At 68.2% G+C, this 57,671-nt stretch carries 47 protein-coding genes and 2 pseudogenes (2 of these 49 cut by a window edge); 32 read left to right on the plus strand and 17 right to left on the minus strand.

Going from position 1 to position 57,671, the window contains the following annotated elements; translation table 11 throughout:
• Positions 1-1,598 carry the 5' end (the start) of a BREX-2 system adenine-specific DNA-methyltransferase PglX gene (gene pglX / locus AB0C82_RS26100; protein WP_362846283.1) on the minus strand. 2,011 nt of this gene lie to the left of the window's left edge, so the window shows 1,598 of its 3,609 coding nt (coding positions 1-1,598); its start codon is at positions 1,596-1,598; its stop codon lies off the left edge, out of view.
• Positions 1,595-6,085 (minus strand): BREX system serine/threonine kinase PglW, encoded by a 4,491-nt coding sequence (gene pglW, locus AB0C82_RS26105; protein WP_362846285.1) that lies wholly within the window; start codon positions 6,083-6,085, stop codon positions 1,595-1,597. The genes pglX and pglW overlap by 4 nt, the downstream gene beginning before the upstream one ends.
• Positions 6,086-6,807: 722 nt before the next feature.
• Between pglW and AB0C82_RS26110 the strand changes: the two genes are divergently transcribed.
• The 13 genes from AB0C82_RS26110 to AB0C82_RS26170 all read left to right on the plus strand — a co-directional run bounded on the left by AB0C82_RS26110 (position 6,808) and on the right by AB0C82_RS26170 (position 23,541).
• Positions 6,808-7,923 (plus strand): hypothetical protein, encoded by a 1,116-nt coding sequence (locus AB0C82_RS26110; RefSeq protein ID WP_362846287.1) that lies wholly within the window; start codon positions 6,808-6,810, stop codon positions 7,921-7,923.
• The gene (locus AB0C82_RS26115; protein WP_362846289.1) at positions 7,920-11,228 is read left to right on the plus strand and encodes a hypothetical protein; all 3,309 of its coding nucleotides are present in this window, start codon (positions 7,920-7,922) and stop codon (positions 11,226-11,228) included. Before AB0C82_RS26110 ends, AB0C82_RS26115 begins: the two co-directional genes overlap by 4 nt.
• Positions 11,228-13,870, plus strand: coding sequence for a DUF3962 domain-containing protein (locus tag AB0C82_RS26120; protein ID WP_362846291.1), 2,643 nt, complete (start codon positions 11,228-11,230; stop codon positions 13,868-13,870). The genes AB0C82_RS26115 and AB0C82_RS26120 overlap by 1 nt, the downstream gene beginning before the upstream one ends.
• A 1,484-nt stretch (positions 13,871-15,354) precedes the next feature.
• Positions 15,355-15,531 (plus strand): helix-turn-helix domain-containing protein, encoded by a 177-nt coding sequence (locus AB0C82_RS26125; RefSeq protein WP_362846657.1) that lies wholly within the window; start codon positions 15,355-15,357, stop codon positions 15,529-15,531.
• A 239-nt stretch (positions 15,532-15,770) separates the two neighbouring features.
• Entirely contained in the window at positions 15,771-16,058 is a 288-nt protein-coding gene (locus tag AB0C82_RS26130; protein ID WP_362846293.1) for a helix-turn-helix domain-containing protein, read from the plus strand.
• An 85-nt stretch (positions 16,059-16,143) separates the two neighbouring features.
• Entirely contained in the window at positions 16,144-17,406 is a 1,263-nt protein-coding gene (locus tag AB0C82_RS26135; RefSeq protein ID WP_362846295.1) for a site-specific integrase, read from the plus strand.
• A 79-nt stretch (positions 17,407-17,485) separates the two neighbouring features.
• Positions 17,486-18,343, plus strand: coding sequence for a HipA family kinase (locus AB0C82_RS26140; protein WP_362846297.1), 858 nt, complete (start codon positions 17,486-17,488; stop codon positions 18,341-18,343).
• Positions 18,340-18,723, plus strand: coding sequence for a DUF3037 domain-containing protein (locus AB0C82_RS26145; RefSeq protein WP_362846298.1), 384 nt, complete (start codon positions 18,340-18,342; stop codon positions 18,721-18,723). Before AB0C82_RS26140 ends, AB0C82_RS26145 begins: the two co-directional genes overlap by 4 nt.
• A gap of 217 nt (positions 18,724-18,940) precedes the next feature.
• Positions 18,941-19,702, plus strand: coding sequence for a 3-oxoacyl-ACP reductase FabG (fabG, locus tag AB0C82_RS26150; RefSeq protein ID WP_362846299.1), 762 nt, complete (start codon positions 18,941-18,943; stop codon positions 19,700-19,702).
• A gap of 17 nt (positions 19,703-19,719) precedes the next feature.
• Complete coding sequence (locus tag AB0C82_RS26155) at positions 19,720-20,475, plus strand: SDR family oxidoreductase (protein WP_362846301.1); 756 nt, start codon at positions 19,720-19,722, stop codon at positions 20,473-20,475.
• A gap of 117 nt (positions 20,476-20,592) precedes the next feature.
• The gene (locus AB0C82_RS26160) at positions 20,593-22,173 is read left to right on the plus strand and encodes an ABC transporter substrate-binding protein (protein WP_362846303.1); all 1,581 of its coding nucleotides are present in this window, start codon (positions 20,593-20,595) and stop codon (positions 22,171-22,173) included.
• A gap of 79 nt (positions 22,174-22,252) precedes the next feature.
• Positions 22,253-22,936: a uracil-DNA glycosylase gene (locus tag AB0C82_RS26165; RefSeq protein ID WP_362846305.1), complete on the plus strand. Its 684-nt coding sequence runs from the start codon at positions 22,253-22,255 to the stop codon at positions 22,934-22,936.
• A gap of 131 nt (positions 22,937-23,067) precedes the next feature.
• Entirely contained in the window at positions 23,068-23,541 is a 474-nt protein-coding gene (locus AB0C82_RS26170) for a hypothetical protein (RefSeq protein ID WP_362846307.1), read from the plus strand.
• Between the two features lie 1,057 nt (positions 23,542-24,598).
• Here AB0C82_RS26170 and AB0C82_RS26175 read toward each other — a convergent pair.
• Together AB0C82_RS26175 and AB0C82_RS26180 are read right to left on the minus strand one after the other, a co-directional pair.
• On the minus strand, positions 24,599-25,111 hold the full coding sequence (locus AB0C82_RS26175) for a DinB family protein (protein WP_362846309.1): 513 nt from the start codon (positions 25,109-25,111) through the stop codon (positions 24,599-24,601).
• 40 nt (positions 25,112-25,151) lie between these two features.
• The gene (locus tag AB0C82_RS26180) at positions 25,152-25,778 is read right to left on the minus strand and encodes a TetR family transcriptional regulator (protein ID WP_362846311.1); all 627 of its coding nucleotides are present in this window, start codon (positions 25,776-25,778) and stop codon (positions 25,152-25,154) included.
• Positions 25,779-25,853: 75 nt separating this feature from the next.
• Between AB0C82_RS26180 and AB0C82_RS26185 the strand changes: the two genes are divergently transcribed.
• Together AB0C82_RS26185 and AB0C82_RS26190 are read left to right on the plus strand one after the other, a co-directional pair.
• Positions 25,854-27,065: an FAD-dependent monooxygenase gene (locus tag AB0C82_RS26185; RefSeq protein ID WP_362846313.1), complete on the plus strand. Its 1,212-nt coding sequence runs from the start codon at positions 25,854-25,856 to the stop codon at positions 27,063-27,065.
• 19 nt (positions 27,066-27,084) lie between these two features.
• On the plus strand, positions 27,085-27,990 hold the full coding sequence (locus AB0C82_RS26190; RefSeq protein ID WP_362846315.1) for a Gfo/Idh/MocA family oxidoreductase: 906 nt from the start codon (positions 27,085-27,087) through the stop codon (positions 27,988-27,990).
• Here the strand turns inward: AB0C82_RS26190 and lnt are convergent.
• The 7 genes from lnt to AB0C82_RS26225 all read right to left on the minus strand — a co-directional run bounded on the left by lnt (position 27,914) and on the right by AB0C82_RS26225 (position 35,958).
• On the minus strand, positions 27,914-29,596 hold the full coding sequence (gene lnt, locus AB0C82_RS26195; protein ID WP_362846317.1) for an apolipoprotein N-acyltransferase: 1,683 nt from the start codon (positions 29,594-29,596) through the stop codon (positions 27,914-27,916). The genes AB0C82_RS26190 and lnt overlap by 77 nt on opposite strands.
• Before the next feature lie 144 nt (positions 29,597-29,740).
• The gene (locus AB0C82_RS26200) at positions 29,741-30,217 is read right to left on the minus strand and encodes a nuclear transport factor 2 family protein (protein WP_362846319.1); all 477 of its coding nucleotides are present in this window, start codon (positions 30,215-30,217) and stop codon (positions 29,741-29,743) included.
• Positions 30,218-30,310: 93 nt separating this feature from the next.
• Positions 30,311-31,177: a universal stress protein gene (locus AB0C82_RS26205; protein ID WP_362846321.1), complete on the minus strand. Its 867-nt coding sequence runs from the start codon at positions 31,175-31,177 to the stop codon at positions 30,311-30,313.
• A 104-nt stretch (positions 31,178-31,281) separates the two neighbouring features.
• The gene (locus AB0C82_RS26210; RefSeq protein ID WP_362846323.1) at positions 31,282-33,225 is read right to left on the minus strand and encodes an ABC transporter permease; all 1,944 of its coding nucleotides are present in this window, start codon (positions 33,223-33,225) and stop codon (positions 31,282-31,284) included.
• 76 nt (positions 33,226-33,301) lie between these two features.
• Positions 33,302-34,087 carry a molybdate ABC transporter substrate-binding protein gene (gene modA, locus AB0C82_RS26215; RefSeq protein WP_362846325.1) on the minus strand — a complete coding sequence of 262 codons (786 nt, stop codon included), beginning with the start codon at positions 34,085-34,087 and terminating at the stop codon, positions 33,302-33,304.
• Positions 34,088-34,167: 80 nt separating this feature from the next.
• Positions 34,168-34,563, minus strand: coding sequence for a helix-turn-helix transcriptional regulator (locus AB0C82_RS26220; RefSeq protein ID WP_362846327.1), 396 nt, complete (start codon positions 34,561-34,563; stop codon positions 34,168-34,170).
• Positions 34,564-34,689: 126 nt separating this feature from the next.
• Entirely contained in the window at positions 34,690-35,958 is a 1,269-nt protein-coding gene (locus tag AB0C82_RS26225) for an FAD-binding protein (protein WP_362846659.1), read from the minus strand.
• A 447-nt stretch (positions 35,959-36,405) separates the two neighbouring features.
• On the opposite strand from AB0C82_RS26225, the gene AB0C82_RS26230 reads away from it, so the two are divergent.
• The gene (locus tag AB0C82_RS26230) at positions 36,406-37,173 is read left to right on the plus strand and encodes an RNA ligase family protein (protein ID WP_362846329.1); all 768 of its coding nucleotides are present in this window, start codon (positions 36,406-36,408) and stop codon (positions 37,171-37,173) included.
• A gap of 234 nt (positions 37,174-37,407) precedes the next feature.
• On the opposite strand, the gene AB0C82_RS26235 is transcribed toward AB0C82_RS26230, so the two are convergent.
• Positions 37,408-38,283 carry an undecaprenyl-diphosphate phosphatase gene (locus AB0C82_RS26235; protein ID WP_362846331.1) on the minus strand — a complete coding sequence of 292 codons (876 nt, stop codon included), beginning with the start codon at positions 38,281-38,283 and terminating at the stop codon, positions 37,408-37,410.
• Between the two features lie 194 nt (positions 38,284-38,477).
• A complete protein-coding gene (locus AB0C82_RS26240; RefSeq protein ID WP_362846333.1) occupies positions 38,478-39,188 on the minus strand; it encodes a VTT domain-containing protein in 711 nt (236 codons plus the stop codon).
• A gap of 151 nt (positions 39,189-39,339) precedes the next feature.
• Here AB0C82_RS26240 and AB0C82_RS26245 point away from each other — a divergent pair, with 151 nt between their 5' ends.
• From AB0C82_RS26245 to AB0C82_RS26260, 4 genes and pseudogenes are all read left to right on the plus strand, one after another.
• Positions 39,340-40,518 (plus strand): hypothetical protein, encoded by a 1,179-nt coding sequence (locus tag AB0C82_RS26245; protein WP_362846335.1) that lies wholly within the window; start codon positions 39,340-39,342, stop codon positions 40,516-40,518.
• A gap of 113 nt (positions 40,519-40,631) precedes the next feature.
• A complete protein-coding gene (locus tag AB0C82_RS26250) occupies positions 40,632-40,757 on the plus strand; it encodes a hypothetical protein (protein WP_362846337.1) in 126 nt (41 codons plus the stop codon).
• A gap of 91 nt (positions 40,758-40,848) precedes the next feature.
• Positions 40,849-41,115 (plus strand): annotated as a pseudogene (locus AB0C82_RS26255) (GTP-binding protein); the annotation flags it as partial.
• A gap of 41 nt (positions 41,116-41,156) precedes the next feature.
• Positions 41,157-42,647, plus strand: coding sequence for a recombinase family protein (locus AB0C82_RS26260; protein ID WP_362846339.1), 1,491 nt, complete (start codon positions 41,157-41,159; stop codon positions 42,645-42,647).
• 55 nt (positions 42,648-42,702) lie between these two features.
• Here AB0C82_RS26260 and AB0C82_RS26265 read toward each other — a convergent pair whose 3' ends face one another.
• Positions 42,703-42,882, minus strand: a complete 180-nt coding sequence (locus AB0C82_RS26265) for a hypothetical protein (protein WP_362846341.1) — start codon at positions 42,880-42,882, stop codon at positions 42,703-42,705.
• A 286-nt stretch (positions 42,883-43,168) separates the two neighbouring features.
• On the opposite strand from AB0C82_RS26265, the gene AB0C82_RS26270 reads away from it, so the two are divergent.
• From AB0C82_RS26270 to AB0C82_RS26290, 5 genes are all read left to right on the plus strand, one after another.
• Positions 43,169-43,765 (plus strand): hypothetical protein, encoded by a 597-nt coding sequence (locus tag AB0C82_RS26270; RefSeq protein ID WP_362846343.1) that lies wholly within the window; start codon positions 43,169-43,171, stop codon positions 43,763-43,765.
• A gap of 1,076 nt (positions 43,766-44,841) precedes the next feature.
• Positions 44,842-45,093, plus strand: a complete 252-nt coding sequence (locus AB0C82_RS26275; protein ID WP_362846345.1) for a hypothetical protein — start codon at positions 44,842-44,844, stop codon at positions 45,091-45,093.
• Between the two features lie 64 nt (positions 45,094-45,157).
• The gene (locus AB0C82_RS26280) at positions 45,158-46,153 is read left to right on the plus strand and encodes a hypothetical protein (protein ID WP_362846347.1); all 996 of its coding nucleotides are present in this window, start codon (positions 45,158-45,160) and stop codon (positions 46,151-46,153) included.
• A gap of 14 nt (positions 46,154-46,167) precedes the next feature.
• Positions 46,168-46,539 (plus strand): hypothetical protein, encoded by a 372-nt coding sequence (locus AB0C82_RS26285; RefSeq protein ID WP_362846349.1) that lies wholly within the window; start codon positions 46,168-46,170, stop codon positions 46,537-46,539.
• A 3-nt stretch (positions 46,540-46,542) separates the two neighbouring features.
• A complete protein-coding gene (locus tag AB0C82_RS26290; RefSeq protein WP_362846351.1) occupies positions 46,543-46,779 on the plus strand; it encodes a hypothetical protein in 237 nt (78 codons plus the stop codon).
• A 42-nt stretch (positions 46,780-46,821) separates the two neighbouring features.
• Here AB0C82_RS26290 and AB0C82_RS26295 read toward each other — a convergent pair whose 3' ends face one another.
• A complete protein-coding gene (locus AB0C82_RS26295) occupies positions 46,822-47,025 on the minus strand; it encodes a hypothetical protein (protein WP_362846353.1) in 204 nt (67 codons plus the stop codon).
• A 679-nt stretch (positions 47,026-47,704) separates the two neighbouring features.
• Here AB0C82_RS26295 and AB0C82_RS26300 point away from each other — a divergent pair.
• The 4 genes from AB0C82_RS26300 (at position 47,705) to AB0C82_RS26315 (ending at position 53,817) form a co-directional block, all read left to right on the plus strand.
• Positions 47,705-47,995 carry a hypothetical protein gene (locus AB0C82_RS26300; protein WP_362846355.1) on the plus strand — a complete coding sequence of 97 codons (291 nt, stop codon included), beginning with the start codon at positions 47,705-47,707 and terminating at the stop codon, positions 47,993-47,995.
• Between the two features lie 677 nt (positions 47,996-48,672).
• Positions 48,673-49,029: an HK97 gp10 family phage protein gene (locus tag AB0C82_RS26305; protein WP_362846357.1), complete on the plus strand. Its 357-nt coding sequence runs from the start codon at positions 48,673-48,675 to the stop codon at positions 49,027-49,029.
• 86 nt (positions 49,030-49,115) lie between these two features.
• Positions 49,116-49,388, plus strand: a complete 273-nt coding sequence (locus AB0C82_RS26310) for a hypothetical protein (RefSeq protein ID WP_362846359.1) — start codon at positions 49,116-49,118, stop codon at positions 49,386-49,388.
• Positions 49,381-53,817 (plus strand): hypothetical protein, encoded by a 4,437-nt coding sequence (locus AB0C82_RS26315; RefSeq protein ID WP_362846361.1) that lies wholly within the window; start codon positions 49,381-49,383, stop codon positions 53,815-53,817. The genes AB0C82_RS26310 and AB0C82_RS26315 overlap by 8 nt, the downstream gene beginning before the upstream one ends.
• A 280-nt stretch (positions 53,818-54,097) precedes the next feature.
• Here the strand turns inward: AB0C82_RS26315 and AB0C82_RS26320 are convergent, their stop codons facing one another.
• The gene (locus AB0C82_RS26320; protein ID WP_362846363.1) at positions 54,098-54,367 is read right to left on the minus strand and encodes a GntR family transcriptional regulator; all 270 of its coding nucleotides are present in this window, start codon (positions 54,365-54,367) and stop codon (positions 54,098-54,100) included.
• A 148-nt stretch (positions 54,368-54,515) separates the two neighbouring features.
• On the opposite strand from AB0C82_RS26320, the gene AB0C82_RS26325 reads away from it, so the two are divergent.
• From AB0C82_RS26325 to AB0C82_RS26335, 3 genes and pseudogenes are all read left to right on the plus strand, one after another.
• Positions 54,516-54,716 (plus strand): hypothetical protein, encoded by a 201-nt coding sequence (locus AB0C82_RS26325; protein WP_362846365.1) that lies wholly within the window; start codon positions 54,516-54,518, stop codon positions 54,714-54,716.
• 417 nt (positions 54,717-55,133) lie between these two features.
• Positions 55,134-56,042, plus strand: a pseudogene (locus AB0C82_RS26330) (GTP-binding protein); the annotation flags it as partial.
• An 80-nt stretch (positions 56,043-56,122) separates the two neighbouring features.
• Positions 56,123-56,968, plus strand: a complete 846-nt coding sequence (locus AB0C82_RS26335; RefSeq protein WP_362846367.1) for a fused MFS/spermidine synthase — start codon at positions 56,123-56,125, stop codon at positions 56,966-56,968.
• A 15-nt stretch (positions 56,969-56,983) separates the two neighbouring features.
• Here AB0C82_RS26335 and AB0C82_RS26340 read toward each other — a convergent pair whose 3' ends face one another.
• Positions 56,984-57,671, minus strand: the 3' portion of a protein-coding gene (locus AB0C82_RS26340) for an MFS transporter (RefSeq protein WP_362846369.1). It continues 686 nt past the right edge of the window; only the last 688 of its 1,374 coding nucleotides appear in the window; its start codon lies off the right edge, out of view; the stop codon is at positions 56,984-56,986.

A 57,671-nucleotide genomic window follows, 5' to 3' on the forward strand; every position in this document is an offset into this window, starting at 1 on the left:
TTGGCGTCGACGGAGCTGATCCACTCACTCTCCCTGCCAGGCTGGTCAATCTGTCGGAGGATGGCCTGCCAAACTTGGCCCTCAGCAGCCTTGATGGGCACGCCCGGCTCACCCTTGACACCCAAGATGGTTCGCACTGTGGGGGAGTGGAAGTGGTGGGTTCGCCGGCGCCCAATCAAGATGACCGTGGGTGTTCCATGGCCGGGGATGTAGGCGCCGGATGTGTCGATGATCTCACTGAGTTCAGCCTTGAGGCTGAAGAACTCAGTGATAAGTTTGCGCCCGAATTCGCGCTTCATGAAGGAGTTGGCGGTGATTTGTCCGACGAAGCCTGCGCCTTTGCCATGCTTGTCGGCTTCGCGGGCCAAATGGAAGAATCGTTGAGCGAATGGCACAGACAGGGCATAGGAGCCTGCGCACGCCGAATAAAGATCCCGGTAAATCTGGTTAAGATTCTTGTCCTTGACCTGAATGTACGGTGGATTGCCTACCACTACGTGGTAGCGACCCTCTCGCAGGATGGGATAGTGATCACTCAGATCCTCGGTCGCGTATTGAAACTCGGCGAGTTCGTCGGTCTCGCCGCCAAGGTCTTCGAAGCCCGGCAGGGTAAACTCTCGGGCTTTGATCAATGCGTCGCCAACGGCTACATGGACGGGGAAGCGGTAGCCTGCGGCCTCATCTAGGTTCTTGAAGTCGGCTGCGCGGAGTGCTGCGATCACCAATCGGAACCTGGCAATGGCCGCAGCGAATGGGTTGATGTCAACGCCGTGCACGGCGTCCAGGGCGAGCTTTACCCGCTCGCGGGGCCCCCGTCCCGGTGCATTTCGGTCCCATTCTGAGAGTAGACGCCAGAACGCGCCGAGCAAGAAGTGACCTGACCCGCAGGTGGGGTCGATCATCTTGACCGTCTCGTGGCCGAACTCGTTGATGGCCGGTGTCAGTGTGCGGTCAAGGATGAATTCCTCGACGAACTCCGGGGTCTGCAGAAGGGCGTATGTCTTGCGGGCGGATTCTGAGAGATCCTGATACAGATCGCCGAGGAAACGGGTATCCCAGTTGTCGTCGGTGAAGTCGTGGACGAGGGTGCCCTGCTCATCGCAGCGTCGCCAGAAGGTGATGAGGCTCTTGGCCGCGTCATGCGAGAGGGGGATCTGGTAGAGAGCGTTGTGTCGTCGGTCGAAGAGCAGGGAGCCCGCCTGCGCCTTGCTCATCTCTTCAAAGGCCGCTAGCAGCCATCCGCGGTCGGTCTGGTTGCCTTGGTGGTCGCGATAGAACTGGGCCTGGGCCTCTTCGGCCAGGGTCATGCGCTCCTCGTCGGGCCCGGCAAGGAACCCGCGGTTTCCCAGGAGCCCGTTGTCCTCACAGAAGCGGACGAAGACGGTGCCCAAAACCCAGGCGGCTGCAGCTTGAGTGACGCGTTCGTCGCGCCAAGCGCCCCAGGCGGCGGCGGTGCGCTTGAGCTTGAATGCCTTGTCGTACTCGGCACGCAGCCGGGTGTACGTTTCCTCGACCGCGGTGACCTGCTGGCGCAGGTCGGTTTCCAGGGTCTTCACCTGGCGCTGCAGGTCCTTGAGCAGCGCGGCGCGGTCGATCACTTACCCGTCTCCTCGTTCGTTGTGGTGCGGTGTTGGTTGGCTACCCAGGCGTCGTTGAGCACGATCCACTGTTCCTTCGTCTCAAGTGGCACGTGGGCGTGATCCAGCATGGGTTCGGCCGTTGCATCGCGCATCGGGCAGAGAAGCCATACCGTGCCACCGAGTTCGAGGGGAAGCTGCATGCGGTCGTAACGGGCGAGCGGGCTAGCGCCGTGCAGCAGTACAGGACCGGTGGCGGTCGAAGTGATCTCTTCGAGCTGGGGCTGGAGGTGTTCCCAGGCGGGGTCGATGAAGCGGGAGTGAAGTCGGCTGTGGGGGAGGGAGCCGGGTTCCGCTATGTCGGCCTCCACCACGGTCTCCCAGGTGGGTTTCGTTCCCTGAGAGACCAGTTCCCGCATGGTGGCGACGAACAGCGCTCCGACGTCGACCGGGCGGACGTCGAAGCGCCGCACGAGTTCGTCGCGGGCGGCAAGGTAGCCGGACATGCTGACGGTCAGGGCTCGGAAGCCGTCTCGGTCGCGTGAGCCTGCCAGCTGCTGTTCGGCGCGCACGGCGCGTGCCAGTTCGGGCGATTCGGTGTGCCACTGCGAGGTGATGTCGTCAGTTGCCTTGCGTGGCTGGATGACGGCGCCGGTTGATGATCCCGCGCCGCGCGGCGTGACATATCCGCCCTGGCGGCCGGAGCCCTGCCACTCCAGGTCGAAGCCGGCGTCGTTGAGCAGCTTGTGAAGCTGCGGGTGCCCAGGCAGCGGGGCGAGTTCGGGAAAGCGTGCCTGTACTCGCTCCTGTACCTGTTCCGGGCGAAGGACGTTAGGGCGGCTTCCAGGGATTGTGCTGCCTTCGCGTGCAGGGGGCGCCACGCCGGCCTGGGCGAGGCGCAGGGCTCGCTCAGGTGCGAGATCGCGAGGATAGATCTCCAGGCGCGGTGAGGCTGCGGCCTGTGAGGCTGCGGCCGCCGCGAGGTGGACGAGCCTCGCGTGCTCGAAATCGGTCGGTACGTTGTATGCGCGTGGCCGGATTATCGTCAGCTCGCGGAGCACAGACGCGGAGGTGGGCATGACGTCCATGTCGGCCAGACGATCGGCGGTCTCTCCGAGCTTGAGGGCGTACTTGATCAAGGCCGCAGGGGCGGGGGTGTCCGGTGTGGCGTCTTCGGGTGCTTCCAGCGCGATCAGGATCTGGTCGCCGGTTCGGCGGGTGAGGAAGCGCCGGTCCTCGGCAGCGGCCGAGTCGGCTTCCACCGCCGCTCGTACGACTGCGGCGGCGATCGCCCGCCGTACGGCATCGCTGCCTTCGGAGCTGCCGCGCCTTGCCAGGAGCGCGTCGGCTAGCTCCTGAGCACCGGCGATACGCCCGAAGCCCTCAAGTAGCTCGACGAGTTCGGCAAGGATGCTGTGCATGACGGGCATCTGGGCCCAGTGCTGTCGCTGCTTGACGAGAACTTGGCCGACGCGGCCTGTGGTGATGCGCAGCAAGGCGCCGACCGGCTGTTGCGGTGGCCAAGGCGGAAGATCAGGAAGGTTCCCGTCGGCGTCGGGCAACCGCAGCATCAGCCGGGTTGCCTCGACCTCGTTCTCGTTCCGGCGTGTCTTCTGCATCGCCGGCACCAGCAGAGCCGCGATCGAGTCCAGGCCAATGCGGTCCAGTGCCGAGACTGATGTATCCGGCGCATTGTCGTCTGTGTCGGAGACAGATGGGGCAGCAGAGGCACTCTCTTCCGCTGCGGCCAGTTCACGCTCAGCCGCGCGGCGCTGTTCCCTGCTAGTCGGTGAAGAGCCCGAGCCGAAGCGGGTACGCCACTCCTTGATGCGTGTCTGGAGTTCCTTGCGGGTCTTCGCCCCCAGCCCAGGCAGCGACGTGATACGCCCGGCCAGCGGGAGCAGATCAGCGACCTTCGTTACCTCCAGGCGCTCCGCCGCCGAGATGGCCCGTGCGGTCAGGCCAGCGGCGACCAGCAGGGTATCCGGGCCGGCTTTCGCCGCAGCATCATCCCGCTCCTGCTCCGCGAGCTGCGGATCATCATCGTCGGCCTCCAGGCCCGTCAGCCTTGGAGCAGCACCGACCGGACGGGTCGCGTCCGCCGCATCGAAGATCCGCCTCCACGCGGCATGCATCTCCTGCAAGGACGCGAAGCGGTCATTGGCGTCCTTCGCCAGCGCCCGGGCAAAGAAGTCGACCAGGCCACTCTCGCGCAGCGACGGGTCGAACGCCTCGATCGCCAAGGTAACCGGTTCATCCACCAAAGTGGCCTCAGTGGCACCGTCGCCCCACAGAGGCAGCTCATTGGAAGCCATCTCATGCAGGGTGATCGCCAGCGCGTAGCGCTCGGCGTGGGCGTCGTACACAGGGCGCCGCACCGTGCCGATGAACGGATCCAAGTACCGGGGGGTGCCCGCCTCGGTCTCCCGCACATCGATGCCTGCGAGGGAGAAGTCGAAGAGGACTAGCTGCTTCGTCCGGTTCTTACGCACCCGGATGGCAATGTTGTCGGGCTTGATGTCGCGGTGGAAGATTCCTTCGCCTTCGAGGAAGTCCAGCGCACCGAACAAGTACTCGCTGAACGTCTGCAGTTCTCCGGGCTCCAGTCGGCCGCCCTCGCGCAGTTTGCGGGCCACGGTGTGCTCGCCCGCATGTTCCAGGACCAGCACCGCACGGCTGCCGATCACCTGCGGCTCGCGCCGGGCAAGGCGGATGACGCGGGAATCCGCCGGAAAAGCGCTCAGGACGCGGGCCTCGTGCTCGAGACGCTTGGCCTTCTCATCGGAGAGCGCGACCTTGAGGACCTCCTGGGCCCCCGTCCGTTCATTCACAGCGAGAAACGCACGGCAGGTGGACCCGGTACCGAGTCGCTTACTGATCTTCCACTCGCCGCCGACCACATCACCGGGCCGCGCCTCTAGCGGGTCGAGCTCCTCCTCGGCAGGGGCCTCCGCCACAGTGGGTGCGGTCAAGTCGTCTTCGACCTCGGTCAGAAGCTCCAGGAACTCCGCAACACTGGACAGCCGCTGATTGGGCACTGGAGCGGTGGCGGCCTGGATCAGTTCGTCCATCCACGGCGTGACGGCTTCGGCGACCGCACTGGGCCGCAGACCGTTGTCCTGGCTGACCCGTGCCAAAAGCTCAGCATGCGTGTCGGCTGGCGCCTTCCCGGAGACCAGGAAGTAGGACACGCTGCCCAGGCCGAACATGTCCATGGCCACGGAGTCAGGATTCGGCGCGGAGAGTTCGGGGGCCAGATACGGCTCGGCTGCCGCGTCGGTGTGCCGTCCGGTATGGCTACTGGGCGTGGGCAGAGAGCCGCTGGATCCGTATGAGTCAGCGGACCGGACAGCAGCTTGCCAGTCACTGATCAGCAAGTGAGGCCGCAGCCACGCTTCAGCAAGGGCTTGCTCGGCCGTCACCGCGGCCGACTGGCCAGGTGCCGGGACACGACGCGGACCGGGGGCAACCAGGATGCTCCGGGCGGCGAGCATACGGTGGAACAGGCGCCGACGATGGGCATACGCCATTGCCTCGGCCAGCTGGCGGACCATACCGACCCGCGTCTCCACATCCAGCCGCGGTCCGAACTCTGCCATGTAACGGTCAAGGCGCATCGCCTCCCGCGGGTGGCGGAAGATCAGAGCCGGCCCATTCTCGTGGGCCTCCATCGAGTCGGGCTGCACGATCCCGGGGTGGCTGATGCCATGGAGTACCTGCATCTCACGACGAGCCGCGCGCTCCACCGAGGCCCTGTCGGCCTGCGCAGCGTTCCGCTCCACCAGGTAGATGCGGATACGCCGCCGCTCCTTCGACAGCTCGCGGTGACGCGCAAGATGGTCTTGCCACTCCTTACCGATGTCGAACGGCTTGGGCTCCAGATCCCACATGCCGATCTGGAAGTGCTTCTTGCTGCGAGCGATACCCACGCCCTCGAGCAGACCAGGCAGCGCTCGTGAGAAGCGGGCGTCCACGGATCCGCGCCCGCTGGCGGGCAGGGGAAGGAGTAGATCCGAAATGACCGACGGCAGTGCATCAGACCGCGCTCCGCCGGACCTTTCGGGACCGAAGAGCCAGTGCATCTGGTTCTGAGGCAACTCCACGCGCAGTCCCGGTTCGGACAGAAACACGGCAGCCTGCAGGAAGGGCACCTGGAGGCCAGTCCGGCGATTTCGGTTCTCCTGGACCAGGAGCGACTTCAGCTTCTGCGCCTTGGTGTTCGCCAGGTGCAGTGGGTTGTCCAGGGCACGGCCGTTGTGCATCCAGTTCGGCCCGGAGGCTGTCACCCGACCGTTGAAACTCTTGATCTCGATGAGGTAGAGACCGCTTGGGGCCGCGACCAGGAGGTCGACCTCGTACACGTGGCCGGTTTCGGCTGTGAACGTGAAATTTGACCACGCACGGAACGGCTCTTGATCAGGCAGATGCTCCTGCACATGCTTGAGTGCCTTGCGCTCATGCTCGTACTGCGACGGGGTCACGGTCGTCCAACGGCCCGGCTCACGCATACCCCGTACGTCCCCTCTCGACCTGCCGCCCTCGGCGACTGCTGTGCCTCCTGACTAATCCTGCCAGGCCGTACTGACAAGCGGTGACCGAAGGGCCACGACGACGGCGGGCCAGCCCCCAGTTCACTGCGCGTGATTGATCACAGGGAGCAGGAGGCGTTCAAACCTAAGCTGCATCTGTGACTTGCGTCGTGATCCCATCGCCCGGGCGATGGGCGTGCTCCTGCCGTCGGATCGCAGCACCGGGCGGCGGTCGGCCGTCGGGCAGGCCGCCCGTTGGATTGCCCCCTCGTGGAGGCCGGACACCATCCACCCTCGGCGACGGAGTGGAGTCGGTGGCACCTGGCGACTCTCGCCTTAGTCGTCTTGACCGGGCTCCCACGAGGAGCAAGCGCGGGAGCGTGGGTGACATCGAAGATCGGGCGTCCCCTCATGTCGGGGCGCAGCGAGGCCGGGCAGTAGGTCGATTAAAGAACACCTGTTCGTGACGGGGAGTGCATTGTCGGTGACGTGGTGTATATCGATCGGTTATGAGTATTGCTCAGGAAGCCGCCGCGCTGCCCGCTGGCCGTGCGCACCCTCAGTCCGTCGGGGCGGCGTCGCCGACCGACTGTCCACCCGCGGATGAGGTAGAGGAGTCACGGGATGCCAATCCCGGCAGGGAAAGGGATCCGCAGAGCACAGCGGACGACTACATGACGGTGGAACTACTGTGTGCCGCCTTGGCGAGAATCCGGCTCGATCGGCAGCAGGCCAACAGCGGTCAATTGCGCGCTGCTGAAGTATCGGGGCCGTTGCCGCGTGCCTGGCGTGATGCCCGGGGCCGGTTGTGGTGGAAGGCGCAGGCCCAGACGCCGGGGTCGGAGTGGCCGGGCGACGATCTCGAGCTGTTCGACTGGTGCCGCCGCCCGTTGGGGTCCTGGCCCGTACGACTCTCCCTCGCGGACGGTGACCTAGAGGCTGTCCTGCTGGACGGGGACGAGCTGTCGGAGTTCGCCGAGCAGGCAGCCGATCTAGTCCGGCATGCCGACGTCGAGGCGGAACTGGTTCAAAACCAGACCTTCGCGGCGCTGATGTCGTGCGCGCGGATGAACGGTGCTGACGAGGAGGCGGTCCAGCGAATCTACTGCCGGCTTCGGCGCTTGCTGATCGACAGTCCCGTGCTCAGCGACCGCGACGTCCAGGCGCTGGCCCGAGAGCTTCCGAAGGCGGACGCCGACAGCGACTCGTTCCTCGCGAAGTTCGTGCGCACTGCGTACGTACTACATCCGGTCCAAAGTCCGGGGAAGGTCCGACTGCGGCGTTGCCGCGAGTGCCGCAACCCGGTCGACGACGGCGCAGCCGACTGCGGGACTCCAGGATGTGGGGGAGGGCCCGAACAGTACGAGGTGGCCTGCCTGGGCGGGTACTGGACCCAGCACCGGGCGACCCGCCAGTTCTTCCACGACCCCGGACTGCTGGAAGGGCGGCTGCTGGACCGGCTCGCCGAACTGCCGACGGACCGAGTACGGACCGAGCCGTGGCCGTGCCTGGATGCCTGGGACGGGGCCTTGACCTTCGAACCGGTGAACCCCGGCGGAGAAAGGGAATGCTGGGTGATCGATGCGAAGGACTGCGCGAGCCCCACCCTCCTCGCCCGCGGGTTCCGCAGCGACCCCCGTGTGCCCGCGCGTCGGCACATCATCGTCGTGCCCATGCACCGCCTCCAGACTCCCGGCTACCTCGCGGATCTGGAACGCGAGCTGCAGGGCCGGGTCACCGGAGTCGAGGTCCTCGACGAGAAGACGTTCTTGCGGCAAGCCGCCGGCCGCGCGAGCAAGGCCGGAGGCACACGATGAGGGACACCCGCTCCTGGAGCACCGCGCTGGCGAAGGAACTGGACGACGAGGGCGTCCGGCCGATGCTCGGCCCGCTCAAACCATGGGAACTGTGCGCCCTCGAACTGGGCCTGTCGTTCCTCGCCGACCACATGCCCGGTCGGGGCATCGGCGCTCTGTGGCCCGTGCTCGCCGGGTACATGCGACTGGACCCGGCACTCGACCCGCAGATCCGTACTCTGCGCGAGCTGATGGGCCCGGTCGCCAAGACCGGGACGATGCGGGAAAAGATCGACCACTACGTGAAGCTCCCCGCCCAGGTACGCGGGTTCGAGCCCGGCGACATGGCGGGGCACAAGACTGAACTGTCGACCGTGTTCACCCGCCGCCCCTCCCCATACGCCGCGGCACGCCACGATGTCTACCGGCAGAGGCTGCAGGGAATCGCCCCTTACAAGACGGGCACTGGCTACCGGCCGGCGCCGCCTGGCTCGACGTGCTCCTTCGTCCGAGATGACGGCAGCCGGGAAAAGATCCGTATCCCCGAGACGTTCATCCCCGCGCCGGTCCCGCCCGCGCTGCCGGCGGCGACCTCCCGAACGCGAGCGCCAATTCCTCTCGCCCTGGAGGATCTCCAATGGGCTGCCGTCGAGATGGACAAGCTCCTGGAGGGTCATCCGGAGATCGAGAACCGGGACTTCGTCAAGCGGCTGGAACAGATGGAGGCCCTGCTCGCCGATCAGGTTGAAGGGCGCCTTCTGGAGCGGCCGCGGCAGATGGTCATCGATGGTCTGTGGCACGTGGTGGGCTTGATGAACAGCGGGAAGTCCACTCTGCTGGACATGATCGCCTACATCGTCGCCCGCCGCGGCGGCAAGGTCGGCTTCGTGCTCGCCTCCGGTAGCGACATGTACGCCAAGGTCAGCTTCCTGCGGGCACTTGGCATCGACGCCGTCCCCATTTTCGGACGGACCCGGGAGGGAGTCCACAAAGACCGCTATTGGCGCTCGCTCCTCCACGACGGCGTTACCACCTTCCCCACCGGTGTTGACGCTGCTGCGGCGTTCGCAGACGACCAGTGCTATCTGGAGGAACTGCGCCTGACCAGCAGGACCGACCGGGCACTGCTGCCGAGGGACGAGCGGCCATGCAGAGGCAAGCTCTTTGTGGACGGTCAGAGTGGTCGGCGGGACTGCCCGATTCTTTCGCGGTGCCCTGCCCACACAGCGGCCCGCAATGTGGCCGAAGCCGAGGTGTGGGTGACCACTGCGGCCGGCTTGGCATCCACGATGATGCCGCAGTCCCAGATCGAGGTCCGCGTCGCCGAAGCGGCCCAGCATCATCTGGCCGCACTGCTGGTGGACGAGGCCGACACCGTGCAGGAGCAGTTCGACGACCGGTTCCTGCTGCACGAGATCCTCTCCCAGCCAGGCAGGGGCTGGAGTCACCGCGTGGGGGACCGGATCGGGCAGCGCTTGGAGCAGTCCTGGTTCCTTGACCTTCTGGACCCCGAGGTGAAGGCCGGCGACAAGCACTTCCGCCGCCACGACCAGGCGATGACGGAGCTCTACCGGCTGATGATCGACCCGGGCGCCGACCAGCTGCGCGCCGTCATTGCCGAGGGGCCATTCACCGGGTACAGCCTCCTTCGGAGCCTGGCCCGGAGCCTTCACGGCCTCCGTGAGCGTAATGACTTCGCCCGCAAGGCAGAACTCGAGGAAGCCGCCGACCGGTACTTCGAAGAGCACTTCGAGCCCATGGTCACCACGCCCTTCCAGGCGCCCGCAGAGAACTGGGCCGAGCTGATCGAGGCGATGACCGCGACACACGACACCGCTGTGTCGGCACAGGAAGCCGCCGAGGCGTGGATCGAGGCACACCAACCGGTACTCGACGGCATCACGGCCCGGGGCACACCGCCAGAGCTCGCACAGCTGTTGCAGGCCGGCCTGTGGGCTGCACGCATTACGACGTCGTTCTTCGAGGTCGCCCAGCGTCTGTCGGCCATCAGCACATCGCAGATCGCCGACGGTGAGGACTTCTGGAGCCGGCAGCCGCCCCGTGACCTGATGCCCTTCGTCCCCGAGCAGGCCGCGGGGAACCTGATGGCTCTCCAGTGGCAGCCCAACCCAGGTGGCGACAGCGGGTCTTTCAGCATTCTATGGTTGCGCGGCGTGGGCCGCTGGCTGCTGTATCACCTCCATGACCTCCTGGAGGCTGAAGGAATCCAGGGGCCCAACGTCGTTCTCGCCTCCGCCACCAGCTGGATGCCCGCCTCCCCCCGCTTCCACCTCGACGTCACCCCGAACCTGGTCCTGCGCGAACCGAAGAAGGCCAGGGCAGCGCTGCTGGAGAGCAAGATGTTCTTCCGCCCCCCGCGCTACCGCGACGGCCGTCCGGTCTTCACCTCGGGCACCGGCGGCAACCCCACCCTCCACGCCCACGCCCTGTGCGCATCCGCTGATTGGATCTGCAACCCCGCCCCCGGCGCGCGGGAGTCGCTACTCCAGCAGGCCCGCCAGCGACTGGCCGCCGACCGCCAGCAGGTCCTCTTCACCGTGCAGAGCACCCGGGACGCCCAGACCGTCGCCGACTACATTAACCAGAAGACCCCCTACACGGCCCTCCACGTCATCCGCGACGACGATCAGCCCACCCGCAACAGCATCCCCCGGCGGCGCCTTGCTACCTTCGCGGCCTCCGGGGCCGACATCCTCGTCGCAGCCGAAGGCGCCGTCCAACGCGGCCACAACATCCTCAACGCCCGCCGCGTCGCGGCCCTTGGCGCCGTGTTCTACCTGGCCCGGATCCACCCACCCGCCGACGACGCCACCTTCCCGCTCTCCCTCCTCAGCCGCGAGGCGATGCGCCGCCTTCGCCACCCCGTCGACCTCACCCTCGACCACGCTGATCCGGTCGACCTCGCGCGCAAGCTCCGCCACAGCGAGCGCCGCCGATGGCAGCGACGGGTAGGCGAGCCCGTCCTGTTCACCCGCCTCACGGACCCGATCGAGCACGCCGCGTTCGTCGGCAACTTCCTCGTGCCCCTCCACCAGACACTCGGCCGTGGCATCCGCGGCAACGAGCCAGTCCTGGTCTACCTCTGCGACGCGGCCTTCGCCCCCCGCACCGCGAACCTCGACGAAACCGCCTCAGACACTCCCCGTACGAGCGTGATCGTCGCCGCGCAACAGCTCCTGCACGGCTGGCTCACTGACCCCGGCCCCACGGCCACGGCCACCGAACGGCTCGACCACGCACTCGCGCAGGCCTGTTGGGGCCTGGCCTCCCATCTCCTCGACAACATCGACTGGGGTCACCGCTGATGCCCGCCTACCGCAACACCCAAGCCACCGTCCTCACCTTCACGCCGGAAGCCACCTGGCCCGTCACCGGCTACCGCACGACCTGCCCGCCGGGAATGCTTACCCTCCTGGAGAAGGCATGGGATACCCGACCCGGCCGCCGTCCCCGCGGTGGACCCGACTACCTGCCCACCAGCTCGCTGAGGGACCTGCTCACCCTCATCGACCCCGACATCACCTCTGTACAGAGGAACCCGCGCGATCCCGCATGGCTCCGAGCTCGGACCGCGGTCGACCCGGACCTCCTGCTGATCGCCCTGTCGGCATGGGCCTCCGCACGCGTGGCACCTCACATGCCCGACACCGACTGGTACAGCCAACTCGAAGGCGCCGGCCAGCTGGAGTGGGTCCCCGAGGACCTCGATCTCACCCGCCACGACCTTCATGCCAACGGCACCGCGAACCCCCCAAGCCACGTCTTCAACCTCCTGCCCAGCCTCGTCGCAGAGCACCTCACCACCGGGCTCCAACTCCTGGGCCACCACCGCGACCTGCGACTCGGCCCCACCCGAGCCGATGGCCGCCGTACCCTGCACCTCGGCGCACCCGAGACCCTCACCGACGAAGACGGCGCGGCCGGCGCCAGCGTGGACGTACTGACCTTCCACCTCGAGACCGTGCCCGGAGTCCCCGAAGTCCACCTCCACGTCGACCTGAGCATGACCCGCTTTGCGACGCACCCGGTCGACTACATCCCCCGCCGCGGCTTCAGCGACCCGACCGCCAGCGTCCTTCTCTCCGCCAAGGAGGGGTTCGTCCACCGCCGAGAGAGGCCCATGCTCCTGCAGAGCGCGGCCACCGTCCGCCGGCGCGGAGAAGGCAGCACCTGGACCTGGGAGCCGGGCGTTGCCGAGATCCTCGCCCGCCTCACCCACCACCAGCCACCGAGCCTCGAACAGCTGCGCACCGCCCCCGGCGATGCTGCGGCCCAGCCCTTCGCCGCCCACCTCGTCCACAGCACCGGCATGACCTACCGCTACCCCGACAAGGACGGTACCCCGCCCGCGCGCTCGACCCACGACCACCCAGTCGGCCACGGCTATCAGCCCCGCGACCACATGGAGGTCCTCACCCAGGTCGCCCAACAGCTGGAGGAGAAGGGGCTGGCCCCGCTCGCACCGGCTCCCAAGGCAAGGACCCGCGCCAAGACGCTCCTGCCACTGGAACTGCCCGACACCCCCACCTACGGGATTGAGGTCTGGGTGTCATCCGACCGGACCTGGCAGGGCCTGCAGGTCGCGGCCACCGCCAAACTCGGCCTGACCCTCAGCCGCTCCAAAGCAACCTCCGCCAACTTCACCGGGCCGATCAACGTCACGCTCCATCGCTGCGACCCGCAAGACCTGACCGCTGGCCTGCCCCGTTCCACCAACGCCGACAAAGCCGCTCGACGAGCCGAATACGAAAAGAGCGAGACCGAGCGCGCGGCGAGGATCGCCGAAGCCTTCCCCCGCCTCGACCAACCCATCGCCTGCATCGTAGAGATGGAAGGGGCCGCCTACTTCTCACGCACACGCCAAGGCGATCCCAAGAAGCTCTTCAAGAAGACCCTCCCGCCCCTCCGCCGCAACGTCCAGTGCCTACGCCCCATCGCCCCTGCCAACCCCAACCCCAGCAAAGCCGCCCTCGCCAAACGCTTCCCCGGCACCGACTTCACCACGACCGACATCGAGCGCGCCGCCGCCGCCCTCAACGACGCTCTCCGCCAGGCCGGCCACCTACCCAAGGTCGCCGTACCACGGGGGATCGAGGGCCCCTTCGAACTGATCACGGTCTGGCTCGCCCCAGCGGGCGACCGGATGGTCGTGCCCATCCTCATCCGGCAGCACACGCACGAAGAACCCACCGCACAGCTCATGCCCACATCGGGCAGCCCGACCGAGTACCCCATGCCGCTGACCGCACTGCCCGAGGCACTGACCGCTGGCCGCGGACGCGTGGTCACCCGTACCTCGCGAGCGGCCCTCGCCGAGTTCATCACCGGCGCCCTGGCCCTCGACTCGACGGCCGACCGGCTCCTGCTCGTACGCCGCGCGCGGATGAGCGACAAGGAGATCTGGCCATGGCTCCAGGACAGCCGGATCACCTTCGACCAACTGGTTCTGCCGGGCATTGACATGACCGACCCCGCCGTGGCTCCGGTGATCCGAAAGCCCGGCGACCAGCCTGGCCTACGGATCATCCGGCTCCGAGAGCGCAGCGACCGATACGCGGTCCCTCGGGCCTTCGGAGTCACCGAGGGGATGGTCAGCGTCGGCGAGGACACTGAAGAGCTGGTCCCCGTCACCCGGTACGGGCGGTTCTCCGGCCTCGTCGAAGTCGGGGAACGCGCTTTCTGGGCTATCAACCCGCGGTCGGATCAGAACCAGACCGCGCTGGGCCTCACCAAGTTCGACCCGGCCGACCCGGCTAGTCGCACCAGGACCTGCTCCAACCCAACCTCCCTGGAGATCGTGCCCGCCTTCCTCCAGGAGGGCGACAACCCCGCCGACTGGGCCATGTACACCCACGCTCAGCGACGTCTCCACGCCCACACGGCGATCGCCACCACCTGGCCAGCCATCGTCCACCTCGCCGAATTGATGGAGGAGTACATCCTGTAATCGGCGTGGATCAAACGTGTACCTCATCGGTGCGGGCTCGTCGTGTTTACTCCAGGCGGCGTGTGGCAGCCCTGCGGTTTGCGTCTGACTGTCTGACCAAGGGGCTGCCGCAGCCCTACCGGCCGGGCGTCCGCGGTTGGCAGAAGCATCGGGCGACCGACACCGCCGAGTCCTTGATCGGTGCGGTCGCCGGCACGGGCGCCCGGTGCAAGGACCTCGTGCCGGACGACGTACCGCGTCTGCTCGTAGGGGCGCTCGGCATCGCCGGGGGACCTGGCCGCCAAGGTGCGGGTCGGCGGTCTCCCGCTTTGATTGTTGGAAGCTGGGGTGGCTCACCATGTGCGCCGCCCGAAAGCGCGGAGGCAAAGACGTCACCGCGCGTTGTTTGTACGCCATTCGGCCAGCAGGGCCTGGACCGCGTCCCCGTAGGCGCGGGCGCGCTGCCACACCTCGAACCGGTCCGTATGCATGCGCGAGTCTCCTCCTCCTTGCCGGGACAGATGCGCAGGCCAGAGGGCACCCAGGTGCCGTCCAGAGCTCGGCTGGAGCCGTAGGTCTCGTAGAAGGCAGAGGAGCCACGGACACCCCGGGCCTGCCGACTCGCACCTAGCAACCGCGCCTGGCGGGTGACGGCATCGACAGCAGGGTGGTCTGGAGGCAGCCCGAGCTGCTTCTCCGGCCCCGGCACGGGGATCTTGCGCCACACGGCATCGGAGCGGCGGACCGCCTCCACCCACCAAGGCGGCGCCGCAGGACCAACGGGCAGTGGCCGGGGAAGGCGCATCGGCGGACGGCGACCCGCTTCCGCCCTCCGGAGCAGGACGCTGGCGACTCTCACGTAGGCCACATCGCAGACCTGGGATCGGGCTTGCAGCACTGTGTACCTGGCCATGCGCTGGCCCCGCACCCTGACGTCGCCCCTGGTGGAAACGATCGCCTCACGCGCCGAAGCAGCCCGCTCGCGCGCGGCGGCGGAGAGCTGTCCCAGCTCCCGTAGCCGGGCCAGCGACCGGTCCCACGACACGTCGTCCGTCCTCATCAGACAGTCCTTCCGTTGCCGGCAGGGCACTCACTTGGTGAGGGGATTCGCCCACGGCAGACGATAAAGAGGCTCGAAAGACTGGAACCTTCCCCCAGGCCATGTCAACGTACAACATCCCCGAAAACACCAGGTCAACGAAGTGCGGCGCTCTTCGGCGCCTCGGCCGCTGAGGGACTGACGCCGCGGGGCGAGGGCATCGGCCGCTTCGCTGATCTGCACCATTGCCGTGCCCCAACTTTAGGAGGTCCTTCTGTCCAAGGCTGCTCTTCGCCCCCTTCGCCTGACCGCGCCACTCCTCTTTACCCTCGGTGCTTCCTACGCCTTGATCGATCAGCAGCGCCACGACTACGCCTCCATCGCCACAGCACTATGCCTCTGCGTGTGCGCGGCCGGCCTCGTTGCGGAGGACCTCCTCCAAGACGGCTACCGACGCGACCGAGCTGTGCTCGCCCACGTCGCTGCACACCCTGGCGCTACGCCAAGGCAGACTGCCCGCGCCCTTGGTGTTGCCGAGAAGGTTGTGGCCCGGAACCTTGCTCGCCTCACCGACGACGGACTGCTGGCCCTTGTAGAAGCGGACGCTGTCCCTGCCCTCCGCTCCTACCGACTGGCCTGCTGACCTCTACCGCGCCCGGACGCCCGAGGCTTGCTGTTCTCCGCAGCCGCATCCCTACATAGCCGACGATCCCCGGTCAGCCAAACCGGGGAATCGTCGCGACTATTGGATCAGTTCGCGCCGACTACTTGGCGGTGGCATGGCGCGATCACTGCAATCCAAACCGATCCGCGTTCCCGCTAGAGCTCCGAGGAGAATCCAAGGGGCTGGCAGGGTGCAGGGGTGATTCGAAAGAAGCAGAGATGCGCAACAGTGAGCTGCTCGCTCCAAGTATTGCTCCATCATTCCTGACAGTCGCTCAAGCGGCGGCTTATCTTGGCGTCTCTCCTAATACTCTTTACGTTTGGCGTCACCGCAGGGAGGGGCCGCCGAGCTTCACGATGGGGTCGAGACGTGTCGTGTACCGAGTTGCGGCCCTGAATGAGTGGATCGAGCAACAGGAAATGGCCGACTCCCGATCCAATGTAGAGCTGAGTCCGCTTTCTTGTCAGCCCGAGAGAAAGAATCGGCACGGTCGGGCTAGCAGTTGATTATGGCGGTTTCTAGTGGTGGAGATGCTTCTCTAGAGATGCATCCACACGATGTGTGATCGCAGTGGCGAGACAGGGGGAGAGCATGGCTGGCTATGTCGAAGACCGTTGGATTAAGAAGAAGAAGGATCCGGTAACCGGGAAGCGTGAGCGCACCGAACGGTACGGGAAAGGGATGCGATATCGCGTCGCTGGAATCCCAGGGGTCCGTGACAGGTCGTTCGAGACGCTGGAAGATGCCAAGGGGTGGCTGCGGCGGTCTAGCACTGACGAGGAACGCGGCGAATTTGTTGATCCGCGTGATGGTTCGATTATCCTTGAGGATTACATAGAAAAGTACTGGCTGCCTGGGCAGGGCGGTGCGGTCAAGACGCGCGCAGGGCTGGACCAGAAGGTCCGCCTGCATATTATCCCGCACTTGGGTAAGCTGCCATTGAAGAGTGTCGCAGTTTCTGAAATCCGCGCATACATCATAACGTTGGCGAATTCGATTTCACCGGCGTACGCACGAGGTGTTCTTACCACGTTGTCGACCATCTTCGAAACTGCGGTTGACGACAAGCGGCTGGTTCGAAATCCGATGCGCTCGCAATCGGTTCGCTGGCCGAAAGCTGTTGATGTGAGGCGCAACGCGTGGGCGCTGGAGACCGCGCTTCAGATGCGAGATGAGATCAGTGATCGATACCGCATTACGGTCGTCCTTGGCGTTGGTTGTGGTCTGAGGCAGGGGGAGGCGTTCGGTGTCAGTCCGGAAGATATTGACTACGAACGAGGTGTTCTCCATGTAAGGAAGCAGGTGCAGGCTATTAAGGGGCGCCTGTATTTCACTCTCCCCAAGGGTGGGAAGACGCGCACAGTGGATATGCCGGAGTCTGTCGCTGGCGAGCTTAAAGCTCATTCGGAAAAATATCCTGCTTCTGAGGTAGTACTCCCATGGGGGGAGCCGGGGAAGCCCGAGAAGAAGTTCTCTCTGCTACTTACCACGAGTCGCGGCAACGCCATCGCCGTTAACACGTACAACACCTACATGTGGAAGCCCGCCCTGGCTCGGGTCGGTGTGATTCCCCCGCAGCTGGAGGGAGCCAAGCCCTGGCAGTGGGAGGCGGCGCACAGGGACGGCTTTCATGTCCTGAGGCACACCTATGCCTCTGTTGTCCTGGAAGCTGGCGAGTCGGTTGTGACCCTGGCGAGGTGGCTGGGTCACTCCTCCCCGACGATCACGCTCGACCACTATGCTCACTTCATGCCGGAGGCCGGCGGCAAGGGTCGCCGAGCCATCGATGGTCTGCTGGGGGGCCGGGGGAGCGAGGCTTCTGGCCCGAACTCCCCAGATTCTCCCCAGGGCTGATCGGCGGTCTGTCCGAGCTGAGCAGGCGTTCGGCGAAATCCTTGGATCGTGAAGTGCATCCGCCCGCTAGCCTGGGAAAATGCTCACAGAAGTGATCGCGACCCGCTACGTCACGCCCTTGCGTGAGGGCGGCTCGCTCCCGGGGATCGTCGAGGCCGACGATCTCGGCACATACGTCATGAAGTTCACCGGTGCGGGGCAGGGCCGCAAGACCCTCGTCGCGGAGGTCATCTGCGGGGAGCTCGGCCGGCGGCTGGGGCTCCGGGTTCCGGAGCTCGTGACCATCCAGCTCGACCCCGTGATCGGCCTCGCCGAACCCGATCAGGAGGTGCAGGAGCTGCTCAAGGCGAGCGGCGGCCTGAACCTCGGCATGGACTACCTCCCCGGCTCGCTCGGCTTCGATCCGCTCGCCTACGAGGTGGAACCGGCCGAAGCCGGCAAGGTCGTCTGGTTCGACGCGCTGATCAACAACGTCGACCGGTCGTGGCGGAACCCCAACATGCTGGTCTGGCACGGGGATCCCTGGCTGATCGACCACGGGGCCACGATGATCTGGCACCACAACTGGCCCGGGGCCCAGGCCTCGGCCGCCAAGCCCTACAACGCGTCGGACCACGTCCTCGCTCCCTTCGCCCCGGACATCGCGGCCGCGGCCGCCGAACTGGCCCCGCTCGTCACCGAGGAACTGCTCGCCGGGATCGTCGCCGACGTGCCCGACGAGTGGCTGGTCGACGAGCCCGGGTTCGATACGACGGAGGAGCTCCGCCGGGCCTACGTCGCCCCGCTGCTGGCGCGCGCCGCCGGCATCCACGAGCGGATCACGCTCGACGCGCCGACCAGGACGAAGCCCTCGCAGGCCCCCGGCTGGCTCAGCGAGCGCCTGGCCCCCCAGGCGACGAGCAGTGACGACCGGAGCAGCAAGGACGGCGGCCGATGACCCAGCGCGATGTCTTCGAGTACGCGGTGCTGCGGGTCGTACCCCGGGTGGAGCGCGGCGAGTGCTTCAACGCGGGCGTGCTCGTGTACTGCAGGGCCAAGTCCTTCGTCGCGGCCCGTACGCACCTCGACGAGCGCAAGCTCGCGGCGCTCGACCCGCAGGCCGACGTGGTCGGCGTACGGGCGGCCCTGCGCGCGGTGGAAGGGGTCTGCGACGGCGGCGACGCGGCGGGCCAGGCGTCCGGCGACGACCCGGGCCGGCGCTTCCGCTGGCTGATCGCGCCGCGTTCGACGGTCGTCCAGCCCGGCGCCGTCCACAGCGGCCTCACGGCCGACCCGGCGGCCGAGCTCGAACGGCTGCTCGACCTGCTCGTGCGCTGATCCGGCACCCGCCGGCGCCGCGCGGGAGGGTCCGGGCGCGGCGCCGGCCGGTGTGACATGCGCCCCTGCGCCCGTGGGCCGTTGACACCGCGTGCCAGGGCTTCTAGCGTCTCGTCTGCTGAAGGTACTAAGCGGTTGCTCAGTCATCGGGAACGTTTCTGTCAGGGAACGTCCCCACGTCCGCTGAGCCGCGATCCAAGGGCGAGGAGAACCAAGCATGTCCACCACCGAGCAGCGTGTCGCCATCGTGACGGGAGCGGCGCGGGGCATTGGCGCCGCCACCGCGGTACGTCTGGCGGCCGAGGGCCGCGCCGTCGCCGTACTCGACCTCGACGAGGCGGCCTGCAAGGACACGGTCGAGAAGATCACCGCCGCCGGGGGCACCGCCCTCGCGGTCGGCTGCGATGTGTCGGACAGTGCGCAGGTGGAGGCCGCCGTCGCGCGGGTCGCCGCCGAGCTGGGCGCCCCGACGATCCTCGTCAACAACGCGGGTGTCCTCCGGGACAACCTGCTCTTCAAGATGAGCGAGTCCGACTGGGATCTCGTGATGAACGTACACCTCAAGGGCGCGTTCCTGATGGCCAAGGCCGTCCAGAAGCACATGGTGGACGCCAAGTTCGGCAGGATCGTCTCGCTGTCCTCGTCCTCGGCGCTCGGCAACCGCGGTCAGGCCAACTACTCCGCGGTGAAGGCCGGTCTCCAGGGCTTCACCAAGACCCTCGCCAAGGAGCTCGGCAAGTTCGGCATCACCGCCAACGCCGTCGCGCCCGGTTTCATCGTCACCGAGATGACCGCCCAGACGGCGGCCCGGGTCGGCATGGGCTTCGAGGAGTTCCAGGCCGCGGCGGCCACCCAGATCCCCGTCCAGCGCGTGGGCCACCCCGAGGACATCGCCAACGCCATCGCCTTCTTCACGGGCGACGACGCTGGCTTCGTCTCCGGACAGGTCATGTACGTCGCCGGCGGACCGCTCAACTAACCCGAAGGGCAAGGGACATGACTGTGCAGGACAGTGGCAGGGTCGCCCTCATCACGGGCGGGAGCCGCGGCATCGGTTACGGGGTCGCCGAGGCGCTCGTCGCCCGCGGCGACCGGGTCTGCATCACGGGCCGTGGCGAGGACGCGCTCAAGGAGGCCGTCGAGAAGCTCGGCGCCGACCGGGCGATCGGCGTTCCCGGCAAGGCCGCCGACGAGGAGCACCAGGCGGCGGCCGTCGCCCGCACCATGGAGGCATTCGGCCGGGTCGACTTCCTGATCAACAACGCCGGTACGAACCCGGTGTTCGGCCCGATGGCCGAGCTCGACCTCAACGTCGCCCGCAAGGTGTACGAGACGAACGTGATCTCGGCGCTCGGGTTCGCCCAGCACACCTGGAAGGCCTGGCAGAAGGAGAACGGCGGGGCGATCGTCAACATCGCCTCGGTCGCCGGCATCTCCGCCTCGCCCTTCATCGGCGCGTACGGCATGAGCAAGGCGGCCATGGTCAACCTGACCCTTCAGCTGGCGCACGAGTTCGCGCCGGGCGTCCGGGTCAACGCGATCGCTCCGGCCGTGGTGAAGACCAAGTTCGCCGAGGCGCTGTACGAGGGCCGGGAGGCGGAGGCGGCCGCCGCCTACCCGCTCGGCCGGCTCGGCGTACCGCAGGACATCGGTGGTGCGGCGGCGTTCCTCACCTCCGAGCAGTCGGACTGGATCACGGGACAGACTCTCGTCGTGGACGGCGGGATCTTCCTCAATGCGGGCGTGGGCTGAGACAGCCTGAGCGGATTTGGCCCTGATTGACTTAAGTGCCCCGTCGGGCCAGCGGATTGACCCGATGGGGCGCTGCGGTATGGTCTGCCGACCCATGGCTGATCGAGGAGCGTGCACGTGTTCTACCGGGCCAGTCTGCAGGCTGCTGCAGCCCTTGCTTCCCTGTCACTGCTGGCCGGCTGCGGTCTGCTGTCCGACAACAGTTCCGAGACGGATCAGCAGATAACGGTCGGTACGACGAGCTCACCCTCGACGCTCGACCCCGCCGCTGCCTGGGACGGCTCCTGGGAGCTGATGCGGAATGTCTTCCAGACCCTGGTGAGCTTCCCGACGGGCACCACGAGCCCCGAGCCCGATGCGGCCGATTCCTGCACGTTCACCGACGAAACGAGCATGGCGTACCGGTGCACACTCCGTGACAACCTGAAATTCTCCAACGGCGAGAAGATCGATGCGGAAGCTGTGAAGCACTCCATCGACCGCATCAGGACCATCAAGGTCAAGGGCGGCCCCCTCGGACTGCTCGGCTCGCTGGACCGGGTCGAGACGAAGGGGGACGACGAGGTCATCTTCCACCTGAACAAGTCGGACGCCACGTTCCCGTTCATCCTTGCGACCCCGGCGATGGCCCTGGTGCCGCCGAGCGAGTACCCCGCCGACAAGCTCCGCAGCGACGGGCAGGTCACCGGCTCGGGCCCGTACCTCCTGCAGTCCTACAAGGCCAAGAAGCTGGCCGAGCTGAAGAAGAACCCCGACTACAGGGGCTTCGCCGACCGCAAGAACAACGCCGTGACCATCCGGTACTTCGACGACTCGGCCTCGATGGTGGCCGCGCTGAAGGCCAAGGAGATCGACGCCACCTACCGCGGTCTGACCGCCGAGGAAGTGGTCAGCCTCGAGGACAACAAGTCCGACAACAACGGCCTCCAGATCGTCGAGACGGTCGGCGCGGACATCCGGTTCCTGGTCTTCAACCCGCAGGACCCCGCGGCGGGGAAGCCCGCGGTACGCCGGGCCATCGCCCAGCTGGTGAACCGGGACGCCCTGGTCGCCAAGGTCTACCAGGGCACGGCGGAGCCGCTGTACTCGATGGTGCCCAAGGGCATCGCCGGACACGCCACCAGCTTCTTCGACACCTTCGGTGACCCCAGCGAGACCAAGGCCAGGGCCATCCTCACCGAGGCGGGCATCACCGAGCCGGTCAAGATGACCTTCTGGTTCACCACCGACCGGTACGGCTCCTCGACCGCTCCCGAGTTCGCCGAGCTGAAGCGTCAGCTGGAGGCGTCCGGACTGTTCAAGGTCACGCTGAAGAGCGCGCCGTGGACGACCTTCCAGGAGGGCTTCACCAAGGGGCAGTACCCCGTCTTCGGGCGTGGCTGGTTCCCCGACTTCCCGGACCCGGACAACTTCATCGCCCCCTTCGTGGGCAAGGAGAGCGTCACGGGCACCCCGTACCTGAACGCCGAGATCACCGACGAGCTGCTTCCCTCCTCCCGTCAGGAGAGCGACCGGGGCGCGGTCAGCAAGCAGTTCGAGCAGGCACAGCAGATCCTCGTCGAGGACGTCCGGCTCCTGCCGCTGTGGCAGGGCAAGCTGTACGTCGCGGCGGGCGAGGACATCGGCGGCGGCGAGCGGGCCCTGGACCCGCAGACGGTCATGCAGATGTGGGAGCTGTACCGGAAGACCAGCTGGTAGCGGGCTCGCCGGGCCCGTTGTCAGTGGCCCCCGGTAGGTTCTGTGGTCAAGAACTGATTGCTTACCGGAGGTTGTGGACGTGACCGACACCGACCTGCTGCCCGAGTCCTGGCGCGGCGTCCTCGGCGAAGAGCTGCAGAAGCCGTACTTCAAGGAGCTTGCGGACTTCGTCGAGGAGGAGCGGGCCAAGGGGCCGGTGTATCCGCCGCGCGAGCAGGTCTTCGCCGCGCTGGACGCCACACCGTACGAGCGGGTGAAGGTGCTCATCCTCGGCCAGGACCCCTACCACGGGGCCGGCCAGGGGCACGGGCTGTGCTTCTCCGTGCAGCCGGGCGTCAAGACGCCCCCTTCACTGCGCAACATCTACAAGGAGATGCAGGAGGAGCTCGGCCTGCCCATCCCGGACAACGGATATCTGATGCCGTGGGCCCAGCAGGGTGTCCTCCTGCTCAACGCCGTGCTGACCGTCCGGGGTGGCGAGGCGAACTCCCACAAGGGCAAGGGCTGGGAGAAGGTCACCGACGCGGTGATCAAGGCCGTGGCCGCGCGCCCCGACCCCGCCGTCTTCGTGCTGTGGGGCAACTACGCGCAGAAGAAGCTCCCGCTGATCGACGAGGAGCGCCACATCGTGGTGAAGGGCGCACACCCCTCCCCGCTCTCCGCCAAGCGGTGGTTCGGCTCGCGCCCGTTCACCATGATCAACGAGGCGGTCGCCGCCCAGGGGCACGAGGCCATCGACTGGCGGATCCCCGACCTCGGCTGACCGTACGGCCCCGCTCGGACACGGACGCGGACCCGGACGACGGGCCGGGTCCGTGCCTGAGCGGGATTCCGCACCGCGGCGGCTAGCGTCGGAAGGACCGGGACGGACCGGACGGCGCGAAGGAGACCGCAGTGACGGAGCAGCAGGAGGCGTCGCAGGACGCTCTCACGACCAGGATCGGCCAGGCGGTCATGCTGCTCCACGGCGGAGACCGGGAAGAGGCCCGCAAGCGCTTCGGCGCCATCTGGTCGGAGCTCGGCGAGGACGGCGACGCGCTGAACCGATGCACCCTCGCGCACTACATGGCCGATACGCAGGACGACCCCGGGGACGAGCTGGCCTGGGACCTGCGGGCGCTGACCGCGGCGGACGGACTGGCAGACGAGAGATTGGCGCAGCACCGGGACGTGGTCGCCGTGCGCGCCTTCTACCCTTCGCTGCATCTCAACCTCGCGGCGGACTACCTGAAACTGCACCGCCCCGACGCGGCCCGCCTCCATCTGGACCGTGCGCGGAACGCGGCCGACGTCCTCACCGACGACGGCTACGGGGGCGGGGTGCGTGCCGCCATCGGGCGGCTGGAGCAGCGGATGCGCGACCGGTGACCCGGTGGACCGGTGGCCGAGGCCCGTCGCCGCGACGGGCCTCGGTGATACGTCAGTGGGTCGGTGCGGGTCGGTGCGGGTCGGTGCGGGTCGGAGCGGGCCGGCGTGGACCGGCCTGGATCAGTGGCCGTAGGTCGCCTCGCAGATCCTCGCCTCGGCGCTGCCCGCGGCCCAGCCGCCGTAGCCCCGCCCCAGAGCGCATACGTCGGTTCCCGTGAGGCGCGAGCCGGGTGTCACGGGCACGGCCGCGGGAGGCACCCGTAAGGGCTCCTGCGGTGCCCGCCGGGGAGGCGCAGGGTCGGGTCTGCGCGGCTGGGGTGCGCGTGGCCCGGGACGGCCTGCAGAAGGTGGCGGCGCGGCAGGAGTGGCGGTCGCGGACGGCGTGGGATCCGGCAGGGACTCCAGCGACTCCCTTACAGGGGGCTGCACGATCTGCGGGGCCACCTCCTGGGCGGGCCTGCCTGCCTCGGGCCGGTGGGGGACAGTCGCGTGCGGTTCCACCGCCACGCAGCCCGAGACGGCTGTGACAGCCACTCCCACCAGGAGATTCGCTGTGATTCTGGTTCGATGCACCCGCCAACTCTGCTGGTCCGCCCGGTTCATGGGGAGCCGGTGGCCCGTGATTGGCCCGCACGGGTGACCCGGTCAGCGGGACGACACCGGGAGACGTCACAGAAACCGGCTATAAGGGCTGTCCCGTAACCCCTGGCGGGCGCACGACGACAGCTACGGCACCTCGCCGCGTTGTCGGAACGCCCGAATACATCCAGTATGCGGACGTCCCTCCGCCTTGCGATGCACCGCATCTGACGCCGCGCGCTGATCCACCAGGAGTTACGGGACAGCCCTTACCGGGCGCGCCGTCCGTACGCGGGCGTGTGCCTGCGCCCCGGTCACGCGCTCACGCCCTGCCGCGTCTCTCCGCCGCGTCCCGCTGTGGCCGACCGCTGCCCCGGCCGCGCAGGAGTGGCCGGTAGCCCCGGGACGTGTCGGGCCGGCGGGTGCGCGTGGGCAACGGCGACGGGCCGGGAGGAGCGCCGCGGACAGGCCGGGGGAGTCAGACGCCCGTCGCGCCGTCGATCCGCTCCCGGACGAGGTCCGCGTGGCCGTTGTGCCGCGCGTACTCCTCGATCATGTGCGTGTAGATCCAGCGGAGGTTGAACGGCTTGCCGCTCTTGCTCAGACCGACCGACAGGTCGTCGAGCCCGTACTTCGCCGCGTTCGTCCTGGCCTGCTCGACCTCGGCGAGCCAGGTCGTGCGCGCCTCCTCCCAGGTGTCCGTCTCGCTGAGATGGAACTCCCCGTCCGGGTCCTCGTCCGTTCCGTAGATCGGCGGTACGTCCTCACCGGCCAGGACCTCGCGGAACCAGCCGCGCTCGACCTCCGCCATGTGCCGCACCAGACCCATGAGCGTGAACTCGGACGGAGGCACGGACGCCTCTCGCAACTGCGCGTCGGTGAGGCCCGCGCACTTCGAGGCGAGCGTGTCGCGGTGGAACTCCAACCAGCCTTCCAGCATGGGGCGTTCCGCGGCGTCGATGGCGGGTTCGTTCCGTTCGGATGTCGTCATCCGGTCATACTCGCCGATGGATCATGATCCTGGCCAGGCGTTATCGGATCCGGGGCGCCAGCATCCCGTACAGGAGCTCGCCGAAGCCCTTCCGCAGTTCGGCCTCCGTCGGTACGGAGGTGCTGTAGGAACCCGCGGCGCACGAGAACATCATCCCCTCGCACCAGGCCACGACGGACAGCGCGTGGCGCTCAGGTTCGGCCGATCCGGCCGCGGTCATCAGTGCCACCAGCGGTTCGCGGAACCGGCGGCCCGCGGCGTCGTAGAACTCCCGCAGTCCGGGGCGCCGGGTCGCTTCCAGGGCCAGCTCGTAGCGGCAGACCGGATACTCGGGATGGCGGGTCAGATAGAGGTGCAGCGCATGCGCCAGCACGGCGGACACCTGGTCGGGGTCGCCGGCCGCCGAAGGCGCCTCACCGGGCCCGAAGAGCTGCCCGGGATGCAGTACCCGCGCCTCCTGCTCCGCGAGGCGGCGAACGGTGGCCTCCAGCAGGGCCTGCCGGGTCCGGGCGTGGTTCGACGTCGAGCCCTGGGGGAGGCCGGCGCGCTCGTCCACCGCGCGATGCGTGAGCCCCCGCATCCCGCGCTCGGCGAGGAGGGTGAGTGCCGTGTCGGCGATCAGGTCGGCGCGGGAGGTGCCCGAGTTCCCGTCGGTACGTGTGGCCATGGGCCCAACCTACCCTCGCAACTACGTCTGTAGTACGGTGGAGATCTCACTACAGCTGTAGTTGCCGGGGGCGTCATGGCCAGGAACCACGCAGTAGTCATCGGCAGCGGGATCGGTGGTCTCACCGCCGCTGTCGCGCTGCACCGGAGCGGCTGGCAGGTCACCGTTCTGGAGCGGGCCGAGTCGCTGGAACCGGTCGGGGCGGCGATCAGCCTGGCGCCCAACTCCCAGCGGGCGCTGGACGTCATCGGGCTGGGCGACGCGGTGAGGTCCCTGGCCGCCTGGCAGGGCGAGGGCGGGATGCGGTCGCCGAGCGGCCGCTGGCTGTCCCGGACGGACAGCGCTGCCGCCGCCGCCCGGTTCGGCGGTGAGCTGGTCCTGCTCCACCGCGCCACCCTGATCGGTCTACTCCGCGCCGAACTGCCCGCATCGGCCCTGCGCACCGGCACTCCGGCGGAGCTCGTCGGTCCGGGCAGCGCCGGAGGCCGCAGGGCCGTCGTCCGGACACCCTCCGGGGACATCGAGGCCGACCTCGTGGTCGGGGCCGACGGCATCCGCTCCGGGGTGCGCGGCACGCTCTTCCCCCGGCATCCCGGGCCCTCGTACGCCGGATTCACCACCTGGCGGGCCGTGGTCCCCGGCCTCGGGCGCCCGTTCGCCCCGCACGAGAGCTGGGGCAGGGGCTCTCTCTGGGGCACCCACCCGCTGAAGGACGGACGCGTCTACGCCTACGCGGGCGCGGTCACGCCCGCCGGAGGCGGGGCCGCCGACGACGAGAAGGCCGAACTCCTGCGCAGGTTCGGTGACTGGCACGACCCCATCCCCGCGATCATCGCGGGGATGGAACCCGACGGAATCCTCCGCCACGACGTGCATCACATGGCCGACCCCCTGCCCTCCTTCCACCGCGGCCGCGCCGTGCTGGTCGGCGACGCCGCGCACGCCATGGCGCCCATGCTCGGACAGGGCGGCAACCAGGCCATCGAGGACGGCATCGTGCTCGCCCACCACGTCGCACCCGGCGGCGACCTGGGGGAGGGCCTCGCGGCCTACAGCGCGGCGAGGCTTCCCCGTACCAGTGGCGTGGTCCGCAAGTCGGCTCAGGTCGCCCGGCTCGTGGCATGGACCAGCGCGCCCGCCGTCGCGCTGCGCGACGGCCTCGTGTCCACCGTCACGCGCCTGGGCCCCGGACTTGTCCTGCGCACGCTCGACGGCATCGCCGACTGGCGGCCGCCGCAGCGCACGTATGCTGCAGAACCGGAACGGGAACCGAAAACGCGCACGTGACAGTGAAGAGGGAGACCCCGTGAAGGTCGGCTGTATCGGACTCGGCGACATCGCGCAGAAGGCGTACCTGCCGGTGCTGAGCACCCTGCCCGGGGTCGAACTGCATCTGCAGACCCGCACCCCGGCGACACTGGCCACCGTCGCCGCGTCCCACCGGATTCCGGCGGCGCAGTGCCACAGGGACCTCGACTCCCTGCTCGCCCAGGGGCTCGACGCGGCCTTCGTGCACGCCCCGACAGCCGTGCACCCGGAGATCACCCGCCGCCTCATCGAGGCCGGCGTCCCGACGTACGTCGACAAGCCGCTCGCCTACGAGTACGCCGACTCCGCGGAACTGGTGGCGCTCGCCGAGGAGCGCGGCGTCTCGCTCGCCGTGGGGTTCAACCGCAGGCTCGCGCCCGCGTACGCGCAGTGCGCCGAGCACCCGCGTGAGCTGATCCTCATGCAGAAGAACCGGGTGGGACTGCCCGAGGACCCGCGGACGCTGGTGCTCGACGACTTCATCCACGTCGTCGACACCTTGCGCTTCCTGGCGCCGGGGCCGGTCGAGAGCACCATCGTGCGCGCGAGGACCGTCGACGGGCTGATGCACCACGTCGTGCTCCAGGTGTCCGGCGAGGGATTCACCGCCATCGGCATGATGAACCGCCTCAACGGATCGACCGAGGAGATCCTGGAGGTGTCGGGACAGGACTCCAAGCGCCAGGTGCTCAACCTCGCCGAGATCATCGATCACAAGGGTCAGCCCAGTGTGAGGCGGCGCGGCGACTGGGTGCCGGTCGCCCGTCAGCGCGGCATCGAGCAGAGCGTGCTGTCGTTCCTGGACGCCGTACGGGCCGGGAAGGTGCTCAGCGCCCGGGACGCCCTGGCGACCCATGAGCTGTGCGAGCGCGTGGTCCGGGACGCCCTGGAGCAGGCCCTCTGAGGAGCCGCGTCCCCTCGGCGGCGCCCAGGGCGGCCAGCAGCGCCAGGGCGGCGTACACCGCCCAGTCCCCGAGCCGGACATAGAGCGTGGTGCCCGTCGCGAGGGGTACGTCGAAGACCGCGGCGGTGCTCGCGTCCGTCCCGAGCGGCGAGCCGATCCGCTCGCCCTGCGGGCCGTACACCGCGCTCTGACCGGTGAGCGTGGCATGCACCATCGGGCGGCCGCTCTCGGCGGCGCGCAGCGCGCCGAGCGAGGCGTGCTGCTCGGGCGCCCAGCTGTGCTGGAACGTCGAGGTCGAGGACTGGGCGATCAGGACCTGGGCGCCGTCCCGGACCAGCCGCCTGCTCATGTCGGGGAACGCGGACTCGAAGCACACCAGCGGTCCGAGCCGGGGAGCGTCGGCGGCCGGGAGGTCCATCACCACCGGCCGCGACCCGCGCAGCCGGTCCTCGCCCGCGGCCTTGCCCACCGAGGTTGCCCAGCCGAGCACCGAACGGAACGGGACGTACTCGCCGAACGGGACCAGGCGCATCTTGTCGTAGCGATCGCCGGTCGGCCCCTGCGGACCCACCAGGACAGCCGACTTGAAGATCCCGGCCCGCGCCGGCCCGTCCGTTCGGCGGGCGTCCGTGTTCACCAGTACCTCGGCCCCCACCTGGCGTGACAGCTCGGTGATCCGGGCCGCGGTCGCGGGACTGCGCGTCAGATCGACGCCGACACTGCTCTCCCCCCACACCACCAGGCCGACGTCCTGGCCCGCGAGACCGCGCGTGAGCTCGGCACTGCGTGCCAGGCGGCGCTGCACACTGTCCGCACCCTCCACCACGCCCGGCTGCACGACGGCGATCCTGAACTGCCCGGTGCGCTCAGGCTGCGGCGCCCACGCCCAGACCGCGCCCACGGCCAGCGCGCAGACCACCAGCGAGGCGGCGCCTGTGGTGCGGGCCGGCGCCGACACGAGCAGCAGGACGACACCGGTGTTCACCGCGAGGACCAGCAGGCTCACCAGCCACACGCCGCCCACCGACGCCACCCGCAGCGCGGGCGCGTACTCCCACTGGCTGGCTCCGAGAAGCCCCCAGGGGCCACCCAGCCCTTCCCAGGACCGCACCAGCTCGATCATCAGCCAGCCGGACGGCACCGCGGCGACGGACGCGACGCCGCGGGCGACGGAAGGCGCTCCTCCCAGCAGCCGGGCCACGAGCAGCCCCCAGGGTGCCCACAGCAGGCCGAGCAGAGCGGCCAGCAGCACGATGAACACGTGCAGGCTCGGCATCAGCCAGTGATGTACGGCGATCACGAAGCCGGTCCCGCCGATCCAGCCGTCGAGAGCGGCCCGGCGGGGCGTGGGCGCCGAGCGGATCAGCAGCAGCCAGGGCACCAGCGCGACGTACGCGAACCAGCCAAGCGACGCTTCGGGGAAGGCGAGGGCCGGCAGGGTGCCCGCCAGCAGCACCGCGGCGCCGCGCCACCAGGGCGACCGCAGGCGCGCCGCGCCCCGCTCCCGGCGGCCGACGGGGGCTCGGCGGGCGGCATCCGCCCCGGCAGCGGGCCGGTCGTCCGGAATCCGGCCCCCGGCCGGGGCTCGCCCGATCCGCATCCCCATCCCGCGCCCTCCTCGTCCTGCCTGGTGGGCGATGTCGGTCGCCACATCGTCAGGCTGTGGTCCCCAGTGTGGAGGAGAGCGTCCGGGCGGGACAGCGGGCGTGTGCGCGCGGGCGCGTCGCGGGGGCGGGCTGAGCCGGCCGGATCAGCCCGGCATACGCCGCCACTTCTCGTGGACGACGACGGTCCGGATGCGCCAGCCCGGCTCGGTGCGGAGCAGTTCGAAGGTGTAGCGGCCACCGGAGACGAAGTTCGGTGCCGCCTGCCCGTCCGCTGCCGTTTCCTGCCCGCCCGCGTCGAGGCGCATCGGGTTGAGGTAGTCGGCGCGCACCTGCGCGTGGTCGCCGGGATAGCCGCCCAGATCCTGGAGGTCGAGCCGCCGGTTGACGATGAGGTGCTGACGTACGGGGAAGAGCCGCATCGTCTGCGCGAGCCACTGCGAGACGTCGGCGGCCGGGCCCTCCATGCCGCCCGCGCTCCGGTAGTCGGCGCGGCCTTCCGGCACGAACAGGGCGCGGTACTCCTCCCACGCGCCGTCGTCCACCGCCACCGCGTAGCCGGTGATCACCGCATCGATGGAGAGCTGGTCCATCACCGTCGCCAGAGCCACGCGCTGTGTCATCGGCCAAGTCTCGGCCACCCGACCCGCCAGGCCAAGGGGCTTGCGGCGCCCCTTCGGCAGATGGCCCGCAACCGCCGTATTCCGGCGGCCGGTTCAGCAGGGGACGACGGCGACCGGGCCGAGCGCGTGCGTGACCGTGGTGGAGGCGACGGGGGAGAGGCCGAGCCCGAGTTCCTCGCCGCCCTTGCGCCGGCCGACGACGGTCAGCGCCGCCGTGCCGGAGGCCGTGACCAAGGTGCGCGAGGCCGAACCGCCGACCGGTTCCCGCACGACCTCCACCTGCGGGTACTTCTCCTGCCAGCCCGCGGTCACCTCCGCGAGTCCCCGCTCCGCCGCGTCCGCCGCCGCTTCCCGGTCGAAGAAGGGACCGCCGGACAGCATCGACGAGAACATCGTCCAGCCGTGTACGAGCCGCAGCCGGGCGCCCGGCCGGGTCGCGGCCGTCGAGAAGGCGAACTCCAGCACCGCCGCGCTGCTCTCGTCGGCGGCCACCCCCGCGACGATGTCCGGGAACGTCTCCGCCATCTCCTCCTCGGACTCCTCCTCACGGCCCTCGCCGTGGACGACGACGACAGGGCACGCCGCCATCGACGCGACCGCCAGACTGTTGGAGCCGATCATGAGGGCACGGAAGCCGCCGAGACCGCGCGAGCCCACCACCACCATGGAAGCGTCCTGGCTCAGTGAGATCAGGGCCGCCGCCGGAAAGTCCAGCGGGGCGAGCGTCGACGCGTGCAGCTCCGGAGTGAGCAGAGCGGTCCGCCGTACCGACTCCGTCAGCAGTTCCTCCGCCTCCTGGAGCTGGGACTCCTGGCTCATCCGGCGGGTCGGCGGCCGGACGTGCACGATCATCAGCGGCAGCTGCCTGCGAAGTGCCTCCCGGGCGGCCCAGTCGAGGGCCTGCCGGCTGTGCGCGGAACCGTCGACTGCGGCGATCACGGGCAGGTCGGTGGCGGTCATGATTCCCTCCAGGGTCCGGTGCGGTGGCGGTGGGGCACCATTCGAACGCTACGGCCGCAGGGCGCGGGCCGCCCGGGTACACGCCCGTCAAGACCTGGCCGGCGTCAGTGGGCGACGAGCCGTACCTCGGTGGCCTTGATGCCGGCGAACACGGCACTGCCCTCGTGGAGGCCCAGTCCCGCCGCGGTCGCCGGGGTGATCTCCGCGACGAGTCCGGGCACTCCCTCGCAGTCGACGAGAACCCGCAGACGGCTGCCGAGTGCGGTGATCTCACGGACGGTGCCGGGGTAGACGTTGCGCGGGCTGCCCTCCGGACGGTTCCGGTGCAGGGACACCGCTTCCGGGGCGATGACCGCCAGCGCGTCGGTGCCGGTCTCCAGGGGCTCCGCGGCCACGAGACGCGCGCCGCCGTCCAGGGTGAGGCCGTCGGAGGTGGCGGTGCCCGTCCAGGCGTTGCTGCCCAGCATCCGGGCGACCCATGGCGAGCGGGGATGCCGGGTCACCTCGGCCGGCGGGGCGTCCTGGACCGGCAGGCCGTCCTCCAGGACAAGGACCCTGTCGGCCAGCGCGACCGCTTCGACCGGGTCGTGGGTGACGATCAGGCAGACTCCGGCGAAGCCGTCGAGATGGGCGCGCAGCGTGTGGCGGACCTGGGCGCGGGTGGTCTGGTCGAGGGCGGCGAGCGGTTCGTCGAGAAGCAGGAGGCGGGGGCGGCTCGCGAGCCCCCGAGCCAGCGCCACCCTGCCTGCCTGACCGCCGGAGAGCTGGGCGGGGCGGCGGTGGGCGAGGTGGCCCACCCCGAGCCGGTCCAGCCACAGCTGCGCCTCGCGCCGCGCCTCGGCGCGGGGTACGCCGTGGGCGCGCAGTCCGTACGCGGTGTTGGCCAGGGCGCTGAGGTGGGGGAAGAGTGCTCCGTCCTGGGGGACCCAGGCCACGCCCCTGCGGTGCGGTGGCAGCGGGGTGACGTCCGTTTCGCCGAGGCGTAGCTCCGCGTGCGCTCTCGGAGTGAGGCCGAGAAGGGCTCGCAGGAGGGTGGTCTTGCCGGCACCGTTCGGGCCGACCACGGCGATGGTCGTGCCGGGTGCGGCGTCCAGGCTCAGCCGGGTGAAGCCGGTGACCACCGCGTGGAGCGGCCATCGCTGTCCGGGGAGCGCCTTCTCGGCGGGTACGGGGACCGCCGGCTCCACCGGAGTCCGGGTGGCCGGGTCGTCCGGGGCGTTGCGGGCCTCGGGCGCGCGGCCCCCCGCCCCGCCGGTCCAGCGGCCCCGCAGCGCGACGAGGACGGCCATGGCGATGGCCAGCAGGAGCAGGGACACGGAGGTCGCGGCCTCGGGGGAGTCCTGGAGCAGCAGGTAGACCTGGAGGGGCAGGGTCTGCGTGGTGCCGGGCAGGTTTCCCGCGAAGGTGATCGTCGCGCCGAACTCACCCAGCGCCCGCGCCCAGGTGAGCGCGGCACCCGCGGCGAGCCCGGGGGCGACCATCGGCAGCGTGACGGTCCCGAAGACCCGCAAGGGGGACGCCCCGAGGGACCCGGCGGTCTCCTCGTAACGGGGACGCAGCCCGGCGAGCGCGCCTTCGAGGCTGATGACGAGAAACGGCATCGCGACGAACGTGGCGGCGAGCACCGCACCCGACGTGTGGAACGGCAGCGTGACGCCGAAGGTGTCCTCCAGCCACGGGCCCAGCAGCCCCCGCCGCCCGAAGGCCAGCAGCAGGGCCACGCCCCCGACCGTGGGCGGGAGCACCATCGGCAGCAGTACGAGCGAACGGACCAGCACCTTGCCGGGGAAGTCCACCCGGGCCAGCAGCCAGGCCAGCGGCACGCCGAGCACCAGGGAGATGCCCAGCGCCCAGAACGAGACCACCAGCGAAAGCCGAAGCGCTTCGGTGACGCCGGGGCTCGTCAGGTGACCGCCCAGGTCGCCCCAGGACGTTCGCGCCAGGATGCCGGCCAGGGGCATCAGCAGGAACGCGATCGCGAGCACCGCGGGGGCGGCCAGCGTCACAGGGGTGCGGGCGCCTGCGGTGCGGCGGCGAGGGCGTCTCATCGGCGGCTTCCTGAACGGGGGCGGGGCCGGGGGAGGTCCGGCGGGACGGGGACGACCGCCGCTGCCGGTCGTACGGTCACGGCTGCTGGAAACCCGCTTCCTGGAGAATCTTCTGCGCCTCGGGTCCGCCGAGCCACTTCACGAACGCCGTCACGGCCTCCGCGTTCCCTGACTGCCGCAGGGTGGCGGCCGGATAGGAGGCGACGGCGTTCTGCGCGTCGGGGATGCCGACCGCGTCGACCCGGCCGGCGTCCGAGGCGGCGTCGGTCCGGTAGACGAGCCCCGCGTCCGCCTCGCCGAGTGCGACCTTGCTGAGGACCGCGCGGACGTCCGTCTCCTGCGAGACCGGCTTCACGGAGAGCTTCTGGGCGTCCAGGATCTGCTTGCTGTAGCGGCCGACGGGGACCTCGGGTGCGGCGAGGACGACTTTCAGCCCGCTGTCGGTCAGGTCCTTCAGGTTCTTGATCCGCTCCGGGTTGCCCTCGCCGGTGGCGATGACCAGCCGGTTCTTCGCGATCACGGTGGGCGTGCCGGTCTCCGACGACAACCCGTCCATCGTCTTCGTGTCGGCGGTGACCAGCGCGTCGGCCGGGGCTCCCTGCTCCACCTGGGCGGCGAGCTCCTGCGAGCCGGCGAAGGAGAAGGTCACCTTCGTGCCCGGGTGCTCCTTCTCGTACGCCGCGCCCGCCGTCTTGAACACGTCGGTGAGGGAGGCGGCGGCAAGCACGGTCAGTTTCGTCTCCGGGGCACCGGACGCGCTGTCCTCGTTCCCGCCGCCGCCACCGCAGGCGGCGAGCGGTACGAGCAGGGCGGCGGTCAGCGCGGTCGCGGCGATGCGGCGTCCGCCGAACGTGGATGGCATGAGTGGGGACTCCTCGGGAACGCACCTTCCCCGGACCGGGCGGCAGCCGGCGCGGGGAAGGTGCTCGGGTGGCCGGCTGCTCAGGTGCGGTCGATGTGCACGCTGGTCGACTTCACACGGGCGGTTGCCCGCATTCCGACGGCCAGCCCGAGCTCCTCGACGGCCTCGCGGGTCAGGAGCGAGACGATGCGGTGCGGTCCTGCCTGGATGTCCACCTGCGCCGCCACGTCCCCGAGTTTGACCGCGGTGACGATGCCCGGGAAGGCGTTGCGCGCCGAGGTGAAGGAGGGGTCCTCCTCCTCGGCCCCCGGGCGGCCGACCTCCACGGCGAGGGCCGCGAGGTCACGGCCGTCGATGAGCCGGCGCCCGGTCTCGTCCCGGTGGGTGGCCACCCGTCCGGCGTCGGCCCAGCGCCGGGCGGTGTCTGGACTGACGCCGAGCAGGCGTGCTGCCTGGCCGATGGTGTAGGACTGCATGTGCGCCAAGATATTCGGATTCGTCTCGCATCTGCAATGAGGAATGCCCATCTTTGGAGCACCTGCGGTACGGATTGGAGGATGATCCAAAACCTTCGCAGGCCCGTGGGCCTCACGCGCGCGCCGTCAGGCGCCGTACAGCACGTCCCGCAGGAAGGTGTTGGTGAACTTCGCCGAAGGGTCCAGCTCGCGGGCCAGCCTCTCGAAGTCCGTCATCCGCGGATACCGCTCACGGAGCCGGCCGGGGCGCACGGTGAACACCTTCCCCCAGTGCGGACGCGGGGCGAACGGGGCGAGGCGCTCTTCGAGCAGTGCCAGCACCGGCAGTACGTCCGCCGTCTCGGGCACCCAGGTGAAGTGCAGCCCGACGGTGTCCCGGCCGTGGGCCGGGCTCAGCCACTGCTCGTCCCCGGCCATGGTGCGCACCTCGCAGACCTGGAGTACGGGCGCGATGACGTCGCGCATCGCGTTCAGTACGGTCAGGGCGGCCGCCGCGTCCGTACGGGCCACCAGATACTCGGACTGGAGCTCCGCACCGCTGCTCGGGGTGAACTCCGCGCGGAAGTGCGGAAGTCGTTCATGCGCGGGCCCGGACTCCCCCAGCTGCGGGGTGCAGTTGACCGCGGGCATGCCCGGCACAGGGTGGACCTGCTCCGTGGCGGGCGCCGCCCAGGGGAAGTCCGGCCGCGGCTCGTCCGCACGGCACTTGAGCCACACCTGTCCGAAGGACGGGTCCTGCCAGCGGGTGAACAGGCTCACGCTGTAACCGGCCGACGTGATCGCGTCGAAGTGGGCCAGCGCGTCGGAGAGGGCGAGGCCCGTGTGCACGTACTGACGTACGTCGAAGCCGGGCACGAGATCCAGCGTCAGCGAGGTCACCGCTCCCAGCGCCCCCAGGGCGACGACGGCGCCGCCGAACCGCTCACCGTCCTTGTCGCGGCCCAGTGTCAGCAGCTCGCCGTCCGCGGTGACGAGGTCCACCTCCCGGACCGCAGTGGCCAGCGCCCCGTTCGCATCGCCGGACCCGTGCGTACCGGTGGCGACGGAACCGGCCACGGAAATGTGCGGCAACGACGCCATGTTGTGCAGGGCCAGCCCTCGCTCGTGCACCGCCCGCGCCAGCTCCGCGTACCGCACCCCGCCCGCCACCCGCACCGTGCGGGCGGCGGTGTCGACGTCCACGGCCGACGGCAGCGCCGCCAGTGATACGAGCACGTCGTCGCTGTCGGCGATCGTGTTGAACGAGTGGCCGCTGCCCAGCACCCGTACGCGCCGCCCGTCCGCGACGATGCGCCGCAGCTCGTCGAGCGTGGCGGGGCGCAGGACCTCCCGGGCGGTGAAACCGATGTTCCCTGCCCAGTTCGTCACGGTCGTCCGCAGGTCGTCCGTCGTCATCGCGTCTCTCCCCAGCCCTGGTCCCGGCAGGATTCCCGGCAGCACGCGGTGGATGACGAACGGCATGAAGCTCTCGGTGGCGATGAACTTCGACAATCGGCCGGTCAGTTGCGCGCTGCCGCGCCGGTGATCCGCTTCTTCGTCCAAGCCGCGGGGTCCACCGGGAGACGTTCGGGAGGAGGTGGCTCCCACCCTGCCCCGACATCAGGGCGAACCGTACCCACCGGACCTGCGGCGACTCATGATCTCACGCTCGGTCGTCGGCGCGGCGGGCTGTCCGGGAGGTGATCCGCGTAGTGCCGGCCGTCGCCCGGAATTGACGAGCATCCCCGCGCCCGGCCGTGGAAGATGTCCGTCGGCAGGCACACGTGGGAGCAGGCCGGAGAGCAGATCACCGCCCGCACGTTCGCCCGGATCGAGACGACCTGACCGTTCCAAGGAGTCCACATGATCGACAGCATCGATCTCGCAGCTTTGAACTCGGCGACGAAGTACCCGTCCATCCCGACCTATCACGCGCTCGGCGAGCGGGGCGCTCTCACCGAAGACGCCACCCCGTTCACCGGAGATGTGGTCCTCACCGAAAAGGTCGACGGAACGAACGCCCGCATCATCCGACTGCCAGGCGGAGACTGGTTCATCGGCAGCCGCGAGGAACTCCTTGCCGCCCGAGGAGACCGGGTCACCAACCCGGCCCTGGGGATCGTGGGTGCGCTGCGCACCGTCGCCGAAGGCCTCGCCGAGAGGGACGGCATCAGCGTCTTCTACCTGGAGGTGTACGGGGCGAAGGTGGGCGCCGCGGCCAAGCAGTACACCGGGACCGGGCAGGTCGGGTACCGGTTGTTCGACGTGGCTACGGTGCCCGTGGAGGTTCTGGACCGGCCGGTCGAGCGGATATCCGCTTGGCGCGAGGGGGGCGGGCAGTCGTTCCTCACGGAGGAGGCCCTGACCGTCGCCGCCGACCTGGAAGGGCTCCCGCTCACCCCCCGGCTCGGCGTCATCGCGCCGGGTGGTCTGCCGACCGGTGTCGACGAGATGAGCGCCTGGCTCAAGTCAAGTTGGGGGCGGACCAAGGTGGCGCTGGATGGCCGGGCAGCCGGCTCCGCGGAGGGTGTGGTGCTCCGTACCGCCGACCGTTCGGTGATCGCGAAGGCGCGGTTCGAGGACTACGCGCGCACCCTCAAGCGCCGCGGCCAGGCGGCCCGTACCGGCTGACCGTCACAACTCGCCACGACCGGCGCTCAGGAGTTGGGGAGACCGGCCGGGGCGCGGCCGCCCCACCCCTCCGGGTGGTGGCCGCGCCCCGGTTCAGCACTGCCGCGAGATCGAGTGGGATGGGAGACGGGAGATGATCATGTCCAGCGGGCTCGCTCGCCCTCTGAACTCCTCTGGAAACATCCGGGGAAATGACACGCCTCTCCCACTCACATGGCGTCCCAGGACTGCCGTCTAGCCGGCGGACTCACCCGCGTGGGGACTCAGTACGCCCGCGCCGACCAGCACGAACAGCAGAATGCCCAGCAGCACGCGGTAGATGACGAACGGCATGAAGCTCTTGGTGGTGATGAACTTCATGAACCACGAGATGACGGCGTAGCCCACGCCGAAGGCGATGAACGTCGCGAAGATCGTCGGCCCCCAGGACACGTGGCCGCCCTCGCCCGCGTCCTTCAGCTCGAAGAGGCCCGAGGCCAGCACCGCGGGGATCGCGAGAAGGAACGAGTACCGGGCCGCCGCCTCACGGGTGTAGCCCATCAGCAGACCGCCGCTGATCGTCGCGCCGGAACGTGACACACCCGGAATCAGCGCCAGCGCCTGGCAGAAGCCGAAGATCAGGCCGTCCCTGATGCCCAGCTCCTTGAGGGACTTGCGCTCCTTGACCGCCCGGTGCTTCCCCCCGGCCTCGTCGCGGGCCGCGAGACGGTCCGCGACACCGAGGACGATGCCCATGACGATGAGCGTGGTCGCGATCAGGCGCAGGTCACGGAACGGTCCCTCGATCTGGTCCTTGAACGTCACGCCCAGCACACCGATGGGGATCGAGCCCACGATGACCAGCCAGCCCATCTGGGCGTCGTGGTCGCTGCGCATGGAGGCGTTCGTCAGCGAACGGAACCAGGCCGAGACGATCCGGGCGATGTCCTTACGGAAGTAGATGAGGACCGCCGTCTCCGTGCCGATCTGAGTGATGGCGGTGAACGCCGCACCCGGGTCGTGCCAGCCCGCGAAGGCGGCGGTGAGCCGCAGGTGGGCGCTGGAGGAGATCGGCAGGAACTCGGTCAGTCCCTGAACGAGGCCCAGGACGAATGATTCGAACCAGCTCATGGGGCTAAGGCCATCCCGGAGGTGATCATGCATCGGCCGACGGACACGAGGGCCGTCGGCAGCGTGCGGATTGCGGTCATGGAGGGACGGGACGACTGCGCCCCGGAGATCCTTTGTCGGTCGCGGGCAGCGTATCGCCTGCCGGTGAACGCGCTTCCTCCTGCCCCCTGCCCCGGCGGGCGGGTGTCAGCGGATCACCCGGTCCCGATCCGGTGGCGCTTGCGCCAGGCGACGGCGGCCGCGCCCGCGCCCGAGAGCACGATGAAGCCCATCGCCGCCAGGAACGCCGGGGACGTGGGGGAGGAAGCCGTGCTGCCCGCGATGACGTAGGCGGCCGTGTTCGGGATGGAGCCGAGCCCGGTGGCCAGCAGGAACGGGGGGTATCCCATCCGTGAGGTCGCCGCGCAGTAGTTGGCGGCGGCGAAGGGCACGCCGGGGAAGAGTCTCAGCGCCAGCATCGACCGGAAGCCGTGCCGGCTGAGCAGTCCGTCCGCGGCCTTCATCCACCGGCCGCGCAGCAGAGTGCGGAGCGCGTCCTGCCCCAGCACGCGGCCCAGCATGAAGGAGACACCGGCCCCGAGCACAGTGCCCGCCAGGGCAGCGGCCAGTCCTGCCTGCGCGCCGAAGAGCGCGCCCGCTGCCAGGTTGAGGAGGGGACGAGGTACGAACGCCACGGTGCAGACCCCGTACGCGAGTCCGAACACCATCGCCGCGGTGCCGCCCGTCAGCTCGGGCGGCCAGCCGGAGGCGAGTACCCGCTGCGGCTCGAACATCAGCATGGTGGTCGCGGCGGCCAGCAGCACGGCCACGAGCAGCGACAACCGTGACCACGGTGAGAGCAGGGCCCTCGTGCAGCGCACGGCGAGACCGCCGGCGGGCCGGGCGGCGGGGACGGGGTCGAACATTTGGGGAGAGTAACCGAAAGGCGTGTGTGATCGTCGTAATGCGCGGGGGAGGGACGAGCGGCACTCGGCCGTTCTGCCTGCTCGGACGATCGCCGGCCGTCGGCCGGTGGAGTCGCGGTGACCTCCGCCATCCACAGGCGTTGAGTACAATATGCCGAACTCACTCAACTCCGCCCCCTCCGCAGCTGTTTCGGCCGCCAGGACGGCCCGGCCGTCCCGCCTGTTGACGGAGCAGCAGGGGGAAGCCGCCCGCACACTGCTGGGCTATGTCGCCTCCCTGCCTCTGGACGGCCCCGACGCGCAGGTGCTCGCCCTGGTCGTCGCCGTACGCGCCGCCCGTGGAGGGGTCGGCAACCTCACCGGAACCGACCTGCGCTCCTTGCGCCTGTCCGATGCGGACGGTGCCCTCGCCGCGCTGAGAGGCCTGGGCTGGAAGCCGGCGAGTGACCTGCTGCTGGCAGACCCTCAGACCCCGGTGGCCATTTCGGTGCCCGCCCTCTCGGGCGTGACGGGCCGCGCGACCCTGCCCTTCGGCAAGGCGATGCGGTCCAGGGTGTCCGGCTGGAGTATGCGGACCATGGCCGCCAAGCCGCTCAGGAAGACCGACGCGGCCACGCGGCTGGCTGCCCTGTTCCTGGCCGCCGGAGGTTCGTCGGACGAGTGCCTCGGCCTGCCCGCCGAGCTTCCCGAACACTGCAGGGCCGTCCTGCCCGAACTGCTCGCCAAGGGCTTCCTGGCGGAGCTGGAGGGTGACCGGTACCGGCTGCACGACGCCGTGGGCCATCTGTCGGGCCGGCAGCCGGAGCCGTGCCCGGCCGATGACGGCGACGCCGGCCCGGGTGCGGGGAGCAGGTCGGCGCAGTCGAAGAAGAAGATCAGCCCGGACATGTGGGAGGCGTGGAAGGAGCAACGGAGCCCGGCTCTGCGTCGCCATGCCGAGGCCGTCGAACACTGTGCGCTCTGTTCGCTGCCGTTCGCGCAGGTCACGGAGGCGTTCGTACGCGAGCCGGTCCCGGTTCCCCTCCAGCGCAAGGTGCTGCTCGCGTACGAGGAGTGGGAGCCCACCCAGCCCGACCGCGGGCCCCGTGCGGCGGAGTTCGCCGCTGCCTTCCGCGCGGAACACGGCCACGGCCCCTCGGCCCGACAACTGTGCCTGGGCCTCGGCTGGAAGAAGCGGGGCCGCGGGATGTGGCACCTCATCGTGCAGCGGCTCGTAGCCGACGGGTGGCTGACGAACACCGCGCCGGTTCCCTGGACCCTGCGGCCGGGCAAGGCCGCATCGGTTCCGGGGCCGACCGCGGCAGCGCGGCCCGTGCGATCCGTGCGCTGAGCCGCGGGCGGCCGCGGCGCGTGCGATCCGTGAGCTGAGCCAGAGTCGGGCACGGTCCGCCCCTTGCCGAAAACCATTCGACGCGGACTCGGCCGCACCGCCATGATCAGGGCATGTTCCGGTACGCCTTCCCCGCAGCGCAGTCCGCAGTCGCGGACGCGCCGAAGGCTGCCGTTCCCACGGCGACGGAACTCTTCGCGACGGCCATGGCAGCGCCCTTCGGCGGCGCCCGAAGCTGACCCTCCCCCGACAGTCCGGCGGACCCCGTAAGGGGAGGGTCGGCAGGGCCCTGGGGTCTTATCGTCAGCTTCGAATCGCAAGGAATCAGCCATGCCCAAGACGGCATACGTGCGCACCAAGCCGCACCTGAACATCGGCACCATGGGCCACGTCGACCACGGCAAGACCACCCTGACCGCGGCGATCACCAAGGTCCTCAGTGACCGGGGGACCGGCACCTTCGTGCCCTTCGACCGGATCGACCGGGCGCCCGAGGAGGCGCAGCGGGGCATCACCATCAACATCGCCCACGTCGAGTACGAGACGGACACCCGGCACTACGCCCACGTCGACATGCCCGGGCACGCCGACTACGTGGTTCGTCTACCCTGTCATGACGGTCCGTAAGGGGTGGATGCATGGAAGAAATTGATCTATATCTCCGCAAAAGCATCATTGTGCGGGAGGGAACTGACGCGCTCACGTTCCTTACGCAGGAGGAGCGGGGGCGAGAGTGGGCGAAGCGCCACGGCTACACCGTTCGCAAGGTGTTCAAGGACAACCTGTCTGCGTGGACCGACACGAAGCGTCCCGACTTCGAGCGGGCGCTAGCTGCACTCCGCCGCAAGGAAGTTCCCGCACTTTGGGTGTACGCGGTGGATCGCTTCGACCGAAAAGGCGCAGGGTCCGTTATTCGGATACTGGACGCCGGCGCGCGACTCATCTTCGACTATGAGCGACTGGATAGCGCCGACCCCCGCGACCGTGAACGGATCATCTCCGACGCCGAACGAGCAAAGGCGGCGTCGGATCTCCTCTCACATCGCGTGCGCGACACGAAGCGGGGGCAGCGACGTCGTGGGGAGTGGCTCGGTGCCGCCCCTTACGGACTCCGTAAGGACAAGGCCGGCAAGCTGCACCACGCGAAGGGCTGGGGCAACGTAATCCGGATTCTGAGCGAAGCTGCGGAAGGGGCATCCCCGCGTCGAATCGGGAGGGGCCTGACTCTGGACCGGGAACCATCCCCGACGGGTGGACAGTGGGGGGCATCCACGGTCCGCCGAATCATCGGCAATCCGGTGTACGAGGGCTGGCAGGTCGTGGCGTTCTCTCGCAAGTACACGTGGCCTGTGGCATACCGCGACGAGCAAGGCGAACGTGTTCGTGTGTTCGCTGACGAAGTTGAGCCGGTGCCCGCGGACCTCGTAGCGAAGGCTCGTCGGGTGCACGCGGGACATCAGCGGGGCGCGCTCGGCCCGCGGTCCGGCAAGGCAACTCATCTCCTGACGGACCTACTCCGTTGCGCAGGGTGTGGCTCCAAGATGCCAACAAGCGGACGGTCCTACGTGTGCAACGGGCACGCCATGGGGAAGGTGTGCCCAGCTCCCGCGTCGGCTATGCGAGCGCGCATTGAGGAGTACGTGTTCGGCCGATGGCTTGCCATGGTCGGCAGCGCTTCCGTGGAGGATGACGACCCGCTCATGGTTGCCGTGGCGGAACGTTGGTCAGCGCTCACCGCTCCGGAGGAGACGGAGGCGGCCCACGAAGCACTAGCCGTCGTCAAGTCTGCGGAGGCGGGTGTTGAACGGCTCGCCAACGACCGGGCCAAGGGACTGTACGACGGGGCTATGGGGCGCCACTTTCCACGGCTGGTCGCAGAAGCGGAGGCGACGTTGACCGAAGCCAAGGAGCGGTACGCCGATCTCAGCAGTCAGTCGGTGGATCTCACGATGTTCGTCGACGCCTCTTTTCTAGAAGAGGCGTGGGAGGCTGCGGACTTGCCGATGCAACGGGACCTCGTAAGGGTCGCTATCGACAAAATCACGGTCACGCAGGCCGCGAGGCGTGGCGCCCAGTTCGATGGTGACGCGCGGTGCGACATCGAGTGGGCGACGCCGGAAGAGAACTAGCCACACAGCTCGAACGCCCCTCGTCGACGGACGGGGGGCGTTCCTGCGCTCTGGGCTACTCAGCCGGCGGCTGCGGGAGCTGGGCTCCGCCTCGCCCTACGTACCACTCCATGAAGCTCTTGAGCGTCGCGGAACGGTCGCTGCCCGCCCTCTTAACGGCCTCGTCGAAGTCGTCCCACAAGGGGCCGTCGATGCCACGCAGTCCGCGGACAGGATGCTTGTGTTGGTTGGCCATGACATCAGTGTGTCAGGTGGTTGACCACCTGTCGACGGCGTGCCATGCTTCAGGGGTGGTCAACCACCCGGGAGCAGCCCGGGAACGCACCACAGCCCGCGTCAACTTTGCCGGAAGCGCGGGCTGTGAACTCCCCTGAAGGAGTCCCCGTATGATGTCACAGCTCACAGTTCTCGGTTCAGAACTTCAGGTCGGAGACGTCCTCTCCGCCTATCCCGCGGCTCCTGTCGACGAAGTTTCAACGCCCGTCGGCCGCACGGTGGCACTCTTCATGACCGACGGGACCATGTACGTCGTCGGCATGGGTCGCAAGTACATCGTCACCCGCGACGTCCAGAACGCTCCCGCAGAGAAGTCCGTGCTCCTCGTCGGAGCCGTTGAGACAGAGGACGAGGTCGACGAGCTCACGGCGGCCGGCTACGACGTCGCGGAGCAGCTGCACTACCCGGTCGCCATCGCCACGCATGACGGCTTCAACGTGCGGGACTTCGGCGCCGTGGTGGTCTACGCCCCGTCGATGGACAGCTCCACCGGCACCGGTACGGCGCTCATCCTTCAGGCGGAGGCTCACGCGCACGGCGTCCCGGTCATCACCACGCAGTCGGCTACCGATTGCGCGCCGTGCGGCACCTGCCGGCAGTACCAAACCGTTTCCACAGCGCGTGACGCGTCGGGAGCCGTGGTCTGCGTCGCTTGCTTTGGCGACGCTCCGGGATGCGCGTGCGGCATGGACGGAGTGACGGAGCCCGTGTTCCTTAACGGGGCTTGGGATGTCCAGTGCAGGCGCTGCACGACCATCACGAAGGCGGCGTTCCCCTCCCCGTGGAACGTCGAAAGGGACGATGCCGCAGCGCCGGCCGATCTGTTCGGGATCCGCGCGTAACCCTGTGTGACCAACGAGCGCCCGATGAGTGCCCCGCCCTCTCCGGAGGCGCGGGGCATCGTCGCGCTTCCTCGCCCCTCGTCGACGCCCTCCGCGACGTCCCACGGGGCGTCTGGACAAAAGTTTGGCACTTTCCGCAGATGGGTCCGCAGCGTGACCCCCGCTTGAAAAATGGACACAGTTTGACCTGTGTCCGTTCCGCCCCGTTTCGTCCACGGATTTCGCGGCCAATCCGGCCAGAATGACAAACTAACCCCTACTTTTACTTCTCTCCTTACGCGTCTTAGAGAGAACTGAAAGTAGGGGTTAGTTTGCATTTTTGGCCAGACTGGCCCGCGGGCCCGCTTTCCGACGTCGAAAGGCGCGAAGCGGGGGCGGAGGGCGGCATCGACGTCCAGGAGGCCGCTGGAGGGCCCGTGGGGGCGCGTGGCGTGCTCGCTCGACAATTCCCCCATCGGGCCCGCGAGAGGCCCGCAGAGCGGCGCACAGGGCTTCCCTCTTGTCGCATGGCCGACTGGGGAGCGCGACGCCGTGATCATTACTCACAGTGCGCGACGAGGGAAGCGCCTCCTAGCGAGTCCCCAATTTGATGTCGATTCGGTAACAGAATTCCGAGCCGCAATCCGGGGGCATTCTCTGTTATCGCAGGTGGCGGGCATGTTTCAGTCGATATTTGATCACCCATGCGCGAAACACTTCCTACAAAACTAAGTAGAGGGGCTCTCTCGGCCTTCGGTAGTCATGATCGTTGGAATGAGACACGCCCCACATAACTAAGGCAGAGGGATACGCGCGCGGGTGCGTGCGCGAGCCTCCCATGATCCGCGGGGACCGGCTACGACCTATAGCGGCGAGCCGTCCCCGTGAGAACTGCGTTCCGCGTCAGTCGCCTTTCCTGACGCCCGGGGCGCATGGCTCCGGCGTTGAGCCGTCGACGTTGACCGCGGACTCTCCTCCTGCGCGTTCCGTCGACGTGCTCCGCCGGAGCCTCGGATTTCAGCCGTCCTTCGGGGCGGCATTTTTTCGTGACCGAATCAGCGAGATATCCCATTAGCGAGAAGGACGGAGACACCGTGATGAGTGACGTACCAAGCCGACCCCAAGGCGCCTGCCGCACCTGCGGGACAGTGCTCCCGCTGACGACCGAGCACTTCCACCGTGACGCTGGCAACGCGAGCGGCCTGAAGAAGCAGTGCAGAGCCTGTGCCTGTGACGAGGCGAAGAAGCGATACGAGTCGAACTCCGTCGACGTCCTTGCGCGCCTGCGTGATCGACGAACGCAGCGAACCGCGTACTTCGAGTCGATAGGGCTCTACGAGGCCGCCTGACGACCGCACAGACCCCAAGCGCCTACCGATCGGTGGGCGCTTTCGCATGACCTGAGAGGCCCGGATGAGGAACACCACAAATCCCGAAGAGATTGCCGCCCTGGAGGCTGTGCCCGACATCGAGCGCACGCGGAAGCTCTACGACTCCGCGAAGAACCGTCTGGCTCGCCACAAGGCAGGCGAGTCCCCCGAACAGGCGCGCAACCGCGCGGTGGACGAGGCGGTTGACGGCTTCACCGCCTCCGGCACCTGGCCGCGCGACGTCGGTAAGACGGCTGCGAAGGCGTACCTGGAGGCCCTGGAGGACGAGGCGGAGCGCCTGGCGCTCACGCGTGCTGTTGACGTCACCGAAGATCAGGCTCACTCGACCCGCGAAGTGCTCAGCGAGGATGCCCTCGCGTTCCTCGGTACTCGACTCGCAAACATCCTGAGCGCCGCCAGGACGGCCGCGGAAGTGCTCGGAGACGCGCAGTCCGCAGACGACGCTATCAAGGCCGGACGCGACGCCGTAGGAGCGTGGAGCACCCTCTCCGCGCTCGTGGATGAGTACAGCAACGTGCGTCGCGCACAGTGGTCGTTTCTGACGCCGCAGCGTTCTCGGCTGGACCTGGCGGGAACCGCCAACCCACTTCGGGCGAAGGTTCGTCAGTGGCAGCGCGACGGGCACGGGCACGTCATGGGCTTCGACCCTGACAACGTGCCGGCCGACGTACTCACCGCCATGCAGAGCGGTCGCTACAGCGTCGCTTACCTGCGCTGGATTGCCTCCATCGGGACCGCCTATATCCCTGGTTCGCGTGACCAACTGGAGACGGAAGTCGAGTCGACGAACGGGCGCAACGAGGTCTTCCACGACGACCGTGGGCCGATCCAGCACAACCCATACGCATGGCACGAGGTACCCATCCGGGACTTCGGGCCCGCAGAGGTCTACCCGCACTCCACGGCGCCACAGCTGGACTACAGCGCACCGCCGTCGCCCAAGCCGAAGTTCAACGCGACCGTAGGCGACGCCCCTACGTCTGACAGCCCACGAGCGCGCGCCGCCCGCTCGCACTGAGAGAGGAACCACCCATGACTGTGCAGATTCCAGAGCAGCCCCCGGAGCCGTTGACGGGCCCCGTGCTTGAACTGGCCAAGCTCCGTGCCGGCCTGACGGCTGGCCTGACCCCGGAGCAGTCCGCACGGCTCCAGGGCACCGACGAGGCGTCGATCACTGCGGACGCAACCTCGTTTGCCGCGGAACTGAACCCGACGCCGCAGGGCCCCCGCTCCGGCGGTGCCCGTGGTTACGACGTCGGAGGAGGCGCAGGAACTATCGGCGCCGGAATCGCGGCGTACCGCGCGAAGCACGGCCTGGACGAGAACGGCCAGAAGCCGCAGCCCAAGCCCCTGCCGACCGGCGGACGAAACCCGTTCGTCGAACCTTCCTACACCCGGAGCTGACCCATGACCACCCTCGTATTCGACGAGTACACGCAGGCGATCAAGAATCGCGCCATCGAGCTGAGCGGCTCGGCCGTTGTCGTAGAGCTGACGAGCGGCAAGGCCCTGACTGGGACGCTCACTTACGTCATGGGTACGCACTTCGGGGGCCAGGTGTACCCGAACGTGCTCACGGTGACTGTGGCAACCAAGCCGTACGCCGTTCGTCTCGATGCCATCGCGGCCATCGGTCAGGGCTGAGACAGCCAGCCCCCGCGACCACGAGCCGCGGGGGCGTGGATGTCACTTCCTCCGCCAGAACACGAACGCCTTCAGCGCGCTGCCGACTTCGGCAATCACTGCCGGCCTTTCGGCTCCCTTGACGCCCTGGACGCTGATGCGAAGCGCCCATATGAACGTCCCGCAGAGGACGACGACGACGAGGAGGACGAGCAGGAGGAGCACGACAAAGGCGTACGGAGACGTGGCGAGAGCATCAACAAGCACGGTGGACATTGTGCGGACCCTTCACACGGAGGCTGAAGGTCCCGTAAGAGGGCGCACTTCAGTGCAGATTGACTGCAATGTGGCGTCGGTCGCTGTGCACGACGCGTCCATGTGGGTCCGCCCATGGTGGCGTCCGGGATAAGCCCCGGTGCCCAAGAATCCTTACACGGTCACGCTTTGCACGTCAAGGGACGTCGACTGTCAAACCGACGAAGGGAGGGGCCATGGTTGCCCCTGGACCACGACGAGACCTATCCAGCCCTAACAGCAGGGAGTACCGCGGGAAGGGAGCACGCAGAGCGACAGGCCCTGTCGTGCTCCCTCTCGCAGGGTGCACCCTGCCGGCCCCGGACATGCCGACAGGGCGTGACTGGGAGCCGCACGAGCGGGCCATGTGGGCGGAGCTGTGGGAATCGGGACAAGCCACGATGTGGGATGACTCCTTCGTCCCCATCGTGGCCATGTATGTGCGCATCATCTGCGACGCCTTCAGCGGCCGTGTGACAGCGGGCCTAGCAGCCGAAGCAAGGTACCTAGCAGACCACCTCGGTCTGTCACCCGCAGGGTTGAAGACGCTGGGCTGGGAGCTGGAGCGTGAGGATGCGGGCATGGGTGAGCTGCACACCGTGCCTACGGCGCACAGCCTGGATATAGACGCGCGTCGTCATCGGCTCACCGCATGAGCGCACGCAAGAGAGCACAGCTATCCCGTAAGGCGCAGGCGTTGGCAGGGAAGGAAGCGAGCGGATCCTCATCCGTCGTACCTGCGGTGCTCATGCGGTGCTATGTGGATGAGTGGCTGACGGACGCTGATCACTCTGTCGTCGACGGACAACGCGATGTCGTCGCCTGGAACCGTTGGCGACGAGCACGACAGGCGTTCGCCGACGAGCGCGGACTCACGCTCATGCAGGCATTCGGCTGCGTTGCTCGTGGCGTCGCGGGTGAGAGCCGACCGACGAACGACTGACGCTCACGACGCGCTGACCTGCGACGACATGCCCCCGACCCCACCCGGGTAACCCCATCGGAGGGCCTTTCCGCACCGTTAGTAGGCTGCCCGCCGCTGTCTGGCATCCGGTTAGAAGCCGAGCCTGACGCCCCTTCAAGGGCACACATGGCGCCCTTGACGCCCCTTCTGGCGCCCTCGTCCCCCTCTGACGCGATGGATCGTGCGCGGCGGACGATCAAGCGCCAGACGGAGACGGTTGCGGTGATTCGCTTAGCGAAATACATAGAACCGCAGGTCACCGCGTAGTTACCGTGACATTTTTGCTAGTCGGCAACCAGTGAATACCTCCTGGCTTTGCCATTCCTTTACCAAGGCTCAGGAGGAGTCATGCGAGAACCTACGTGCCCGCGTGCGGGATGCAAGCTGAAGTGCTGGTTCCAGCGCGACACCAGGGGGCGGAAGGTGTACGCCAAGTGGTGTTCAGCGTGGTGTCGTCACTGGGACGTCGCTGCCCGTCAAGCAGCCTTCAACGACAACGCGCGACAGGCGGAAACGCTCCTGGAGGCTGCTTCCATCCTTGACCGCCGGAAGTCGGGAGGCGATCCGGTGCACGGGATCCAGGTAGTCAACGGAACGCGCTGGATCGTGCACAAGGACGAGCGCGCGTCACAGATCAGGCACCGACGGTCGTCCTGATGGCTTACCGATCCCGCTACCGCGGAGACTTCGAAGGCATCGGCCGGCTGATGAAGCTGCCCGGCGTACAACTCGCCTGCCGCAAAGCGGCTTTGGAGATTCAGGCAGCAGCCGAATCTCACGCACCCGTCGGAAACCCTGAAACCGACCGGCACTCGGGACTCTACAAACGCTCCTTCGTCGTGATCCCGATCGAAAAGAACGTCCCCTGGCAGGGCAAACCCCGACGACGAGTCGGAGCACGGGTTCTGAACACCGCCCCTCACGCGCTCCTCGTCGAATTCGGCAACGGCGCCACACCGCGATACGCCGTGTTTCAGAAGGCCGTGGAGGACGTCGCAGCGCGCTTCCGCTAGCCGCACCACGCAACACCCCAACTGACTTCCGAGAGCCCCGTAGCCAGGCAGCTACGGGGCTCTCTGGCATCCCCCGTGGAGGACTTATGAGCGCAGCATTGCGCGATCCAACCTGTCTGCGCCCGAACTGCAACTTCGGACCGCTTCCGACGCTGACTGACGCCGGCGGACTGGACTTCTATGCCTACTGCTCTGCCTCCTGCAAGGCGTGGTGTGAAGCGGCCGTCACGGTGGCGCAGGCGGACTACTCGCCCGTGATCGAGCGCAGGGCTCACCGCCTGGACGTCATGGCAACGCTCCTGAATCTGCGCGAAAACCCCGCAGAGCTGGACGGCCTGACGGGTGGCGACGATGTCTGAGATCGTTGGGCAAGCCGGCGTCGATATCGTCCCGTATACCCGGGACTTCCACGCACGGCTGAAGGCAGCTGTACTCCCGTCCGCGGACCGCGTCGGCCGCGATATCGGCGAACGCATGGGGCAGGCGATTTCGGCCAGCCTCGTCGTGGCCATCCCGCAGGCCATCAACCGCGGAGGACGTGCAGGAGTCGCAGCCGCAGGCCGTCAGGGTGACGACGCGGGTGGAGCGTTCTCCCGCAGCCTGAAGAGGAAGCTGGAGATCGCCTTCAAGGCGATGCCGAAGCTCCAAGTAGGCTTGTCGGACACGGGAGTTGACGCCGAACTGGCACGCCTCCGCTCAAAGCTGGAGCAGCTGTCCAACAAGCGCATCGGCATCGACGTCGACGCCGGAGCGGCCCGCGCGGAAGTCCTGCGGATCGAAGAGCAGCTCCGCCGGCTCGGTGCCGAACATCCCAACGTGCAGGTGCGTGCCGATACAGCAGCCGCACGGGCGGCGTTGATCGCCATCCGTGAGGAGATCGACAGCGTAGACCGCAAGGACATCCGGATTCCGGTCCGCGTCGACACATCTCAGGCGACGTCAGCACTCATGTCCCTGACGCTGCAAATCGGCGCCGCTATGGCCATTCCGCTGGGGCCAACCCTCGCCGCGGGTCTTGGCGCCGTTGTGGCGATGTCAGCAGCGGCCGGCGCAGGCGTGGGAGCGCTCGCTCTCGCCGCTATCCCTGCAATCAAGGGCGTCACGGAGGCGCTCAGCGCCAAGTCAGCCGCCGAGAGGGAAGCGTCCACAGCAACGGACCAAGGGACCGCATCGACGTCGAAGGCTGCGTCCAAAGCCCTTCAGATGGCCGGCGCACAAGCTGCCCTATCCGCAGCTCACCGCAACGCCGCTCAGTCCATCGTGTCGGGCAACCGGGCGATCGAAGACGCAGAGCGCGCGGTTGCGCAGGCGGTCCAGCGTGCGGCCGATCAGCGCCGGCAGTCCGCTGACGCCATCCGTCGCGCGGAGCAGTCCCTCGCGGATTCACACCGTCGCGTACGGGACGCACAGGAGTCGCTCACAGACGCCAACGAGAGCGCGGAGGAGGCGGAACAGGGCCTCACTCGCGCCCGCCAGGATGCCGCACGCGCACTGAAGGACCTGAACGATCAGCTCACCAACGGCGCACTGGATCAGCGCGAGGCAGCACTCCTCGTGCGCGAGGCCAAGGAAGAGTTGGAACGTGCGACGGCCGGCTACAACGTCGGAACCGTCTCACAGCTGGACTTCGATCAGGCGCAGTTGGCCTACGATCAAGCGATCCAGGGCCAGAAGGAACAGAACCAGGGCTACAAGGATCTCCAGAAGTCCGCGGAAGAGCAGCAGAAAGCCGGTATCGAAGGCTCCGACGCCGTCAAGGACGCCGCGGACCGCGTGGCCGACGCTCAGGAAGCGGTCCGGGAGCAGCTCGAAGCCGTAACCGATGCTCAGCGGGCAGTCCGTGACAGCGCCATCGCCGTGGCTGACGCTCAGTCGCAGGCCGCTCGTGATCAGCGTGAAGCCGCGGAGTCCGTGGCCAACGCTCAGCGGGGCGTGGCCGACGCCGTGCAGAACGCTGCCAACGCGCAGGTGTCTGCCGCGGAGTCGATCGCATCCGCAGAGCGTGGCGTTGCCTCCGCTCGCCTCTCCGGGATCGACACCACGACGAAGGCGATCACCAAGAGCGACGAGTATCAGAAGGCACTCGCGAAGCTCAGTGCTCCTCAGCGCGACCTCTTCGACGCTATCGCCGGCCCGAAGGGGCTGAAGACGGCGTTCAGCGAATGGCAGAAGACCCTTCAGCCGGAAGTCCTCCCGCTCTTCACGCGAGGCGTGGACGGCGCGAAGGCGTCACTCCCTGGCCTGACGCCGCTAGTTCTCGGTGCAGCCGCCGGAATTCAGTCGCTCCAGGACAAGGCTTCGGCGCAGCTGAAGACGCCGTTTTGGGTCAGCTTCAAGGCGGATTTGGCAGAGAACGTGCAGCCTGCCGTTGAGGGCTTCGGTGTCGCGTTCGGCAACGTCATCAAGGGCATCGCAGGAATCATCGACGCCTTCCTACCGCACATGGATGGGATCGCCGATCATTCCGACCGGATCACGGAGCGCTTCGCGAATTGGGGAACGAGCCTCAAGGGCTCGCCGGACTTTGAGCGCTTCCTAGCGTATGTGAAGGATACGTCACCGGGCGTTGCGAAGTTCATCGGCGACGTTCTGACAGCAGCGTTGGACGTTTCGAAGGCCGTTTCTCCGATGGCGATGACCGTTCTGGCCGTTGTCGGACCCGTTTTCGAAGCGATCAGTTGGCTGGCGACGAATAGCCCTGGACTCGTCCAAGCGTTGTGGGGAATCTTCTTCGCTCAGAAGGCGATTGCGCTCGGCATGGTCGCGTTCTCCGCAGCGATGGCGGTTTACCAGTCGGTCATTCTGCTTTCGACGATCGCAACGGCTGGATTCGGTACCGTCCTCACTGCGACGGGAATCGGCCCCATCATCCGGGCAATTGTCCTCGTCGTCGGTCTGCTGATTGCTGGCTTCGTGCTCGCCTACAACAACAGTGAGACCTTCCGAAAGGTCGTCGACGGCGCTTGGTCTGGAATCAAGGAGACCATCGGGTTTGTCTGGAATTCCGTCCTCAAGCCGGCCTTTGCCGGAATCTGGGAAGGAATGAAGGCCATCGGAGCCGCTGCCGCGTGGCTCTGGGACGTCGTGGGTCCCGTCTTCGGGTTCCTCTACGAAGGCGCAAAGATCCTGGTCACGACGCTGATTACGCTCTTCCTGCTGCCGGCGTACCTTGCCTTCAAGGCTCTCGGAAAGATCGGAAAATGGTTGTGGGATTCGGCCCTTGGTCCCATCTTCGGCTGGATAGGTGAGAAGGCGATTTGGGTCTATGACAAGGCCATCAAACCCGCCATGAAGGAAGCCGTAAAAACCTTCGAAGATCTCGGAGCCGCAGGAAAGTGGTTGTGGGATAGGGTCCTCAAGCCCATCTTCGGCTGGATAGGCGAAAAAGCTGCGTGGCTCTACGAGAAGGGCATTAAGCCGCACTTCGGTAAGATCTCGAAGGCCGTCGATCTCGTCGCAGCATCCTTCGGCCACGGCAAGGACTCAATCAAGGCCGCTTGGGATCAGATCGAGAAAATCGCGAAGAAGCCCATTAAGTTCATCATCGATCACGTCTACAACAAGGGTATTGTCCCGTTGTGGAACGCCGTTTCGAAGATTACCGGCGTCGATAAGCTCAAAAAGATGGAGCTGGAGGGATTCGCTACAGGCGGCATCCTCAGCGGCTATTCTCCGGGCGTCGACGATCGCGTGATTGCCGTCGGTGGTGGCGAGGCTATTCTCCGACCGGAGGTCACGCGAGCCGTTGGAGCCGGCCCCATCAACGCATGGAATGCCGCAGCGCGATCGGGCGGCGTCGGTGCGGTTCAGAAGGCTATCTCCAACGGGATGCCAGCGTTTGCCGACGGTGGAATTGTCGGCAGCATCTGGGGTGGTCTGAAGTCCGCGGGTAGTTCCGTCGCGAACGGCATCAAGGACACTGCCGACTTCCTGACGAACCCTGAGAAGGTATTCAACGCCGCAACCGGATGGGCCAAATCACAGATGAAGCAGTTCGCTTCGTCGAAGTGGGGCCAGATGGTCACGGAGATCCCGATCGGACTCCTGAAGAGCCTGAAGGATTCCATCTTCGGTGGTGGCGACGGGACCGGCACGGCTGCAACCGGCAGCGTCGGACGAGCCCTCTCGTTCGCACGGGCGCAGGATGGCAAGCCGTACCAGTGGGGCGGCGCCTACAACCCCTCGTTCGACTGCTCCGGTCTGATGTCCAGCATTCAGAAGGTCATCACCGGGCAGAACCCGCGGGGGCGTCTGTGGTCGACGTTCAGCTTCAATGGGGACACCGCTCCCGCCGGCTGGGTGCGTAACCTGCGCTCGCCGTTCATGATCGGGATCACCAATGACGGCGTCGGGCACACCGCTGGAACCCTTGCCGGCGTCAACGTGGAGTCCAGGGGCGGTGATGGAGTCGTGATCGGCTCCCGGGCCCGTGGTTGGAACAACAGTCTCTTCACGTCGCGCTACGGCTTCGCGCCGGCAGCGAAGGCGAACGGGTACGCGGCTGGAGGCTTCCCGCAGCTTGGGGAAACCGCATGGGTGGGCGAGAAGGGGCCGGAGCTACTCCAGTTCATGACGCCTACACGGGTTCACTCCTCTCGCGACTCCATGGCCATGGCTCGCCAGGCGCAGAACGTCTCTGGAGCCAGCTCCGGCCAGGCGCCAGCCGTTCCACACGTGATCGTCAAGAACTACATCGACGGTCAAGAGGTGGGCGGCTTCGTAGATACCAAGATCGAAATGTACGACGCGGAAACCGGCCGTGCGCTGGACGTCGGACGGATCCTCTAGCAATCACGCTCAGCCGCACACAGAGGCCGCTCTCCCAGCGCGGGGGAGCGGCCTCCACGCATTGCCCAACTCACCCTGTACCGCGCCCACTTGGTGCCGTACAGGGCCTCCCCAGCCTTACGAGAGGACGCCATGAAGAGCAACGAGAACGTCACCTGTGGTCACTGCCAGGCGCCCGTAGCGCAGAAGGAAGGTGCGGGCCGGCTGCGTAGGTTCTGCTCCCAGCATCATGGACGGATGTACCGGCGCCGGATGCGAGCACTGGGCTTCGACGTGTGATCTATGGAGCCTCGTCAGCCGGCGCCTGCGTCACGAACGTTCCGCGCTGCGGGACGACGAACACGTCCCCCTCTTCGACGAGCACCGCGATAGAGCGGCGCACGGTGCTGCGGGCAAGCCCGTATTGCTGAACGAGCTGGGTCTCACTGGCCATGCGTCGGCCAGGCGCCCAATCTCCACGCGCGATGCGTGCCCGGAGGATCTCCGCTAGCTGACGGTATGGCGTCAGCGGGGCTCCGGGGTCAATCTCGTCATCGGGCAGCGCACTCATGATCGTGAAGCTAGCGAGGGCCTGCGGTCTGCCCTCATTGGGGTACGTCTCGCTACGTGTCGATACAAGGCGCTACCATGCGATGGAAAACCCCCGCGACCGTGCGACCGGTCCGGGGGCGTGGCCAACGCTATGAAGGAGCGTCGACGTGCCAGAGCTTAGCGAAGCGGTGCAGCTGACGGACCCCATGGGTCCCGCAGCGCTGGAGCCGATCCCGAACTTCAACTGCAAGATCTGCCGTGCGCTGGGAGTGCAGCGCGAAGAGGCCCGAAAGCTGGGGGACGGCTCCACGGTGTCCGACTGCAACATTGAGATCCGGCGCCACCCGCACAAGGGGCGTCGTCGATGAACCCTCACATCATTCTCCGGAGCCTCGTCCACAAGATCTCGGCTCACCCGGACATCCCTTCCACGTACACCGCGCGGTGCACCTCGTGCGGGTGGAACCCGAAGCCGTCGACGAGCGGTGAAGAGGTAGACATCGCTTGCATGTCGCACGCTGGCCGGAGCGGACACCGCCAGTTCGTGCGCACGGTCACCGGCCGCGCGTTCGTCATCCGTGAAGGGGAGGACGGTACGCCTCCCGCTCCCTAAGCCTGTGCGCTGCGAGCCGACTCGCAGCGCACGGAGAGCGGCCGGGTGTGGTCGACATAGCCGTCCCGCCGCTCAGCGAAGCCCCGTCTCCCGTACCCCCGGGAGGCGGGGCTTTGACGTATGCACTGGTCGAAGCCCTGCTACGCTCCCATGACAGGGTGAGCCATCTACGTACATCAAGAACATGGTCACCGGAGCCGCTCAGCTCGACGGCGCGATCCTCGTGGTCTCCGCGCTCGACGGCGTCATGCCGCAGACCGCGGAGCACGTCCTGCTCGCCCGGCAGGTCGGCGTCGACCACATTGTCGTCGCCCTCAACAAGGCCGACGCGGGGGACCCCGAGCTCACCGACCTGGTCGAGCTGGAGGTCCGCGACCTGTTGTCCGCGCACGGCTACGGCGGAGACACCGTCCCCGTGGTCCGGGTGTCGGGACTTGGCGCGCTGGACGGCGACCCGCGCTGGACGGCGTCGATCGAGGGACTGCTGGACGCCGTGGACACGTACGTGCCGATGCCGGTGCGCTACACCGACGCGCCGTTCCTGCTGTCCGTGGAGAACGTGCTGACCATCACCGGCCGGGGCACGGTGGTCACCGGAGCCGTCGAGCGCGGCACGGTGCGGGTCGGGGACCGCGTCGCGGTGCTCGGCGCGGACATCGAGACGGTCGTCACCGGTCTGGAGACCTTCGGCAAGCCGATGGAGTCCGCCGAGGCCGGCGACAACGTCGCGCTGCTCCTGCGCGGAGTGGAGCGCGACCGGGTCCGTCGCGGCCATGTGGTGGCCGCGCCGGGAAGCGTCAGTCCCAGCCGTCGGTTCACCGCCCAGGTGTACGTGCTGTCGGGGCGGGAAGGGGGCCGCACCACGCCGGTCGCCACCGGTTACCGGCCGCAGTTCTACATCCGCACCGCCGATGTCGTCGGAGACGTCGACCTCGGGGACGCGGCGGTGGCGCGGCCCGGCGAGACGGTCACGATGACCATCGAGCTCGGCCGTGACATCCCGCTGGAGCCCGGCCTCGGCTTCGCGATCCGGGAGGGCGGCCGGACGATCGGCGCCGGTACGGTCACCGGGCTGCTCTGACATGAGGGACCCGCCTCCGTGGACCCCGGTGGCCAAGGAGGCGGGTCCGTCGTCTTCCGTCCGCCCCTCACAATGGGGGAGTGAACGAGCCGATACCCGTCATCCGCGACGTCGACCACGGCACCGCCCGACTCCTCCCCGACGTGGACCGCGACCGGGCCTGGCTGCTCACGGTCGACGGTGCTCCGCAGTCGTACGTGGACCTGGACGATCCGACGTACCTGGAGTTCGAGTACGTACGACGCCTCGCCCACGTCCTGGACTGCGCGGCCGCGCCCGGCGCCGCCCTCGACGTGATCCACCTCGGCGGCGGCGCCCTCACCCTGCCGCGCTACACCGCGACCAGCCGGCCCGGATCGAGGCAGGACGTGGTGGAGGCGGACCGGGGGCTGCTGGAACTGGTCGCCGAACATCTGCCGGTGCCCGACGCGGCAGGGATCGCCGTGCACGGCACGGACGCCCGCGACTGGCTGGAACAGGCACCACCGGAGTCGGCTGACGTCCTCGTCGCCGATGTCTTCGGCGGCTCACGGGTACCCGCCCACCTCACGTCCGTCGAGTACGCGCGTGCCGCGGCACGGGTCCTGCGCGAGGACGGGATCTACGTGGCAAACCTGGCCGACGGTGCGCCCTTCACGTTCCTCCGTTCCCAACTGGCCACCTTCGCGTCGGTGTTCGAGGAACTCGTCCTGATCGCCGAGCCCGCCGTCCTGCGAGACAGGCGTTTCGGCAACGTGGTGCTCGTCGCCTCGCACAGCACCGTGGACACGGGACCGCTCACCCGTCTCTGCGCGGGCGACGTGTTCCCGGCCCGGGTGGAGTTCGGGGCGGCGCTGAGGCGGCTCATCGGTGGCGCGAAGCCGGTACGGGACAGTGAGGCGGTGGCCTCACCCGAGCCCCCCGCCGGCGCCTTCAGCATCGGCTGACATGAGCTGAGGGCGTCAGCCGGCGTTGTCGTCCGGCGCACTCACCGATGCGCTGACCGACGCGTCGGCCGAGGCCAGGGCCGCTCGGGCCGGGGCAGCCGCGGCCGGCCCCGGGGCCGGGAGCTTCACGGCGTCTCCCACCAGGGACTTGCCGCCCGTGCGCCGCGTCAGATTGCGTACATCCGGCACGAGCAGCACGAGCGCGGTCACCAGGACGACGAGGGCCGCGCACCCCCACAGCGCCTGGCTGCGGCCGACGAGTCCTTCCACCGGACCGGCCACCGCGGTGGACAGCGGCACCATGGCGACGGAACCGAACCAGTCGTAGGCCGAGACCCGTGACAGCTTCTCCTCCGGGATCTCCTGGTGCATCGCCGTCATCCAGGAGACGCCGAACACCTCGATGGCGATGCCGCTGACGAACATCACCGCGGCCAGTCCTGACACCGGCAGCGGCACCGCCAGCGCAGCCGACGGCAGAGCCAGCGGGAACACGCAGAGGGTTCCGGCCAGGAGCAGCCGCCGTGGTTTCCAGCGCATCATCAGCACGGCCCCGACCAGGGTCCCCACGCCGAACGCGGCGAGCGCGAAGCCCCAGGGCGCCGCGCCGCCCAGTTCGTCCCGGGCGACCAGGGGCCCGTACACGGACTCGGCGGCCGCGACGACCGCCACGACCACGGAGAACTGCGCCACGATCGCCCAC

The sequence above is a fragment of the Streptomyces sp. NPDC048560 genome (genome assembly GCF_040650955.1).
Taxonomy (GTDB): Bacteria; Actinomycetota; Actinomycetes; order Streptomycetales; family Streptomycetaceae; genus Streptomyces.

Coding starts and splice junctions, on each gene's coding strand:
- AB0C82_RS26285 (WP_362846349.1), top strand. CDS start 46,168: ATGACTGTGCAGATTCCAGAGCAGCCCCCGGAGCCGTTGACGGGCCCC.
- AB0C82_RS26280 (WP_362846347.1), top strand. CDS start 45,158: ATGAGGAACACCACAAATCCCGAAGAGATTGCCGCCCTGGAGGCTGTG.
- AB0C82_RS26240 (WP_362846333.1), bottom strand. CDS start 39,188: ATGTTCGACCCCGTCCCCGCCGCCCGGCCCGCCGGCGGTCTCGCCGTG.
- AB0C82_RS26205 (WP_362846321.1), bottom strand. CDS start 31,177: ATGACCGCCACCGACCTGCCCGTGATCGCCGCAGTCGACGGTTCCGCG.
- AB0C82_RS26155 (WP_362846301.1), top strand. CDS start 19,720: ATGACTGTGCAGGACAGTGGCAGGGTCGCCCTCATCACGGGCGGGAGC.
- AB0C82_RS26320 (WP_362846363.1), bottom strand. CDS start 54,367: ATGAGTGCGCTGCCCGATGACGAGATTGACCCCGGAGCCCCGCTGACG.
- AB0C82_RS26210 (WP_362846323.1), bottom strand. CDS start 33,225: ATGAGACGCCCTCGCCGCCGCACCGCAGGCGCCCGCACCCCTGTGACG.
- AB0C82_RS26270 (WP_362846343.1), top strand. CDS start 43,169: ATGTACGTCGTCGGCATGGGTCGCAAGTACATCGTCACCCGCGACGTC.
- AB0C82_RS26185 (WP_362846313.1), top strand. CDS start 25,854: ATGGCCAGGAACCACGCAGTAGTCATCGGCAGCGGGATCGGTGGTCTC.
- AB0C82_RS26145 (WP_362846298.1), top strand. CDS start 18,340: ATGACCCAGCGCGATGTCTTCGAGTACGCGGTGCTGCGGGTCGTACCC.
- AB0C82_RS26230 (WP_362846329.1), top strand. CDS start 36,406: ATGATCGACAGCATCGATCTCGCAGCTTTGAACTCGGCGACGAAGTAC.
- AB0C82_RS26225 (WP_362846659.1), bottom strand. CDS start 35,958: ATGACGACGGACGACCTGCGGACGACCGTGACGAACTGGGCAGGGAAC.
- AB0C82_RS26305 (WP_362846357.1), top strand. CDS start 48,673: ATGGCTTACCGATCCCGCTACCGCGGAGACTTCGAAGGCATCGGCCGG.
- AB0C82_RS26260 (WP_362846339.1), top strand. CDS start 41,157: ATGGAAGAAATTGATCTATATCTCCGCAAAAGCATCATTGTGCGGGAG.
- AB0C82_RS26130 (WP_362846293.1), top strand. CDS start 15,771: ATGCGCAACAGTGAGCTGCTCGCTCCAAGTATTGCTCCATCATTCCTG.
- AB0C82_RS26315 (WP_362846361.1), top strand. CDS start 49,381: ATGTCTGAGATCGTTGGGCAAGCCGGCGTCGATATCGTCCCGTATACC.
- lnt (WP_362846317.1), bottom strand. CDS start 29,596: ATGGGGATGCGGATCGGGCGAGCCCCGGCCGGGGGCCGGATTCCGGAC.
- pglW (WP_362846285.1), bottom strand. CDS start 6,085: ATGCGTGAGCCGGGCCGTTGGACGACCGTGACCCCGTCGCAGTACGAG.
- AB0C82_RS26135 (WP_362846295.1), top strand. CDS start 16,144: ATGGCTGGCTATGTCGAAGACCGTTGGATTAAGAAGAAGAAGGATCCG.
- AB0C82_RS26115 (WP_362846289.1), top strand. CDS start 7,920: ATGAGGGACACCCGCTCCTGGAGCACCGCGCTGGCGAAGGAACTGGAC.
- AB0C82_RS26245 (WP_362846335.1), top strand. CDS start 39,340: ATGCCGAACTCACTCAACTCCGCCCCCTCCGCAGCTGTTTCGGCCGCC.
- AB0C82_RS26140 (WP_362846297.1), top strand. CDS start 17,486: ATGCTCACAGAAGTGATCGCGACCCGCTACGTCACGCCCTTGCGTGAG.
- AB0C82_RS26220 (WP_362846327.1), bottom strand. CDS start 34,563: ATGCAGTCCTACACCATCGGCCAGGCAGCACGCCTGCTCGGCGTCAGT.
- AB0C82_RS26310 (WP_362846359.1), top strand. CDS start 49,116: ATGAGCGCAGCATTGCGCGATCCAACCTGTCTGCGCCCGAACTGCAAC.
- fabG (WP_362846299.1), top strand. CDS start 18,941: ATGTCCACCACCGAGCAGCGTGTCGCCATCGTGACGGGAGCGGCGCGG.
- AB0C82_RS26180 (WP_362846311.1), bottom strand. CDS start 25,778: ATGGCCACACGTACCGACGGGAACTCGGGCACCTCCCGCGCCGACCTG.
- AB0C82_RS26290 (WP_362846351.1), top strand. CDS start 46,543: ATGACCACCCTCGTATTCGACGAGTACACGCAGGCGATCAAGAATCGC.
- AB0C82_RS26250 (WP_362846337.1), top strand. CDS start 40,632: ATGTTCCGGTACGCCTTCCCCGCAGCGCAGTCCGCAGTCGCGGACGCG.
- AB0C82_RS26235 (WP_362846331.1), bottom strand. CDS start 38,283: ATGAGCTGGTTCGAATCATTCGTCCTGGGCCTCGTTCAGGGACTGACC.
- AB0C82_RS26175 (WP_362846309.1), bottom strand. CDS start 25,111: ATGACGACATCCGAACGGAACGAACCCGCCATCGACGCCGCGGAACGC.
- AB0C82_RS26265 (WP_362846341.1), bottom strand. CDS start 42,882: ATGGCCAACCAACACAAGCATCCTGTCCGCGGACTGCGTGGCATCGAC.
- modA (WP_362846325.1), bottom strand. CDS start 34,087: ATGCCATCCACGTTCGGCGGACGCCGCATCGCCGCGACCGCGCTGACC.
- AB0C82_RS26300 (WP_362846355.1), top strand. CDS start 47,705: ATGAGCGCACGCAAGAGAGCACAGCTATCCCGTAAGGCGCAGGCGTTG.
- AB0C82_RS26275 (WP_362846345.1), top strand. CDS start 44,842: ATGAGTGACGTACCAAGCCGACCCCAAGGCGCCTGCCGCACCTGCGGG.
- AB0C82_RS26120 (WP_362846291.1), top strand. CDS start 11,228: ATGCCCGCCTACCGCAACACCCAAGCCACCGTCCTCACCTTCACGCCG.
- AB0C82_RS26200 (WP_362846319.1), bottom strand. CDS start 30,217: ATGACACAGCGCGTGGCTCTGGCGACGGTGATGGACCAGCTCTCCATC.